This window comes from Pseudomonas sp. GW821-FHT04D07, assembly GCF_059420225.1.
The window spans coordinates 57,672-115,342 of the sequence record NZ_JBWKTH010000015.1; the positions used below are offsets into that span (position 1 = coordinate 57,672).

Annotated in this window: 43 protein-coding genes (1 of these 43 only partly in view); 31 read left to right on the plus strand and 12 right to left on the minus strand. The window is 62.1% G+C overall.

Translation table 11 applies throughout. From position 1 onward, the window contains the following. Positions 1-1,349: the 5' portion of an MFS transporter gene (locus AC07T0_RS18385; protein ID WP_495002553.1), read on the minus strand. Its footprint begins 1 nt before the window's first position; the window shows 1,349 of its 1,350 coding nt (coding positions 1-1,349); its start codon is at positions 1,347-1,349; only part of the stop codon is in view: it crosses the left edge, with 2 bases visible at positions 1-2. Between the two features lie 595 nt (positions 1,350-1,944). On the opposite strand from AC07T0_RS18385, the gene AC07T0_RS18390 reads away from it, so the two are divergent. Then, positions 1,945-2,880 (plus strand): helix-turn-helix transcriptional regulator, encoded by a 936-nt coding sequence (locus tag AC07T0_RS18390; RefSeq protein ID WP_495002554.1) that lies wholly within the window; start codon positions 1,945-1,947, stop codon positions 2,878-2,880. Between the two features lie 102 nt (positions 2,881-2,982). On the opposite strand, the gene AC07T0_RS18395 is transcribed toward AC07T0_RS18390, so the two are convergent. Continuing rightward, entirely contained in the window at positions 2,983-3,366 is a 384-nt protein-coding gene (locus tag AC07T0_RS18395) for a winged helix-turn-helix transcriptional regulator (protein ID WP_495002555.1), read from the minus strand. A gap of 103 nt (positions 3,367-3,469) precedes the next feature. On the opposite strand from AC07T0_RS18395, the gene AC07T0_RS18400 reads away from it, so the two are divergent. Continuing rightward, positions 3,470-4,588: an NADH:flavin oxidoreductase gene (locus tag AC07T0_RS18400; RefSeq protein WP_495002556.1), complete on the plus strand. Its 1,119-nt coding sequence runs from the start codon at positions 3,470-3,472 to the stop codon at positions 4,586-4,588. A 235-nt stretch (positions 4,589-4,823) separates the two neighbouring features. Here the strand turns inward: AC07T0_RS18400 and AC07T0_RS18405 are convergent, their stop codons facing one another. Continuing rightward, positions 4,824-5,738 carry a LysR family transcriptional regulator gene (locus AC07T0_RS18405; protein WP_495002557.1) on the minus strand — a complete coding sequence of 305 codons (915 nt, stop codon included), beginning with the start codon at positions 5,736-5,738 and terminating at the stop codon, positions 4,824-4,826. 201 nt (positions 5,739-5,939) lie between these two features. Here AC07T0_RS18405 and AC07T0_RS18410 point away from each other — a divergent pair, with 201 nt between their 5' ends. The 5 genes from AC07T0_RS18410 (at position 5,940) to AC07T0_RS18430 (ending at position 14,555) form a co-directional block, all read left to right on the plus strand. Beyond that, a complete protein-coding gene (locus tag AC07T0_RS18410; RefSeq protein WP_495002558.1) occupies positions 5,940-6,962 on the plus strand; it encodes a zinc-dependent alcohol dehydrogenase family protein in 1,023 nt (340 codons plus the stop codon). Positions 6,963-7,588: 626 nt separating this feature from the next. Further along, positions 7,589-9,088 (plus strand): hypothetical protein, encoded by a 1,500-nt coding sequence (locus tag AC07T0_RS18415; RefSeq protein ID WP_495002559.1) that lies wholly within the window; start codon positions 7,589-7,591, stop codon positions 9,086-9,088. A 66-nt stretch (positions 9,089-9,154) separates the two neighbouring features. Continuing rightward, positions 9,155-10,567: an aminotransferase-like domain-containing protein gene (locus AC07T0_RS18420; protein WP_495002616.1), complete on the plus strand. Its 1,413-nt coding sequence runs from the start codon at positions 9,155-9,157 to the stop codon at positions 10,565-10,567. 92 nt (positions 10,568-10,659) lie between these two features. After that, positions 10,660-12,309: a VRR-NUC domain-containing protein gene (locus tag AC07T0_RS18425; RefSeq protein ID WP_495002560.1), complete on the plus strand. Its 1,650-nt coding sequence runs from the start codon at positions 10,660-10,662 to the stop codon at positions 12,307-12,309. After that, positions 12,306-14,555, plus strand: a complete 2,250-nt coding sequence (locus tag AC07T0_RS18430) for an ATP-dependent DNA helicase (RefSeq protein WP_495002561.1) — start codon at positions 12,306-12,308, stop codon at positions 14,553-14,555. Before AC07T0_RS18425 ends, AC07T0_RS18430 begins: the two co-directional genes overlap by 4 nt. On the opposite strand, the gene AC07T0_RS18435 is transcribed toward AC07T0_RS18430, so the two are convergent. From AC07T0_RS18435 to idi, 7 genes are read right to left on the minus strand one after another with little or no spacing between them, the layout of a single operon-like run. Further along, on the minus strand, positions 14,529-15,704 hold the full coding sequence (locus AC07T0_RS18435) for a 1-deoxy-D-xylulose-5-phosphate reductoisomerase (protein WP_495002562.1): 1,176 nt from the start codon (positions 15,702-15,704) through the stop codon (positions 14,529-14,531). The genes AC07T0_RS18430 and AC07T0_RS18435 overlap by 27 nt on opposite strands. A 12-nt stretch (positions 15,705-15,716) precedes the next feature. Beyond that, positions 15,717-17,021, minus strand: coding sequence for a flavodoxin-dependent (E)-4-hydroxy-3-methylbut-2-enyl-diphosphate synthase (gene ispG, locus AC07T0_RS18440; RefSeq protein WP_495002563.1), 1,305 nt, complete (start codon positions 17,019-17,021; stop codon positions 15,717-15,719). Then, positions 17,018-17,704, minus strand: coding sequence for a terpene synthase family protein (locus AC07T0_RS18445; protein WP_495002564.1), 687 nt, complete (start codon positions 17,702-17,704; stop codon positions 17,018-17,020). Before AC07T0_RS18445 ends, ispG begins: the two co-directional genes overlap by 4 nt. 27 nt (positions 17,705-17,731) lie before the next feature. Then, positions 17,732-18,664 carry a 4-hydroxy-3-methylbut-2-enyl diphosphate reductase gene (gene ispH / locus AC07T0_RS18450; RefSeq protein ID WP_495002565.1) on the minus strand — a complete coding sequence of 311 codons (933 nt, stop codon included), beginning with the start codon at positions 18,662-18,664 and terminating at the stop codon, positions 17,732-17,734. Next, positions 18,661-20,595 (minus strand): 1-deoxy-D-xylulose-5-phosphate synthase, encoded by a 1,935-nt coding sequence (dxs, locus tag AC07T0_RS18455; RefSeq protein WP_495002566.1) that lies wholly within the window; start codon positions 20,593-20,595, stop codon positions 18,661-18,663. The genes ispH and dxs overlap by 4 nt, the downstream gene beginning before the upstream one ends. Positions 20,596-20,615: 20 nt before the next feature. Next, positions 20,616-21,551: a polyprenyl synthetase family protein gene (locus AC07T0_RS18460; protein ID WP_495002567.1), complete on the minus strand. Its 936-nt coding sequence runs from the start codon at positions 21,549-21,551 to the stop codon at positions 20,616-20,618. Positions 21,552-21,562: 11 nt separating this feature from the next. After that, positions 21,563-22,129 (minus strand): isopentenyl-diphosphate Delta-isomerase, encoded by a 567-nt coding sequence (gene idi / locus AC07T0_RS18465; RefSeq protein ID WP_495002568.1) that lies wholly within the window; start codon positions 22,127-22,129, stop codon positions 21,563-21,565. A gap of 471 nt (positions 22,130-22,600) precedes the next feature. Between idi and AC07T0_RS18470 the strand changes: the two genes are divergently transcribed. The 16 genes from AC07T0_RS18470 (at position 22,601) to AC07T0_RS18545 (ending at position 48,877) form a co-directional block, all read left to right on the plus strand. Then, positions 22,601-23,608 (plus strand): efflux RND transporter periplasmic adaptor subunit, encoded by a 1,008-nt coding sequence (locus tag AC07T0_RS18470; protein ID WP_495002617.1) that lies wholly within the window; start codon positions 22,601-22,603, stop codon positions 23,606-23,608. Between the two features lie 77 nt (positions 23,609-23,685). Beyond that, on the plus strand, positions 23,686-26,751 hold the full coding sequence (locus AC07T0_RS18475) for an efflux RND transporter permease subunit (protein WP_495002569.1): 3,066 nt from the start codon (positions 23,686-23,688) through the stop codon (positions 26,749-26,751). A gap of 5 nt (positions 26,752-26,756) precedes the next feature. Next, positions 26,757-29,876, plus strand: a complete 3,120-nt coding sequence (locus AC07T0_RS18480) for an efflux RND transporter permease subunit (RefSeq protein ID WP_495002618.1) — start codon at positions 26,757-26,759, stop codon at positions 29,874-29,876. 3 nt (positions 29,877-29,879) lie between these two features. Beyond that, the gene (locus AC07T0_RS18485; RefSeq protein ID WP_495002570.1) at positions 29,880-31,328 is read left to right on the plus strand and encodes an efflux transporter outer membrane subunit; all 1,449 of its coding nucleotides are present in this window, start codon (positions 29,880-29,882) and stop codon (positions 31,326-31,328) included. A 183-nt stretch (positions 31,329-31,511) separates the two neighbouring features. Next, positions 31,512-32,558: a phytoene/squalene synthase family protein gene (locus AC07T0_RS18490; RefSeq protein WP_495002571.1), complete on the plus strand. Its 1,047-nt coding sequence runs from the start codon at positions 31,512-31,514 to the stop codon at positions 32,556-32,558. Between the two features lie 65 nt (positions 32,559-32,623). After that, the gene (locus AC07T0_RS18495; protein ID WP_495002572.1) at positions 32,624-33,826 is read left to right on the plus strand and encodes a DUF3142 domain-containing protein; all 1,203 of its coding nucleotides are present in this window, start codon (positions 32,624-32,626) and stop codon (positions 33,824-33,826) included. Further along, positions 33,813-35,972, plus strand: coding sequence for a hypothetical protein (locus AC07T0_RS18500; protein ID WP_495002573.1), 2,160 nt, complete (start codon positions 33,813-33,815; stop codon positions 35,970-35,972). Before AC07T0_RS18495 ends, AC07T0_RS18500 begins: the two co-directional genes overlap by 14 nt. Before the next feature lie 111 nt (positions 35,973-36,083). Further along, positions 36,084-36,314, plus strand: a complete 231-nt coding sequence (locus tag AC07T0_RS18505) for a DUF465 domain-containing protein (protein ID WP_495002574.1) — start codon at positions 36,084-36,086, stop codon at positions 36,312-36,314. Between the two features lie 71 nt (positions 36,315-36,385). After that, the gene (locus tag AC07T0_RS18510; RefSeq protein WP_495002575.1) at positions 36,386-37,423 is read left to right on the plus strand and encodes a purine-nucleoside phosphorylase; all 1,038 of its coding nucleotides are present in this window, start codon (positions 36,386-36,388) and stop codon (positions 37,421-37,423) included. Between the two features lie 62 nt (positions 37,424-37,485). Then, positions 37,486-38,208 carry an alpha/beta hydrolase gene (locus AC07T0_RS18515; RefSeq protein WP_495002576.1) on the plus strand — a complete coding sequence of 241 codons (723 nt, stop codon included), beginning with the start codon at positions 37,486-37,488 and terminating at the stop codon, positions 38,206-38,208. 263 nt (positions 38,209-38,471) lie between these two features. After that, positions 38,472-39,140: a GntR family transcriptional regulator gene (locus tag AC07T0_RS18520; protein ID WP_495002577.1), complete on the plus strand. Its 669-nt coding sequence runs from the start codon at positions 38,472-38,474 to the stop codon at positions 39,138-39,140. A 73-nt stretch (positions 39,141-39,213) separates the two neighbouring features. Then, complete coding sequence (locus tag AC07T0_RS18525) at positions 39,214-39,996, plus strand: ABC transporter substrate-binding protein (RefSeq protein ID WP_495002578.1); 783 nt, start codon at positions 39,214-39,216, stop codon at positions 39,994-39,996. A 30-nt stretch (positions 39,997-40,026) separates the two neighbouring features. Beyond that, positions 40,027-41,637, plus strand: a complete 1,611-nt coding sequence (locus AC07T0_RS18530; RefSeq protein ID WP_495002579.1) for a gamma-glutamyltransferase family protein — start codon at positions 40,027-40,029, stop codon at positions 41,635-41,637. Positions 41,638-41,758: 121 nt separating this feature from the next. Beyond that, positions 41,759-43,057, plus strand: a complete 1,299-nt coding sequence (locus AC07T0_RS18535) for a chloride channel protein (protein ID WP_495002580.1) — start codon at positions 41,759-41,761, stop codon at positions 43,055-43,057. A 187-nt stretch (positions 43,058-43,244) separates the two neighbouring features. Continuing rightward, the gene (locus AC07T0_RS18540; RefSeq protein ID WP_495002581.1) at positions 43,245-46,220 is read left to right on the plus strand and encodes an APC family permease; all 2,976 of its coding nucleotides are present in this window, start codon (positions 43,245-43,247) and stop codon (positions 46,218-46,220) included. 11 nt (positions 46,221-46,231) lie between these two features. Then, positions 46,232-48,877 carry an EAL domain-containing protein gene (locus AC07T0_RS18545; RefSeq protein WP_495002582.1) on the plus strand — a complete coding sequence of 882 codons (2,646 nt, stop codon included), beginning with the start codon at positions 46,232-46,234 and terminating at the stop codon, positions 48,875-48,877. Positions 48,878-48,934: 57 nt separating this feature from the next. Here the strand turns inward: AC07T0_RS18545 and AC07T0_RS18550 are convergent, their stop codons facing one another. Then, entirely contained in the window at positions 48,935-49,357 is a 423-nt protein-coding gene (locus AC07T0_RS18550; RefSeq protein ID WP_495002583.1) for a hypothetical protein, read from the minus strand. Positions 49,358-49,439: 82 nt separating this feature from the next. Then, complete coding sequence (locus AC07T0_RS18555) at positions 49,440-50,312, minus strand: LysR family transcriptional regulator (RefSeq protein WP_495002584.1); 873 nt, start codon at positions 50,310-50,312, stop codon at positions 49,440-49,442. Positions 50,313-50,414: 102 nt separating this feature from the next. On the opposite strand from AC07T0_RS18555, the gene AC07T0_RS18560 reads away from it, so the two are divergent. The 8 genes from AC07T0_RS18560 to AC07T0_RS18595 all read left to right on the plus strand — a co-directional run bounded on the left by AC07T0_RS18560 (position 50,415) and on the right by AC07T0_RS18595 (position 57,633). Then, the gene (locus AC07T0_RS18560; protein ID WP_495002585.1) at positions 50,415-51,536 is read left to right on the plus strand and encodes a muconate cycloisomerase family protein; all 1,122 of its coding nucleotides are present in this window, start codon (positions 50,415-50,417) and stop codon (positions 51,534-51,536) included. Between the two features lie 25 nt (positions 51,537-51,561). Further along, on the plus strand, positions 51,562-51,852 hold the full coding sequence (gene catC, locus AC07T0_RS18565; protein ID WP_495002586.1) for a muconolactone Delta-isomerase: 291 nt from the start codon (positions 51,562-51,564) through the stop codon (positions 51,850-51,852). Positions 51,853-51,905: 53 nt separating this feature from the next. After that, the gene (catA, locus tag AC07T0_RS18570; RefSeq protein WP_495002587.1) at positions 51,906-52,811 is read left to right on the plus strand and encodes a catechol 1,2-dioxygenase; all 906 of its coding nucleotides are present in this window, start codon (positions 51,906-51,908) and stop codon (positions 52,809-52,811) included. Positions 52,812-52,911: 100 nt separating this feature from the next. After that, a complete protein-coding gene (locus AC07T0_RS18575; RefSeq protein WP_495002588.1) occupies positions 52,912-53,880 on the plus strand; it encodes an AraC family transcriptional regulator in 969 nt (322 codons plus the stop codon). Positions 53,881-53,965: 85 nt separating this feature from the next. Then, complete coding sequence (locus tag AC07T0_RS18580; RefSeq protein ID WP_495002589.1) at positions 53,966-55,342, plus strand: SRPBCC family protein; 1,377 nt, start codon at positions 53,966-53,968, stop codon at positions 55,340-55,342. Further along, entirely contained in the window at positions 55,339-55,827 is a 489-nt protein-coding gene (benB, locus tag AC07T0_RS18585) for a benzoate 1,2-dioxygenase small subunit (protein ID WP_495002590.1), read from the plus strand. The genes AC07T0_RS18580 and benB overlap by 4 nt, the downstream gene beginning before the upstream one ends. An 11-nt stretch (positions 55,828-55,838) precedes the next feature. Beyond that, positions 55,839-56,861, plus strand: coding sequence for a benzoate 1,2-dioxygenase electron transfer component BenC (benC, locus tag AC07T0_RS18590; protein ID WP_495002591.1), 1,023 nt, complete (start codon positions 55,839-55,841; stop codon positions 56,859-56,861). A gap of 10 nt (positions 56,862-56,871) precedes the next feature. Continuing rightward, positions 56,872-57,633 carry a 1,6-dihydroxycyclohexa-2,4-diene-1-carboxylate dehydrogenase gene (locus tag AC07T0_RS18595; RefSeq protein ID WP_495002592.1) on the plus strand — a complete coding sequence of 254 codons (762 nt, stop codon included), beginning with the start codon at positions 56,872-56,874 and terminating at the stop codon, positions 57,631-57,633. Positions 57,634-57,671: the final 38 nt, after the last annotated feature.

Below are 57,671 nucleotides of genomic sequence, written 5' to 3' on the forward strand. Positions count from 1 at the left end.
CAGCGCACCTTGAGTTCAATGCGATACAGCCGGCCGAGCAGCAATGAGTAGGACAGGGTGCCGACCAGGGCCACGCCGCCAATGAACCAGAAGGCCCAGGCAAACGAGCCCGTCGCGTGGACGATCGCGCCAATCACGATAGGGGTGACGATGCCACCGATGTTGGCGGCCAGGCTGGTGATTCCGCTGGTCAGGCCGATCAGTTCCTTGGGGGCCACTTCCGACACCGCCGCCCACGACGACGAGGCGATCCCTTGGGCGAAGAAGGCCGTGGTCAGCACGGCAATGCAGATCAGGTTCGAATCGGTGAAGTTCACCAGGACGATCGACATCCCCAGCATTGATCCGACCACCAATGGCAATTTGCGCGCAAAGGACATTGAATAGCCGCGGCGTATCAGCAGGTCGGAGACAATGCCGGCGAGCAAAATGCCGACCGTTGCGCCCACGAACGGCAGCACGGCAAAGATGCCCGCCTTGATCATGGTCAGTTGCCGTTCTTCGATCAGGTACGTGGGAAACCAGGTGAGAAAGAAATACAGCGCAGAAGTACTGGCAAACTTGCCGATGCAAATCGCCCAGATCTGCCGATAGCCAAACAGCTCGGCGATTTGTCGCCAGTTGAACCGGGTACGTGCCTGACTGCACTTGACCAGTCCACCTCCGACTTCGATGTACTTCAGTTCTTCCTTACTGACTTTTTTGCAGTTCAGCGGATCGCGGTACACATACAACCAGATCACCCCGAAAACAATGCCGAGTATCCCGGTGCTGTAGAACACATGGCGCCAGTCGTAGGTCGTGGCCAGCCATAACAGCACGCCGGTAAACAGTGCCGTGCCCAAATACTGGCCGCACACGTAAATGCTGCTGGCCAGCCCCCGTTCGCGGGCCGGAAACCACACCGTGACCGCACGGCTGTTGGCCGGAAATGCTGGAGCCTCCATGGCGCCGACGGCCAGGCGCAAACCGAACAACGAAGCGAACCCGGTAGCAAAGCCTTGGCACACGGTGACCGCCGACCAACCGATCAGCGACACCCCGTAGGTGAACCGCGAACCGAAGCGATCGGCAATGAACCCGGCGGGTACCAGTGCCAGTGCGTAGGTCCAGGCAAACGCGGAGAAAATCAGGCCCATTTCGATCTTGTCCAAGCCCAGGTCCTTGGCCATGAACGGTGCCGCAATCGAAATGTTTACCCGGTCGATGTAGTTGATGATGGTCGCGATCAGCAGCAACGACAGCATGAACCAGCGCTGGCGGGTCGGCAGTCGCTGAGGGAGCAGGGCATCCTGGGCACCGACAGCCACTGTCGAGGCGGTGGACGGGGAGGTTGGCGAATTCGACATGAATAGACCTTTTTATTGTTGGATGAACCGAGATATCTGCGCGCAGCCGGCTCCGTTGCCGCAAATGCCGAGGGCAGGGCAATCACTGTTTGAATGAGCGGCGCGGACAGTCACTGCCAGGCGTTCAGAGACGCCTGGCAGCCAGGGCGTTCGAGGTGAAGCCGGGAGGGTCGAAGAGGGATAAAAGCAGGTTCATGGCGTGCGCACCTTTTGATTGTTTTTGGACGGGTCGGGCTGCATTGCCTGTAACAGTGGTCGTACAACGATTCAAAATCAACGAGAGCGTTAGATCGTTTTTTCTCTTGAGAACAGTGCCAAACGCATCTGTCCAAAAAGTAAAACCTGCTGATTTTTTGTAATTTTCTCTTTAATTATTTCTATCTTTTTGTTTTTTATAGATTAATTTTTATATCAGGCGTTTTTGCTTTTTGGACAGACGAGTTCTCGCACACGGGAGCAAACAACCCCTTCATTTTGATGTCATCCTATGACCTGATTTAAAATCAGCCGGATTCACCTTCACAATCACCATGTCGCCGCCTGCATCGTGGTGCGACGACAACCTGCCCATGTACCTGTCGAGGATTTTCAGGAGATGTTGTCAGCGAGTCGAGTGCCTACCTACGTCATGCAGCAACGCAGCGAATTGACGGACTTCTATATCCGCGACAAAAAGGGGCGGCGCGCCGAGACCAGCCCGCATCGCCACGAGTATTTCCAGATCCAGGTCAACCTCGGTGGCGATACCGTGCAGCATATCGGCAACGTTGAGCGGCCGTTTCCGCGCAACACACTGGCCTTCATCCTGCCCCATCGCGTGCACGTGATTCCGCATCCGGTCGAGAGCAATTTCATGGTGATCAATTTCTCCCAGATCTTTCTGCTGCCGCATTTGCAGTGCGACCCGATGGATCTGGAGGAAGTCTCGATTCTCCTGGCGCCGGAGCTATCGCCGTTCCGCTTCCAGGAACATCTGGATTTCATCCTGGGCGATGAGGATTTCGGCAAAGTCTGTGCGCTGATCGAGCAGATGCGCCTGCTGGATGAAAACCGTCAGTTTGGCACCCGCGAGATGCTCAAGGGCTTGCTGCTGCAGCTTATCGGCAGCGTCTGTGCCTTGCATGCCGAGCCGCTCAAGCGGCTGGCCGAAGAGAATGCCGCCGAAGTCAGCCGACGCGATGCCTTGGGCAGGATGTCCGAATATTTGCGTAAAAATATCGCCGATCCCGATCTCAACCTGATCAAGGTTGCCGCCGCGACTTACCTGTCACCGACCTACCTGACCCACTGGTTACGCAAGGAAGTCGGCAAGACCTTCACCGAGCTGGTGCTCGAACGCAGGATGCACGCGGCGCGCAATTATTTGCTCAATGGAACAAGACCCGTGGGGGAGGTGGCAAGGCTGTGCGGTTTCGCCGACGAAGCCTATTTTTCACGACGTTTTCGCCAGATCCACGGCCAGCCTCCCGGGCAATTCAGACGCCAGCAACTCAACCCGGATACTCCACAATCACCGTCCAAACCAGATTGAAAACCCGAAAGTTGCACCCATCCGCTAATTGATCGTGCATGAAGTCCATCGACCAACACTGGTTGGTGGCCTAATCAAAGGCGCTTGGCCAATCGTTGAGAATCACACCGTCAGCTTTCCCTCCGCGGCCTGGTCAAATTTCAACCGGGCCGTTTCAACCTCAGGCAATTTGTCGAGCGTCCATTTATGCAATTCGCGAAATGGTTGCTGCAGCGTTCGACCCAGTGGGGTGATCTCATACTGCACTGCCACGGGCGAGAACGAAATGACCTGGCGCGAGACGAGACCATTTCGTTCCAGCCGCCGTAGGCACTGTGTAAGTGCCTTCTGAGTGACGCCCTCCAGGCGACGCCTGATGGCGTTAAAGCGATGCGGCCCGTCATCAAGCACCGCCAGAACCATCATCGACCACTTATCTGCGATTTGGTCAAACAGTGCCCTGCTGGGACAGTCCGATGAGAAGCATTGCGGATGTATTTCGAGCAAGGATGGTTCCCTCTGATATACCTAGGCTACTCAAGGTGCCTAATTGACATTTAGTTTACAAAATATACTTATATGCCCTCCAAACGCAATGGAGACTCTCTCAATGTCTAACCCTGATACCAGTATTTTGTTTCGGCCTTTTTCAATCCGTTCGCTGGTACTGAAAAACCGAATTGTCATGGCGCCCATGACGCGTCTGTTCTCACCCGAAGGCATCCCGGGTGAAGCGAGCACTGCCTACTACCGGCGGCGGGCAGAGGGACGTGTTGGGCTGATCTTGTCCGAAGGCACCGTGATTGATCGCCCAGCATCACGCAATGATTCAGGCATTCCTTTTTTTCACGGCGAAGCGGCGCTGGCTGGGTGGAAAAACGTGATTGATGCGGTCCACAACGCTGGCGGGCGCATGGCACCGCAGATCTGGCACACCGGTGCCACGCGTTACATCAACGACTGGGAGCCAGATGCACCAGTGGAAAGCCCGTCGGGCCTTGATTCGCCAGGTGACCTGCGTGGCGTGGCGATGAGTGAAGAGGACATTGCCGACACGGTAGCAGCGTTCGCCAAGGCAGCGGCGGATGCCAAACGCCTGGGCTTTGACACGGTCGAGATCCATGGGGCTCATGGTTATTTGATCGATCAGTTCTTCTGGGCGGGCACCAATCAGCGCACCGATCGTTACGGCGGACCGACCATCAAAGAGCGCTCGCGTTTTGCCAGTGAGATCGTGTCTGCCGTTCGTCATGCGGTCGGCCCCGAATTCCCTATCATCATGCGCGTCAGCCAGTGGAAGCAACAGGACTACGGAGTACGCGTCGCCGAAACGCCAGCTGTGATGGAAGACTGGTTGTTGCCACTGGTCGAGGCCGGTGTCGACGTCCTGCACTGCTCGCAACGTCGCTTCTGGGAACCTGAGTTCCCCGAGATTGACGGTGAGAACGGCCTGAACTGCGCGGGTTGGGCGAAGAAAGTAACCGGGGCCGCGACCATCAGTGTTGGTTCGGTTGGGCTAGACAATGATGTTACTAATGCCTTCGCCGGCAAAGGATCAACCCCTGCGAGTTTGGATCGGCTTGTCGAACGCATGGAGCGCGAAGAGTTTGATCTGATCGCTGTAGGGCGTGTTCTGCTGAGTGACACGGATTGGGCCGCCAAAGTGGAAAAAGGCGACTACGCGGATCTGAAGGGCTTCAACCCGGCATCTTTAGCCGAATTGGTTTGAGCCTTATTGCGCAGTGGAGAGTGTGATGCCACAAAGGTTTTAGCCTGAAGGAATCAGCGTTCTAGCCTCGGATTTTTCGAGGCCGAGATCGTAATCCGTTGTTGAGTGCGACTTGACTGTCTCAATGATCGAACATGTTAAGGCCACTCAACACCCACGTAAATTAGGATTGCGTTGCCGTGTGGCCCGGGCATTTACGCGCAGGCTACACGGCGTCGCCAATTGTGGAAGTCTGTTACAGGCTATCCGGGTCGCCGCAGAACATCTGGATCCGCGAGCGCAGCCAGCGCTCACCCGGATCGTTGTCCTGGGAACCGCGCCAGGCCATGTGCAGTTCGAAGGTCTGAGTCTCCAGTGGCGGGTTCTCGGCGCGCACGCCACCGGCCGCGGTCAACGCATCAGCGGTGTAGTCCGGCACGGTGGCAATGATGTCAGTCCCGGAGATCAGGGTACTCAAGCCATTGAACTGCGGTACCGCGAGCACGACATGCCGCTTGCGTCCGAGCTTTTCCAACTCGGTGTCGATAAAGCCACTCAGGTCGCCGGCGAAGGACACCAGCGCATGCGGGCGGGCGCAGAAATCATCCAGCGACAGGGGGCCGGGCATCGAGTCGGCGCGCAGCAACTTGGGCGAGCTGCGGCGCAGGACCTTGCGTTTGGCGTTGGCCGGCAGGTCGGTGGTGTAGCACACGCCGATGGAGATTTCGCCGGAGCCGAGCTTGGCCGGAATCAGCAGATAGTTGACGCGGCGGATCACCAGCACAATGCCGGGCGCCTCGGCGCGCAGGCGCTTGAGCAACTGCGGCAGCAAGGCGAACTCGACGTCATCGGACAGGCCGATGCGAAACACCGAGGTGCTGGTGGCCGGATCGAACTCCGAAGCGCGGCTGACCGCGGTGGAGATCGAGTCCAGGGCCGGGGAGAGCAGGGCGAAGATTTCCACCGCACGGGCCGAAGGCTCCATGCTGCGGCCGGTGCGCACGAACAACGGATCATCGAACAGGCTGCGCAGGCGCGATAACGCCGCGCTGATCGCTGGCTGGCCGAGAAACAGCTTTTCCGCGGCGCGGGTGACGCTCCGTTCGTGCATCAGGGTTTCGAATACGATCAGCAGGTTCAGATCGACGCGACGCAAGTCGTTACGGTTCATCGGGCTCGCTTCACAAGACGGTCACTGGCGGGGAAGGTCAATCTTACGGGCAAAAGTGGTTGATTCGCACGGAATTTTGAACTGTGTACAATGGTCGCCAATCAATGACAGGCATGTCGACTATTAATAGCCACTGATGGTTTTGGCTGAAAAGCCCGGATAGAGTTCGTGACATTAGAGGTTCATTTGACGAGGTTTGCGATGTCCCGCACGATCCGTTTTCACAAGTTTGGTCCGGCCGAGGTGCTCAAATGCGAAGAGCATACGGCCACTCTGCCCGCGCCGGGCGAAGTGCAGGTGCGTGTGGAGGCCATTGGCATCAGTTGGTACGACGTCCTTTGGCGGCAGAATCTGGCTTCGTCCCAGGCCCGCTTGCCGGCCGGTATCGGTCATGAAATGGCCGGTGTGGTCACCGCCGTCGGCGATGGCGTCGATGACCTGGCCGTTGGCGACAAGGTCGCCAGCTTTCCGGCCCAGAGCGCCAACGATTATCCGGTCTATGGCGAGCTGATCGTCCTGCCACGTACGGCCCTGACCCGTTATCCGGATGTGCTGACTCCCGTCCAGGCCAGCGTGCATTACACGCCGCTGCTGATCGCTTATTTCGCTTATGTCGACCTGGCGCGGGTCAAGCCGGGGCAGTTTGCCCTGGTCACCGATGCCAGCCACTGCGCCGGACCTTCCTTCGTGCAACTGGGCAAGGCCCTGGGCGCCAAGGTGATTGCCGCGACCAAGATCCCGGAAGAGCGCGAGTACCTGTTGTCCCTGGGGGCCGACAAGGTGATCGTCACCGAGGAGCAGGACCTGCTGATGCAGGTCAACAAGTACACCGATGGCCGTGGCGTCGACATGGTCTTCGACGGCCTTGGTGGCCCGCAGATGTCCATGCTCGGCGATGTCCTGGCGCCACGTGGCAGTCTGGTGCTCTACGGCCTGCAGGGCGGTAACCAGACCCCGTTCCCGGCGTGCGCGGCGTTCCAGAAGAATATCCAGTTCTTCGTCCACTGCATCGGCAACTTCACCGGCAAGCCGGAACTGGGCATCGTCCAGGACCAGGCAGCGCTGCAACGGGCCTTGCGCGATATCAACCAGCTGACGGCCGACCGGGTGTTGCCACCGCTGGAAATCCGCACTTTTCCATTCGACGAATTTGTCGAGGCGCACCGCTACATGGACGGTTGCCCTTGTCGCGGCCGGGTCGCGCTGCAAATCGAACCCAGTTGAGCTGACTCAGGCTGTTTGAGCCCACATCACCCCCGTGTCGTTCTGCGATGCGGGGTTTTTTATGTGTGCTCCGAAATATGTTTTAACAACTTTCCGGGCTTTTTACTCGCGCCGAAGTATGCCATCAACTGAACCGGTTTTTCGCCAAATTCTGTATCTGTTAATCGTCGGGTAAGTGCTGATAATTGAAAGGGTCACTTACCGCTCAAGGAATGAGTTATGGTTCACGATCAGCTGCTGTATCGGAGTCTCGTTGTTTTTCGAAGTTTCAGGTCGAACCCTCCTGGACCCAACGCCTGGAATATCTTGCTTTCAGTGCGTCGGGCGAAGACTGCCTCCTTATGTCGTTAATTTCTTGTGGGTAGTTAATAGTTGTAGGTCATTGTAAGAATATTCTTAAGATATTTTTATTGGTACGCAGACTCCCAGCGCTAACTGGCAATCAGTGACGTCGGTCATGCTCGAAAGCTCTTGCCGTGGGTGTTTCAGGCCTGTGCAATACTTCGGGTGTTGCTTGTCCGCATCAGGGTTACAGGGGACAGGCAATCTTCCGTACGATCCAGTGACTGCCGGTAATGCGAGCGCTGTTTGCCCGACACTGAACTCAATCCAGGTGTATAAAGGCTATGAGCTCCATTCATGAGCAGGCAATGAATTATGTTTATCAGCAAGTGTTGCAGCGTCTGATGAGTTACTTCACGCGCGCTGAACGTATTGCTTTACAGTTGTTGATTCAACGTCTGATCGTAGCGGCGGGCGGTATAGAGCGTATTGGTGAATTCAAGGTCATGGTGGCCCACGGTGGCGGCAAGGACAGCAGTTACACACTGGCGTTCCTGCGGGCGGCGCAGTTGAGTATTGCCGGGCGTTCGCCGGCGACCTTCAACTTGCGAGTCGCCACCTTGCGCCATGCCGGGGTCACCGCCACGGTCATGCACAATATCCATCGCAGCTACAGCGCCTTGTTCGTCTATGACGATCCCCGGGTCGAGCTGTTGATGGTGGACAACAAGCATGTCCGGCCCTTCAATCATCGCCTGCCGATGTCCGAACTCAATCGTGAGATCAACCGCCGCAACCTGCTGGTGAGCGGCCATCTGACCGCGGGCGATGGGCGGGCGACCTTCTGCAATGGCTGCTACCTGTCCATGGCCGATTTCTACGAGCGCTCCAGCGCCTGGGACAAAGGCGTCGATGCCCTGGTCAGCGGCGAGTCGCCGCGGGAGCAGAAGCAGTACATGACCTGGCTGTTGCGGGCAACCGAGAAGCCCGAGCGGGCCTGGGTCGGCGGGCGGGCGCTGGAGTTCGACGAGGCGGTGAAAACCTGCCACGACCTCGGCCTGGATTACTACCGTGAGCTGTATGGCGAGGCCCTGGTGGAGCCCGAGGGCCCGGCTATCAGTCGCTCCAGCCGGGCCACGGCGCCGATGCTGGTCAGCGTCTACGACCTGGTCGGTCGCGACATCGAGGAGCGCTGGCCACTGCTGACCGAGTTTCTCGGCTTCCAGTTCGATGACCTGGCCTTTCACTTCAGCGAGTCCGATTGCGCCAATCCCTTGCTGATGGCCCATATGCGCGGCCTGCAGGCGCAATACGTCAGGGGTCTGAGCTATGAGGCCGGCATCGGCGAGTACCTGCAGTTGGCCGACGCCATGATGCGCCGCAAGCACATGCCGGCGCGGCTGGTGGAGCAGGCCATGGGCGCTTATGACAGCGCTGAGAAGATCCTCGATCGACGGGCGCTGGCCAGTGCCTACGCGCATGAGGCCTTTGGCCTGAGCGAGGCCCAACTGACGTGTTTGTTGTTCGCGCCCTTCGTCAACCGTGGCAACGGGCTCGAGTCGTTCCTGCGTGGCTGTCACCCCGGCATGCTGGTGGCCCTGCCGGACCTGCACAAGGCCCTCGCCGGGCAGGTGGTGCCCGAGCAGATCTGGCAATGGCTGAGCGAAGTCAGCGGCCTGACCCCGGCGTTGCTGGGGGATCTCTACACCAAGGCCCAGGTGGACTTCTCCGGCGTCAGTTCGCTGATTGCCCGGGTCCGCGCCAGCGATCCGGACAAGCACCGTATCGACATCGTCAATCCCGACAACGGTGAAGTGTTCAAAGAAGTCTTGTCGGGACGTTAAAAAGGATTGGTATTGATAGTTTCAGACATTCCCCAACCGGGCGCGGATTCGTCCGCGCCCCAAGACCTGACTCAAGCGGCGCCCGACAAGGGCCGCAAACACTCGGATTTTGCTTACCAGGCGGTCTATCGTTATCTGGTCAGCCTGATCAACGAGGTCGAGACCGATGCCCGGGTCAAGCTGCCATCCCTGCGCCAGCTGGCCGAGCGCCTGAATGTTTCGATCTCGACCATCCAGTACGCTTACTCCCTGTTGGAAAAGGAGGGGCGGGTGTACTCGCTGGCCAAGTCGGGCTATTACGCGCTGCCGGTCTCCGGCGCCTCGTTCGTCAGTGGTAGCGCCGATGTGCTGGAGCGCCTGTATGTGCATTCGCGGCGTCCCGGCACCCTGGTGCTGAGCAGTGATGAACCGGCGCTGCTGCTGTCGCTGGACAATCCGCTGCTGTTGCTCGAACGCGAGTTGGTGCGCCAGTACCCGCGCCAGCAGGCGCCACAGTTTCAGCCCTTCGGCGAGCTGGAGCTGCGCACCGCCCTGGCCGTGCGCTACACCACCTCGGCCCAGCGCTATTGGCATGCCGACGATGTCTACATCGGTGCGGACCTGCGCAGCGTGCTGGAAACCCTGATGGCCGCGTTGAGCCTGAAACAGGCGACGGTCCTGGTGGAGTCGCCCTGCGACTGGGTGATTCTGCGCCTGTTGCAGGCCGGTGGGGTCAATATCATCGAGCTGCCACTGCAGGACGACGGTGGCTTCGACCTGGCGGCCCTCGAGCACTTGCTGCAGACCCGGCCGGTCAAATTGCTGCTGATGTCTTCCGGGTTCAGTGTGCCCCGTGGCAGCTTGATACCTTTGGCGCAGCGCGAGCAGCTGGCGCGGTTGCTGGAGCGTTTCGGCATCTGGTTGCTGGAAAACGACAGCCATGGCGAGTTCGCCTTCGAATTCAGCGGCCCGCGGATGCGCGACCTGGTGGACCCGGATCGCCTGCTGGTGTTTGCCAGCTTCGAGCGGATCATGGGCGCCGAAGCGCCTTTCGGCTATCTGCTCTCCCGGCACCTGGGGGCGGAGCTGCAGCGGCATTTCCTGTTGCGCTCGTTCCGCATGTCGCCGACCCGACAGAAGGCGATTGCCCGGCTCTACAGCAGCGGTCGGATCGACCAGCACCTGCTGACCTTGCGCCGTCTGTTGCAGGAGCGCATGGCCCATATGAGCGGCCTGTTGCACGAGCGTCTGGCCGACAGCCTGGCCTTCGTGCCGCCGCAGGGCGGGGCGACGATCTGGGCCCAGGCGACTCGGCCGGTGGACATGCGCAAGGTGTTCGAACGCTTGCTGGAGCAGAAAATCGTCTTCGCCCCCGGCGAGTTATTCAGCCTGCATGGCCTGCATCAGCAGCACTTGCGCCTGTGCAGCACTTCCCATCGGCATCTGGACCAGGCCTTGGGCGTCCTGGCCGATGCCCTGCGCCTGGAACAGCTCGACTGAGACGCCCTTGGTCCGTTTGTATTTGCCAGGGGCGGGATGGCCTGTTATCTGTATGCATAACCAGCATTCGATAACCTTGGTCTTCCCCGCCTGTGACAACCCAGCCCCTCGACGATCCGTTCTACTACCTGAACAACTTCCAGCAAGTGCTCGACTGGTTGGCCGAGCGTTATGCCGACCTGCTGAACGCCCAGGAACACGCTTTTATCGCAGACTTCGCCCGCTTGCCCAAGGCCTCCCGGGCCCTGCTGGTGCGGATGGTGATGCGCAAGGGCGAACATTTCCGGGCCGGCAAGCTGAACTATGCCGAAATCGGCGATCCTGAGCCGGCGGCGCTGCCATTGTTGGCCCTGGGCTGGCTGCGCGATGATGCGCTGCTGAGCCTGGCGCAGTTGTTCGCGGTCCTGCAAAAGGCCGAGGTGGTGAGCAGTTTCAAGGCCGATATCACCCAGCCCAGGGCCAACAAGCCCGAGCTTTATGAGGAGCTGGCCCTGCGCTTCGACGAGAGCCGGTCGTTCGCCCAATGGTGCCCAAGCCTTCCCGAGCCGCTTTACAGCCTGCAGGTGATGCCGCTGTGCGACCGCCTGAGACTGATGTTTTTCGGCAACCTGTACCAGGACTGGTCCGAATTCGTGCTGGCGGACCTGGGCATCTTCAGCTACGAAAAGGTCGAACTCCACGCATCGTCCCGCGGCCTGCGCAGCCGCGCCGACCTCGATGGCTACCTGCATTTGCAGGCTGCTCGCGAAGCCCTTGAGGCGGGTGAGGAACCTGGCCTGATACACCAGCACGTCAACCGGTTGGACACCGACAACCCCTGGCTGGAACGGCGTCGGGGCAAACTGCTGTTCCAGATCGGACAACAGAGCGAGCGCTTGCAGGACTGGCCCGGCGCACTGGCGATCTATAGCGGCTGCAGCCACCCGCCAGCGCGCCAGCGGCGCATCCGCGTGCTCGAACGCCTCGGCGAGTTCCAGCTTGCCCTGGACCTGGCGTTGCAGGCACAGGACGCGCCCCACAGCGCCGAAGAACAACAGCATCTGCTGCGTATCCTGCCCCGGTTGCGGCGCAGGCTCGGGTTGCCGGCGATTGCCCCGACGGCGCCGGTGGCGATTACCCGACTGGACCTGGTACTGGCCAACGATCCGGCCCTGTCCGTCGAGGAAGGCGTCGCCCGCCACCTGCACCAGCCGCAGGCCCCGGTGCACTATGTGGAAAACACCCTGATCAACTCGTTGTTCGGCCTGTTGTGCTGGCCGGCGATCTTCGCGCCATTGCCGGGGGCGTTTTTCCACCCGTTCCAGAGCGGCCCGGCGGACCTGCATGAGGAAGATTTCCACGCTCGCCGCGCCGAGCTGTTCGCCGAGTGCCTGGGGCAACTGGAGGACGGCCGCTACCAGGACAGCATGCGCGCCACCTTCAGTGCCAAATGGGGTCTGCAGTCACCCTTTGTGTTCTGGAACGTACTGACCCCGGAGTTGCTCGAACAGGCCCTCGACTGTCTGCCCGCCGCACATCTGAAACACTGGTTCGAACGCCTGCTGCTGGATATCCGCGCCAACCGCGCCGGCATGCCCGACCTGATCCAGTTCCACCCGGCTGAAAAAAACTACCGGATGATCGAAGTCAAAGGCCCCGGTGACCGCTTGCAGGACAACCAGTTGCGTTGGCTGGAGTTCTGCCGGCAGCACGGGATGCCGATTGCCGTCTGCTACGTGCAATGGGCAGCGGAGGACCTTTGACCTACCGCGTTGCCGTGCGCGCCCTGTGCGAGTTCACCGCCAAGGTCGGCGACCTGGACCTGCGCTTCACGCCGTCGCCCAGTGCCCAGGAGGGCATGCTCGGGCATCGCACCGTGGCGTCGCGGCGTGCCGAGGGTTATCAAGCGGAACTGCCGGTGGAAGGCTATTACCGCCACCTCAAGGTCCAGGGCAGGGCGGATGGTTATGATCCGCGGCAGAACCTGCTCGAGGAAATCAAGACCTACCGGGGTGACCTCGCCGCGCAGCCGGCCAATCACCGGCAACTGCACTGGGCCCAGGCGCGGATCTACGCCTGGCTGGTCTGTCAGCAGTTACAGCTGGCGGAAATGAACCTGGCGTTGGTCTATTTCGATATCGTCAGCGAAAAGGAAAGCGTGCTGCGGGAAACCTGGCGCGCCGTGGATCTTGAGGCGTTCTTCGTGCAACAGTGCGAACGCTTCCTGCACTGGGCCGAGCAAGAGACCGGCCATCGCCAGGCTCGCGACCAGGCGGCCCGGGACCTGGCCTTTCCCCACGAAGACTTTCGCCCCGGCCAACGGGCCCTGGCCGAGACGGTGTACAAGGCTGTCAGCACCGGGCGTTGCCTGATGGCCCAGGCGCCGACCGGGATCGGCAAGACCCTCGGCACGCTGTTTCCGATGCTCAAGGCCCTGGCACCGCAGCAACTGGACAAGGTGTTTTTCCTCACGGCCAAGACTCCGGGCCGCCAGTTGGCCCTCGGCGCGGCGCAGGTGCTCTACGAACGCTCACCTGATCTGCCGTTGCGGGTGCTGGAACTGGTCGCCCGGGACAAAGCCTGCGAACACCCGGACAAGGCCTGTCACGGCGAGTCCTGCCCCCTGGCCCGAGGGTTTTATGATCGCCTGCCCGCGGCGCGCCAGGCTGCGGTCGGCGTGCCCTTGCTCAACCAGCAGGCGCTGCGGAGCATCGCCCTGGCGCATGCAATCTGCCCCTATTACCTGAGCCAGGAAATGGCGCGCTGGAGCGATTGGGTCGTCGCCGACTACAACTACTACTTCGACTTCAGCGCCTTGCTGTTCGGGCTGGCCCAGGCCAACCAGTGGCGGGTCGCGACGCTGGTGGACGAAGCCCACAACCTGGTGGAACGCGGGCGCCAGATGTACAGCGCGAGTCTCGACCAGCAGGTCCTGAACAGCGTCCGGCGCAGTGTGCCCGAAGCCTTGAAAAAGTCGTTGCAGCGCTTGAACCGTGAGTGGAATGCCCTGCACAAGGAGCAGGTCGGTCCTTATCAGGCTTATGCGCAGGCTCCGGCCAAGTTGCTGAATGCTATTGGCCTGTGCGTGTCAGCCATCGGCGACTACCTCAATGAACATCCGCAAGACGTCGATGCTGAGCTCCAGGGCTTCTACTTCGAGCTCCTGCAGTTTTCCCGGGTGGGTGAACTGTTCGACGAGCATTACCTGTTCGATATCAGCCTGCGGGAGAGCGGCCAGCGCCGCAGCTCGCAGCTGTGCCTGCGCAATGTGGTGCCGGCCGGTTTTCTGCGTCCGCGGCTGAAGGCGGCGCGCAGCAGCGTACTGTTTTCCGCGACCTTGAGTCCCCGGCACTACTACACTGATTTGCTGGGCCTGCCAGCGGACACCGCGTGGATCGATGTCGAGTCGCCGTTCAAGCGCGAGCAACTGGACCTGCGGATCATCAGCCGGATCTCCACCCGCTACCTCCATCGCCAGGCCTCGCTGGCCCCCATCGTCGAGCTGCTGGCCGAACAGTTCGGCGAATGCCCCGGCAACTACCTGGCATTTTTCAGCAGCTTCGACTATTTGCAGCAAGTGGCGCAGTTGCTGGCCGAGATCCATCCACAGATCCCACTCTGGCAACAATCGCGGCGCATGGAGGAAAGCCAGCGCCAGGCCTTTCTCGAGCAGTTCACCGAACACAGCCAGGGCATTGGCTTCGCGGTCCTTGGCGGGGCCTTTGGCGAGGGCATCGACTTACCCGGGCAACGGCTGATCGGCGCGTTTATCGCGACCCTGGGCTTGCCGCAACTGAACCCGGTCAATGAACAGATCAAACAACGGATGGCGGCCTTGTTCGGTGCCGGGTACGACTACACCTACCTGTACCCGGGTGTGCAGAAAGTCGTGCAGGCGGCTGGACGGGTGATCCGCAGCGAGCAGGATCGCGGCGTGGTGCTGTTGATCGATGATCGTTTTGCCGAGGCCAAGGTCCGGCAGCTATTGCCACGGTGGTGGCAGGCCTGACAACTGCGTCGCCCTGGCGCGAGCGCGCCGGTCGGTGTCCTCGATTGCCGCAAGGCTGTCAATGGCCACCGCAGGAGTCTGTTCCAGGGTTTCAGCAACGACGCGGGCGATATCGCTGAACTTCAACGCACCGGCCAGAAAGGCCGCCACCGCCACTTCATTGGCCGCATTGAGCACCACGCTCAGCTCGCAACCGCCGTGTGCCACGTCCAGGGCCAGGCGCAGGCAGGGGAAACGCAGCAGGTCCGGCGGGGAAAACGCCAATGGCTCACAGCGCGTCAGGTCCAGTGGCACGACCCCGGAGTCCATCCGTTGCGGGTAGGCCAGGGCCTGGGCGATCGGTGTGCGCATATCGGGATTGCCCAGTTGCGCCAGGACCGACTGATCGGCGTAAACCACCATCGAGTGCACGATGCTTTGCGGATGAATCAGCACCTCGATCCGTTCCGACGGCATCTCGAACAACCAGTGCGCCTCGATCAGCTCCAGGCCCTTGTTCATCAGGCTGGCGCAGTCCACCGAGATCTTGCGGCCCATGCGCCATTTCGGGTGGGCACAGGCCTGGTCGGGGGTGACGTTGCCCAGGGTTTCCAGCGCACGGGTCAGGAACGGGCCGCCGGAGGCTGTCAGGATCAGGCGTTCGGGACGGGCCTCGGGGTGAGTCGACAGGCATTGGAAAATCGCATTGTGTTCGCTGTCGACTGGCAGTAACTGTGCCTGGGACGTGGCGATACAGCCCATAAACAGCGAGCCGGACATCACCAACGCTTCCTTGTTGGCCAGCAGAATGCGCTTGCCGGCTTTTGCCGCGGCCAATGTCGAGGCCAGCCCGGCGCCACCGACAATCGCCGCGACCACGGTATCGCATTCGCTGGCACAGGCTACGGTCACCAGTGCTTGCGGGCCATGCAGCACTTCGGTGTGCTGGCCAAGCGTCTTCAGCCGGTCCGCCAAGCGTGCCGCCCCCTCGGCATCGGCGACCACCGCCACTGCGGGTTGGAAGGCCAGGCATTGGCGGTACAGCTTGTCGATATTCTGATGCGCGGTCAGGGCGAACACGGAAAAACGCTCGGGATGCCGCGCGACCAGGTCCAGGGTGCTGTCACCGATAGAACCGGTGGCCCCGAGCAGGGTCAGGCGCTGATGCATGGTCGGACTCCTTTATGGGGTGTCACGGGCAATCAACTCACGGGGATGGGCGGTGAATGGGCTGACCATCCGCGCCAGTTGCTCGCGGGCACCGGCGTCTCCACCGTAACGGGCCGTGACATAGGCCTGGAGCAATCGGGTGAAGTCATCGGCTATGGTGCCGCCCTTGAGGGTCAGTACCCGTTCGCCGTCCATATACACCGGCGCCGACGGGTGCTCGCCGGCGCCGGGCAGGGAAATGCCGATGTCCGCCAGGCGACTTTCCCCCGGGCCGTTGACCACGCAGCCCATGACCGCCACCTGCAGTTGTTCGACACCGCTGAAACGGCTTTTCCAGATGGGCATCTGCTCGCGCAGGTAGTCCTCGATCTGTTGCGCCAGTTCCTGGAACAAACGGCTGCTGGTGCGCCCGCAACCGGGGCAGGCCACCACCGTGGGGCTGAACGCCCGCAGGCCCATGGTCTGCAGGATCTGCTGGGCCACCAGCACCTCGCGGCTGCGCTCGCCGCCAGGTTCGGGGGTAAGGGAGATGCGCAGGGTGTCGCCGATACCTTCCTGCAACAACACCGCCAGGGCGGTGGCGGAGGCGACGATACCTTTTGAGCCCATGCCGGCTTCGGTCAGGCCCAGATGCAACGGGAAGTCGCAACGCGCGGCGAGGTCACGGTACACGGCAATCAGGTCCTGAACGTGACTGACCTTGGCCGACAACACGATCCGCTCTGCCGGCAGGCCGACTTCGATGGCCCGTTGCGCATTCTCCAGTGCCGACACCACCAGGGCTTCGCGCATCACCGCATCGGCCGCCAGCGGTACGGCCAATGCTGCATTGGCATCCATCATCCGCGCCAGCAGGTCCGGGTCGAGGCTGCCCCAGTTGACGCCGATGCGCACCGGTTTTTCGTAACGGCAGGCGATTTCAATCATCTCGCAGAACTGCTCGTCCCGCTTGGCGCCCTTGCCGACGTTGCCGGGGTTGATCCGGTACTTGTCCAGAGCCTGGGCGCAGTCGGGATAGGCCGCCAGCAAGCGGTGGCCGTTGAAGTGGAAGTCGCCCACCAGCGGCACGTCGATCTGCCGGGCGTCGAGCCGTTCGCGAATCTTTGCCACCTGGGACGCCGCCTCATGGCCATTGACCGTGATCCGTACCAGCTCAGCGCCGGCCAGGGCCAATTGCTCGACCTGGGTTGCGGTGGCCAGGGCGTCGGCGGTATCGGTGTTGGTCATGGCCTGGACCACGATGGGGCTGGCGCTGCCCAGCGTCACGGCACCGATCAGCACCTGCCGGGTTTGGCGACGGGGAATGGGCGTGTTCATCGGTTGCCCCCTTGCCAGGTATGGCTATCGATGTAGCGTGGCGCACGCAATGACCAGTCGAGATTGCCGCTCATCCAGCTTTCCAACAGGCGGATATAGCGCTCAATCGCGATTCTTTGCGCGTGTGGATACTGCTGGCGCTCAATGAACAGGGGCAGTCTTTCTCGCGCCTGTTCGAAGGCATGCACACGGGAGTTCAACAAGTTATTGACGAATGCCATGGCTTCGCGCAGTGACAGGCCCAGATGGTGTTGGCAAACGACCACGTAGTTGCTTATTTCGTCGTAATGGGTTTCTTTGCCATAGGACAACAGGTCGTTTACCAACACCACCACGTCACTGGCAGTGTCCCGCAGGACCTGGAAGGGCCAGCTGTGACAGAACGCTTCAGGCAGCTCGGCATGGCCGGCGGATTCGCCGGCGCTGAACATCAACTGGGTGGCGCCGGTATAGCGACGTACCTCGGCGAAAGCCAGCAGATCCAACTCGCGGGCCTGCACCTCGGGATAGGCCCTGGAAGCCAGCTCGAAGAACCGGGCTGACTCAAACGCATGGCGCGCTTGGCTGTCGACCAGGCCCATCGACTCCAGCCAGTTGTTGGCACCTTGGCTTGCCACGTCCTGATAGGGGTTGATCCTTGAGTCAAAGGGCAGGTGAATCGGTGGTAGATCGAATGCAGGCATGATGTCACCTCCTATAAGCCTGGTTGTTTAACGACTGCGGGCGATCAGCCCGCCTGGCAGATTGAACTGCACCTGTTCTTCGCGGCCCGGCAGGGTTTTGATGGTCAGTGGCGCCAGCCTCCCGAGCGCGGCAATCACCTCGTCGACCAAGGCCTCGGGTGTCGAGGCCCCGGCGGTGATTCCCAGCGTCTTGACGTTTTCGAACCATTGCCGCTCCAGCTCGCTGGCATCGGCCACCCGGTAAGCCGGCACCCCCGTGTCAGCGGCAATTGTGCGCAAGGTCACTGAATTGGCGCTGTTCGCCGCGCCCACCACCAGCACCAGGTCGACGCAGTGGCTCAAGGTGCGCAGCGCGGTCTGGCGGTTTTGCACGGCGTAGCAGATGTCGCGGGTATCCGGGCCGACGATGTCCGGGTAACGCTGTTGCAGGGCCAGGACCACGGCCTTGGTGTCATCGAGGCTGAGGGTGGTCTGGGTGATATAGGCCATCGGTGTGTTGACTGGAAACGCCAAGGCTTGCACTTGCGCCACGTCGCCGACGACGACTACCGGAGCGGGAATCTGCCCCAGGGTGCCGATCACTTCGGGATGCCCGGACTCACCGATCAAGATCACCTGATAACCTTTGGCGGCATAGTGGCGTCCCTGGTTATGCACCTTGCTGACCAACGGGCAGGTGGCGTCGAGGACTCGCAGCTGGCGTTGGCGCGCGGCGTCTTCGACGACCCGGGCAACGCCATGGGCACTGAACACCGTGACGGCATCGATCGGCACTTCGTTCAGTTCCTCGACGAAAATCGCACCCTTGGCTTTCAGGCTGTCGACCACCTGGCGGTTATGGACAATTTCGTGGCGGACATACACCGGCGCGCCGTACTGCTCCAGGGCCAGTTCGACGATATCGATCGCCCGCACCACACCGGCACAGAAGCCGCGAGGTTGGGCCAGGATGACGTTCATGGGCGGCTTCCGCTGATGGCCTGTCGGCGACTGTCGCCGCTGCGCCGGTACATCTCCTGCGCCAATGCGACTTGCCCGCAAAACACCTGGATCGAGGCGATAATCCCCTTGGCGTCCAGGCCGCAGGCACCGAGTAGTTGTTCCGGCGCGCCATGCTCGATGAACTGGTCGTCGAAACCCAGTTGCAGCACCTTGCGCGACACCAGTGCCGCGGCCAGGTGTTCGAGGCACGCGGCACCGGCGCCGCCCTTCACACAGCCTTCTTCAACCGTCACCAGCAGATCATGACTGCACGCCAGGGCTTCTATCAGGTCGACATCCAGAGGTTTGACGTAGCGCATATTGGCGACTGTCGCATCCAGTGCCTCGGCGGCCTCAAGGCTGGGCTGCAACATGGAGCCAAACGCAAGAATGGCGATTCGCAAGCCTTGCGCTTGGCTCGACTGTCGACGGATTTCGCCTCGGCCCAGGGGCAGGACATTCAGCTCGACTTGCGTCGCCGTACCGCTGCCGGCCCCGCGCGGATAACGCACTGCCACCGGTCCGTTCTGCAACAGGGCGGTGTGTAGCATCTGCCGACATTCGTTTTCGTCCGCCGGTGCCATGACGACCAGGTTGGGCACGCAGCGCAGGTAGGCGAGATCGAAGGCGCCGGTATGGGTGGCACCGTCGGCCCCGACAATGCCGGCGCGGTCGATGGCCAGTACCACCGGCAGGTTCTGGATGGCGATGTCGTGGATCAGTTGGTCGTAGCCACGCTGGAGGAAGGTCGAGTAGATCGCCACCACCGGCTTCAAGCCTTCGCTGGCCAGGCCGGCGGCAAAGGTCAGGGCATGCTGTTCGGCGATCCCGACATCGAAGTAGCGATCAGGGAAGCGCTGCTCGAACTCCACCAGTCCCGAGCCCTCACGCATGGCCGGGGTAATCGCCACGACGTCGGGATTGCGTTCGGCTTCGTCGCACAGCCAGTTGCCAAAAACCTGGGTATAGGTCGGCTTGCCGGGCGCCGTGGGCAGGATGCCTTGCTCCGGATTGAATTTTCCGGGGCCGTGATACAGCACCGGATCCATGGCCGCCGGGCTATAGCCATGGCCTTTTTCGGTGATGATATGCAGCAGTTGCGGGCCACGCAGGTTTTTCAGGGACTGCAACGCCGGAATCAGCTCGTTGAGGTCATGCCCGTCGATGGGGCCGGTGTAGTTGAAACCCAGGGCCTCGAACAGGGTCGCTGACAATTTCAGCCCTTTGAGCTGCGCTTCGAAGCGCTGGGGCCACCGCCTTGGTGCTGCGTCATCGCGCAGGATGCGCTTGATAGAGGCCTCGGCGGCCGGGATACAGCGATGCGCGGTGAGTTTACCCAGGTAGTGGCGTAGCGCGCCGACGGCGGGGGAAATCGACATGTCGTTGTCGTTGAGGACCACCAGGAATGGCAGGTCCTGGTGCAGGCCGGCATTGTTCATCGCCTCGTAGGCCATGCCACCGCTCAGGGCGCCATCACCTATGACGGCGATGCCATGGCGCCGTTCACCTTTGATCCGGGCCCCGAGGGCCATGCCCAGTGCCGCGGAAATCGAAGTGCTGGAGTGGGCCGTGCCGAAGGTGTCGTACTCGGACTCCTGGCGCCGGGGAAAACCGGAGATCCCTCCCAGTTGGCGAATGCCGGCCATGGCCTCGCGGCGCCCGGTCAGGATCTTGTGCGGATAGGATTGATGCCCCACATCCCAGACGATTCGGTCATACGGGGTATCGAACACATAGTGCAGCGCGATGGCCAGCTCCACGGTGCCGAGGTTGGCCGACAGGTGCCCGCCGGTCCGTGAAACACTGTGCAGGATAAAGGCCCGCAGCTCATCGGCGACCGCCGAGAGTGCCCTGGGATGCAGTGTTCGCAAATCGACGGGGCTGTCGATGGCGTTCAGTAGCTCGAACATGCCGGGCTCCTCTGTGTGTCTCAGTGCAAGCGGTTGACGATCAGGTCAGCCAGGTCATGCAGATAGGTCGCGCGGCCGTCGAAGTTCGCCAAGGCGGCATGAGCTTGTTCATTCAGTTGCCGGGCCAGGTGGCGCGACGGCTCCAGGCCAAGCAGCGAGACGTAGGTCGGTTTTCGAGCGCGGGCATCCTTGCCGGCGGTTTTGCCCAGCATCGTCGAGTCCTGGGTGACGTCGAGAATGTCATCGACAACCTGGAACGCCAGGCCGATGGCCGCCGCGTAGCGATCCAGCTCATCGCGGTTCGGCGGGGCCGCCTGGGCGCAGAGCGCGCCCATGCGTAACGCGGCCTGGATCAGTGCACCGGTCTTCAGTTGATGCATATGCTCCAGGGTAGCTCTGTCGATCGAGAGGCCCGAATGGCTCAGGTCAAGCATCTGTCCGCCGCACATGCCTTGCGCGCCGATCGCTCGGGCCAGTTCTGCCATCAACAGCGCCTGCCGGCTGGTGGGCAGCGGTGTGTGTCGCAAGGTCGTGAACGCCTGCGCCAGCAGCGCGGTTCCCGTCAGGATGGCGGTGGCCTCATCGAATTTGACGTGCACGGTGGCACGCCCGCGGCGCAGGTTATCGTCGTCCATGGCCGGCAGATCGTCATGAACCAATGAATTGACGTGGACCATTTCCAAGGCCGCGCCAACAATATCCAAGGTCTGTGGTGCGGCTCCGAGGGCTATGCCGCTGGCCTGGCACAACAACGGGCGCAGGCGCTTTCCGCCGTTCAATACGGCGTAGCGCATGGCTTCATGCAGGCGCGATGCGGGGGCTCCCTGGGGTGGCAATTCATCTTCGAGTCGACGTTCGATTCGCCCCAGTACCGCGTGTCTCCAATCGCCAAAGGTGGGCAGGGCATTCTCGGTTGGCAACAAGGTCGCCAACGCATCGTGCGCGTTCAGTGTCATGACGTTGATCTCTAGAGGGCCAGATGACCGGTCGAGGACGCCTTGAGCGCCATGTCTTGCCAGGCGCGCAAACCTGCGAGGGTGTAGATGTCGAAGATCTTTCGGAACCAGACTGTGTACTTTTCCGGTTCAGCGGCGATGCATCCGGGAATATCGGACAGCGGCAGCCATTCCCAGGCCAGGGCTTCATCGGGATTGGCAATTGGTGGGGTGTCGCTGGTGCCGACGAACAGATGATCGAACTCATGCTCGATCAGCGCGTTCGAAACCTGTTCCCGATAGAGCAGGGAGGCGACCTTTTTCAGCGGGCAGGTCAGGCCCATTTCTTCGAACAGGCGTCGTTGTGCAGCGGCATGGGTCTGTTCGCCCAGGCGCGGGTGGCCACAACAGGTGTTGGTCCACAGACCTTGGGAGTGGTATTTACCGAGGGCGCGTTGTTGCAGCAACAAACGGCCCTGCTCGTCGAAGATGAAGATCGAGAAAGCCCGATGCCGCAGGCCTTGTTGATGGATGAGCAGCTTTTGCGCACTGCCGGTTTCGCAATCGTCCTCATCTACCAAAATGAGGGTTTCTTCCATGACTCGGACTCCGTGGTGTCGTTGTCACTGGACAACACTGCAGACCAGAATACGTTGAGGGGAGCTCAGATTTTCTTGAGTGAGATTGCTAGACAATAGATCGCGTTTGCGCAATCGCAAGGCGGGCCGGGCATTTTGTCCTGGCCGTTCGTCGCAAGTTGGCGAGCGTGGCTGATCGGCTCCGGGTGAGCCGTTGCGCGATACGCAGGTTTATTAACTGACAAGAGTTTCACGATCGGTGTCGGCCGCAGAAAGCTCAGGTTCAGGTTCCGGGGCGCAACCTCCATAGCAGACTAACCTTCAGTGCACAGGGCCAGTGGCCGCTGCCGGTGCGGAAGCGGACCCAGGGGGCGATGAGTGAAGCACAGCAAGGGAACACGAATTCTGCTGGTGGTCGTGGTGCTGGGGCTCCTGGTAGGTGGCTGGGCGCTTTATCAGCACGTGAACACACCCAAGGGCAAACCGCCCTCGATGGGCGATCCGGTGACGGCCGTCGCCGTCAAGTTGATGGATGTGCCGGTGTATATCGATGCTTTGGGCACGGTGACGCCAACCCGTAGCGTGACCGTGGTCAGCCAGGTCTCCGGCATCCTGTCCTCGGTGGACTTCAAGGAAGGGCAACGGGTCAGCAAGGGCCAGGTGGTGGCGCGTATCGATGACCGGGCGCTCAAGGCCCAGTTGGCTCAGGCCAGGGGCGTGCTGGCTCATGACCAGGCGGTGCTGGTCAATGCCCAGCGCGACCTCGCGCGTTTTCGCGAATTGATCAAGATCGGCTCGGTCAGCCAACAGACCCTCGATACCCAGGTTGCCACAGTGCAAGAGCAACTGGGCACGGTGGCGGCGGATGATGGTGCGGTGCAGAACCTGCAGGTACAGGTGGGGTATTGCACCATCACCTCTCCGGTGGATGGCATTGTCGGGCTGCGCCTGGTGGACCCCGGCAACTTCGTGAACGCGGGCAGCACCACGGGTATCGCGCTGATCACCCAGATGAACCCGGCCACGGTGGTGTTTGCGGTGCCGGAGGATGATCTCGACGCCATCGACCAGGCCATGGCCAAGGGCGCGGTCGATGTCCTGGCCTATGACCGCAACAAGCATAACCTGCTGGCCAGCGGCACCTTGCTGGCTCTGGACAACCAGGTCGATACCAGCACCGGCACGGTGCGGGTCAAGGCGCAATTCAATGCCGCCGGCAACGCGCTGTTCCCCAATCAGTTCGTCAATGCCCGGCTCAAGGCCGACACCTTGCAGCAGGTCGCGGTGGTGCCGACCCTGGCAATCCAGCACGGCAGCAAGGGCGATTTCGTGTTCGTGGTGCAAGGCAATAAAGCCAGCCTGCGCACTATCAAGAGCGGGCCGGTCAGCGCTGACCTGACGGCGGTGCTGGAGGAGGGCGTGAAAGTCGGTGAACAGGTGATTACCGAAGGGGCCGACAAACTGGACAACGGCTCTGCGGTGAAGGTGGTCAGTCAGTGAGTTCAACAATGTCTCAGACACTCTATTTGTGGCGGTTCGGCGTTCCGACAAGCCCGATCGCCACAGGGTGATCGCTCATGAATATCTCCAGACCCTTTATCGAGCGCCCCATCGCCACCACGCTGCTGATGGTCGCGGTGTTCCTGCTGGGGCTGCTGGGCTACCACTTTCTGTCGGTTTCGGCCCTGCCCGAAGTCGATTACCCGACCATCCAGGTCTTCACCCAATACCCCGGTGCCAGCCCGGAGGTGATCAGTTCCTCGATCACCGCGCCGTTGGAGCGCCAGTTCGGCGAAATGCCCGGTCTCAAGTCGATGGGGTCCACCAGTTCCAATGGTGCTTCCGTTATCACCTTGCAATTCGACTTGTCACTGTCGCTGGATATCGCTGAACAGGAAGTGCAGGCCTCGATCAATGCCGCCGGCACCTTCCTGCCGGCGAATCTGCCGTACCCACCGGTCTACAGCAAGGTCAATCCGGCCGATGCGCCGGTCCTGACGCTGTCGCTGACTTCCGATGTACTGCCGCTGACCAAGATCGAGGACCTGGCCGATACCCGCCTGGCACAGAAGATCTCGCAGATTTCCGGGGTTGGGCTGGTCACCATCAGCGGCGGCCAGCGTCCGGCGGTGCGGATTGAAACCAACACCTCGGCGCTCAACAGCATGGGCCTGTCGCTGGAGGATGTGCGCAGCGCCCTGGGCGCGGCCAACGTCAACCAGGCCAAGGGCAATATCGACGGCAAGTTCCAGGCGTTTTCCATCGGCGCCAACGATCAGTTGCAATCGGCCGAGGAATACCGCGACCTGGTGATCGCCTACAAAAACGGTGCGCCGATCCGCCTGGCGCAGATCGCCAGCTCGATCCAGGGCGCGGAAAATCCCCGGCAGGCGGCCTGGACCAACGACACGCCGTCGATCGTGCTGAATATCCAGCGCCAGCCGGGGGCGAACGTGATCCAGGTGGTCGACCGGGTCCAGCAACTGCTGCCCAAGCTGCGCGCCAGCTTGCCGGGGACCCTGAAGGTCAGCGTGCTGACCGACCGCACCCAGACCATTCGCGCCTCGGTCACCGACGTCCAGTACGAACTGGCGGTGGCGGTGCTGCTGGTGGTGCTGGTGATCTTCCTGTTCCTGCGCAATGTACCGGCCACGGTGATTCCGGCCGTCACCGTGCCGCTGAGCCTGATCGGTACCCTGGCGGTGGCCTACGCCCTGGGCTTTTCCCTGAACAACCTGACGCTGATGGCGTTGACCATTGCCATCGGTTTTGTGGTCGATGATGCCATTGTCATGATCGAAAACATCACCCGCTACCTGGAGGCGGGCGATACGCCGTTGCAGGCCGCGCTCAAGGGCTCGGCGCAGATCGGTTTCACCATCATCTCGCTGTCGGTGGCGCTGATCGCGGTGATGATCCCGCTGTTGTTCATGGGCGATGTGGTCGGCCGGCTGTTTCGCGAGTTCGCCATGACGGTGGCGGTGACCATCGTGATTTCGGCGATCATTTCCCTGACCCTGACACCGATGATGTGTTCGCGCATGCTGCGCAACGATCCCGGGGAGCGCCGTCCGGACTTTTTCGACCGGATCAACAGCTATTACGTCCGCGGCCTGGACTGGGTGCTGGTGCACCGTACCCTGACGCTGATCTCCATCGTCTTTACCGCCTTGCTGACCCTGTTCACCATTGTGATCATGCCCAAGGGCTTTTTCCCCGAACAGGACACCGGGCTGATCCAGGGTATTTCCCAGGGGTCGCCCACCGTGTCGTTCCAGCAGATGGCGCTGCAACAGCAGAAGCTCGCCGAACGCATCCTCAAGGATCCGGCGGTGGCCAGCCTGTCGTCCTTCGTCGGTATCGACCAGACCAACCCGACCATCAACCAGGGCAATCTGCTGATCAACCTCAAGGAGCGCGGCCAGCGTGACAGTGCGGCGGCGGTGATTCGTCGGCTGTCGGACGCCAATGCCGATGATTCCGGGGTGCGCCTGTACCTGCACAGCGTGCAGGACCTGACCCTCGACGCGACAATCTCGACCACCAGCTACCGCCTCGGCTTGCAGGCCACCGACCCGCAGGTCCTGGAAGAGTGGACGACCAAGTTGCTCTCGGCCATCGGCAAGGACCCGCTGTTCAGCGATGTGCAAAGCCAGGCGATGCAGTTCGGCAATCAGATCCAGATCAACATCGACCGTGCCACCGCTTCCCGGCTCGGCGTGACGCCCCAGGCCATCGATAACGTGCTGTACGACGCCTTTGGTCAGCGCCAGGTGTCGACCATCTACACCCAGCTCAACCAGTATCACGTGGTGATGGCCACCGACCGGCCGCCGCGCAATATCGCCGATCTGCTGACCGGGCTCTATGTCACCACCGGCAGCGGCACGGTGACGTCCCTGGCGAGCATGGCGACCCAGCAGGTGATCCGTACGCCCATCACCATCAACCGGCTGGGCCAGTTCCCCTATGCCGACATTTCCTTCAACCTGGCCCCTGGCCAGACCCTGGGCGCGGCGGTGACGCGTCTGGATCAGATTGAAAAAGACCTCGGCCTGCCGCTGACGGTGCAGGCCAACCTGGAGGGTGCCGCCGCGACCTTCCAATCCTCGTTGTCGAACCAGATATTCCTGGTGGTGGCTGCGATTGTCGTGGTCTACCTGATGCTCGGGATTCTCTACGAGAGCTTCGTGCACCCGGTGACCATCCTCTCGACCTTGCTCTCGGCGGCCCTCGGCGCTTTGCTGGCGTTGCTGGTCACCGGCACCCAGTTCGATATCATCGGCCTGATCGGCATTGTGCTGTTGATCGGCATCGTCATGAAGAACGGCATCATGATGGTCGACTTCGCCCTGGAGTTGCAGCGCAAGGACGGACTCGACCCGGTGGCGGCGATTCGCAAGGCCGCGGAGCTGCGTTTCCGGCCAATCCTGATGACCTCCATGGCCTCGCTGTTCGGCGCGGTGCCGTTGGCGTTGGGCACCGGCATTGGCTCGGAGCTGCGTCATCCGCTGGGTATCGCGATCATCGGCGGGTTGTTGCTCAGCCAGTTGCTGACACTGTTTTCCACACCGGTGATTTTCCTCGCGATGAACCAGCTCGAAGGTCGTTTCGGCACGCGTCAAACCGAGACTGAGGGCTGATGCCGATGAACATCAGCGCACCGTTTATCCAGCGCCCGATTGCAACCTTCCTGCTGGCGGTCGGCCTGGCCCTGTTCGGCTGGCTGGCGTTCCTGTTGTTGCCGGTGGCGCCATTACCGCAAGTCGACTTCCCGACCATCAGCGTGCGCGCCTCGTTGCCGGGCGCCAATCCGGAAACCGTCGCCACCTCGGTGGCCACGCCGCTGGAACGACAGTTCGGGCAAATCGCCGGGGTGACCCAGATGACCTCGTCGAGCAACCTGGGCTCGACCCGCATCAATCTGCAATTCGACCTGAGCCGCAATATCGACGGCGCCGCCCGCGATGTCCAGGCCGCGATCAACGCTGCCCGCAGCAGCCTGCCCAGCGATCTGTCGGGGAATCCGACCTACCGCAAGGTCAACCCGGCGGATTCGCCGATCATGATCATCAGCCTGACCTCCGACAGCGCCACGCCGGGTCAGATGTATGACGTGGCTTCGACCTTGCTGGAGCAGAAACTGCTGCAAACCCGTGGGGTTGGCGATGTCACCGTTGGCGGTGGCGCGTTGCCGGCGGTACGCATCGAACTCAACCCGGACCGCCTCAACCATTACGGTGTCAGCCTGGAGCAGGTTCGCGCGGCGATCGGCTCCTCAAACGCCAACCTGCCCAAAGGCGCGTTGTCCATCGGCGATCGCTCCTACGGCATCGGCGCCAACGACATGCTGTTCAAGCCCGAGGATTACGCGCCACTGGTGGTCAAGCAGAACAACGGTGACGTGGTGCATATCGCCGACCTGGGTTACGTCCGCGAGGATGTCGAGGACCTGCGTAACTTCGGCCTCTCCAATGGTCGGCCGGCGGTGCTGCTGGTGGTGTTCAAGCAGCCGGGGGCCAACGTCATCGAGACGGTGGATGCGGTCAAGGCCTCGTTGCCGTTCCTGCAGAACTCGATCCCGGCCTCGATCAAGCTCAATATCCTGCTCGACCGCACCACCACCATCCGCGCGTCGTTGCACGATGTGGAAGTCTCCCTGCTGGCGTCGATTCTCCTGGTGACCCTGGTGACCTTCGGTTTCTTCCGCGACTGGCGCAGCACCCTGGTGCCGGCCATCGTCGTGCCGCTGTCGTTGCTCGGTACCTTTGGCACCATGTATTTCCTCGGTTACAGCCTGAACAACCTGTCGCTGATGGCGCTGACCATTTCCACCGGTTTCGTGGTGGACGATGCGATCGTTATCGTGGAAAACATCATGCGCCACCTGGAGCGCGGCGAGAGCCGCCTGCAGGCGGCACTGACCGGGGCGCGGGAAGTCGGCTTCACGGTGCTGAGCATCAGTGTGTCGCTGATCGCGGTGTTCATCCCCTTGCTGATGATGGGCGGTATCGTCGGGCGCCTGTTCCGCGAATTCTCCATCACGCTGTCGGTGGCGATCCTGATCTCGATGCTGATCTCCCTGACCGTGACCCCGATGCTGTCCAGCATCCTGCTGCGGCCGAGCCAGGCGACGGGTGCCGATCACGAGTACCCGGACTCGAGTTTCCATCGGTTCTATGACCGTACCCTGGTCTGGGTCGTCGAGCATTCGGCCCTGATGGGGCTATTGACCGTGCTGGTCATTATCCTCGCCGGCGTGCTCTATGTGCTGGTGCCCAAGGGCTTCTTTCCCCAGGAGGACACCGGGCGGCTGCAGGGCAGCATCATCGCCCCGCAAAGTATTTCCTATGCGGCGATGCAGGAGGCGTTCAGCAAGATCAACCAGACCGTGTCGAAGAACCCGAATGTGCAGACCGTCGGTGGTTTTATCGGCGGCGGTGGCGGTGGCGGCGGGGCGATCAACAGCGGCCAGTTGTTTATTGCACTCAAGCCGATCGGCGAGCGCAAGGACAGCGCCGACCAGGTGATCGCCCAGGTGCGCAAGGCCCTCGGTGACCTGCCGGGGACCCGGCTGTACCTGCAATCGGCCCAGGACATCACCGTCGGCGGGCGGCAGAGCGGGGCGCAATACCAGTACACCCTGACCGCCGATGACCAGGATACCCTGGATGAATGGGTGCCCAAGGTCGTCGCCGTGCTGCACACCTTGCCGCAGCTGGCCGATATCAACACCGACCAGCAGGACAACAGCCTGCTGGCCAATATCAGCATCAATCGCGATAGCGCCGCGCGCCTGGGGGTCGTTATCGGCAATATCGACCAGACCCTCTACGACGCGTTCGGCCAACGCCAGGTCTCGACCATCTACAGGTCGGCCAACCAATACCATGTGGTGATGGAAGTGGCGCCGCCGTACTGGACCGATCCGCAGACCCTCAAGTCGATCTATGTCCCCACCGGGCCGCTGAGTTCCAGCCAGACGGCAAGCACCGCAACGCTGCCGGCCAGTGGCCGGACACTGGTGCCGCTGGCGGCGCTGTCGGATACCGGCATTCAGCGCACGGCGATTTCCATTGCCCACCAGGGCACCTTTCCGGCGGTGACGGCCTCGTTCAACCTGGCGCCGGGTATTGCCATCGGCCAGGCCACGGTGCTGGTGGAAGACGCCGTGACCCAGTTGCGCATGCCGGCCAGCGTGGTCGGGCAATTCGCCGGCACGGCCCAGGTGTTCCAGTCGTCGGTGGCCAGCGAGCCGCTGCTGATCGTTGCCGCGCTGCTGTCGGTGTATATCGTGCTGGGCATGCTCTACGAGAACCTGATGCACCCGCTGACGATCCTCTCGACCCTGCCGTCGGCCGGTGTTGGGGCCCTGATCGCCTTGTTGCTGACCGGCACCGAGCTGTCGATCATTGCCCTGGTGGGGGTGATCCTGCTGATCGGGATCGTCAAGAAGAACGCCATCATGATGATCGACTTCGCCATTACCGAGCGGGTCCAGCACGGGCGCAGCGCCCGCGAGGCGATTCACCGGGCCTGCCTGATCCGCTTCCGGCCGATCATGATGACCACCCTGGCGGCCATGCTCGGGGCCTTGCCGCTGGTCCTGGGCAGTGGCTACGGTTCGGAGTTGCGCCGGCCGCTGGGGATTTCCATTATCGGTGGGTTGCTGCTCAGCCAATTGCTGACGCTGTACACCACGCCGGTTATCTATCTGTGGCTGGACAGCGCTTCCGAGCGACTGCGTCGGCGCGGCAAGGAGTCTTGAACAATGATGATGGGTCAACGCGCGCCCTGGCTGGTCCTGCTATTCAGCTTGAGCATGAGCGGCTGCCTGCTTGGGCCGGATTACCGGAAACCGCCGCTCGAGTTGCCGCAGGGCTTCAAGGAAGGCGCGCAATGGCAGCGAGCGGTGGCCAACCCCCAGGGCGCACTGGACAGCCAGTGGTGGCTGGATTACCACGATCCGCTCCTCAACGACCTGATGACCCGCGCAGCCAAGGCCAATCAGTCGATTGTCGCTGCCGAGGCGGCTTACCGGCTGGCGCAGGCGCAGGTCGCTTCCAGCCGGGCCGGGCTCTGGCCGACGGTGTCCGCCGGATTGTCCGGTTCCCGCGGGGTGCTCAAGAGCAGCAGCGGCAGTACCTCAAACACTTCAAGTACCTCGGGTAGCCGGGTCGAGCAGAGTGTCAGCGCTACCCTTGGCGCCAGTTGGGAGCCGGACCTGTGGGGCCTGGTCCGCCGTGGCATCGAGTCCAGCCAGGCCTCGGCCCAGGCCTCCGATGCGTTGTTGGCCGGGGTCCGCCTGTCCATCGGTGGCAGTGTCGCCAGCAATTACTTCGGCGTCCGCCAACTGGATATGGATATCCGCTTGCTGGAGCAGCAACAGCGCATCAACCAGCAATTGCTGGACATGATCCAGACCGAATACACCCAGGGCACCGCGTCCAACGATCAGTTGCTGGTGGCCCAGGACCAATTGACCAGCGTGGTGGCCGCCTTGCAGACCTCACAGCGTTCGCGTGAGCAATTCGAGCATGCCCTGGCGGTGCTGGTGGGCGTGGCGCCGGCGCAGTTCAGCCTGGCGCCGCTCGACAGTTTTGCCTTCAACCTGCCGGCCACCCCGCTGAGTCTGCCGTCGGGGTTGTTGCAACGGCGTCCGGACGTAGTCGCCGCCGAGCGTTCGGTGGCCGCGGCCAATGCGAAAATCGGCGTCGCCAAGGCGGCGTTCTATCCCAATCTCGACCTGACGGCCCAGGTCGGCTACACCGGCAGCGCACTGGGCGGCCTGTTCTCGTTGCCGAACCGGATCTGGAGCGTTGGCCCGGCGCTGGCCGAAACCCTGTTCGACGGTGGTGCGCGCACGGCGGCGGTCAAGGCGGCCGAAGCCAGCTATGACGAGGAAGTCGCCAACTATCGCGGCACGGTGCTCGGTGCCTTGCAGAACGTCGAAGACAATCTCTCGGCGCTCAATCACCTGCAAACCCAGGCCCAGGCCTACCAGCAGATCTACCAGCGCAACCAGCAACTGTTCGGCAGCCAGCAGGCTCAGCAAAAGGCTGGGACGGTCAGCCTGCAGGGCGTGTTGACCCAGCAACTGATCCTGTTGCAGACCGAGCAGAGCCTGCGTGACACCCAGGGCCAACTGACCCAGGGCAGTGTGGCGTTGATCCAGAGCCTTGGCGGCGGCTGGCAGGGGGGCAATTTGACCGGCAAGTGAGGCGTCGCGGGCTGTCGGTTTGGCTCTCAGGCAGCAACGCCAGCGACGGTCGCGATGAATATTTTCTGCTGTGGGCGCCGGCTCGTTATAACAATCGGTTGCAAGACGGTATCTTGTCGCTGCTTTCCAGCCTTTAAGATGCACGCGCCCCAAGCGATTTTCTTTTATTCAACGAGCCTGACCATGCCCTTTAGCCACACAGCCGGAGCATTGGCACCGCAGAGCGCCCTCGGTTATCAGGAGGCGATTTTCCCTCAGGTGTCTCGTTCTTTTGCCCTCACCATCCCGCAATTGCCGGCGCCGTTGAACACCGCCATGACCACCGCCTATCTGCTCTGTCGGATCGCCGACACCATTGAAGACGAGCCGGCGCTGTCGATTGCCGACAAACAGCGGTATGAAGCGGCCTATATCCAGGCGGTCCGTGGTGAGATCGATGCCCAACCGTTCTGCGCTGAGCTGACTCTCTTGCTTTCCGAGGCCAGTTCGCCGGCGGAGCGGGCGTTGTTGAGCCAGTTGCCACGGGTACTGGAGGTCTTTCGGACACTCGACAATCCCCAGCAGACGGCCATTGTGCAGTGCCTGACGGTGATGTGCCCCGGCATGAGTGACTTCCAGCGTGTCGCCGGTTTACAGGGGTTGGCGACCTTGGCTGAGCTCAAACGCTACTGTTACTGCGTCGCCGGTGTGGTCGGCGAAATGTTCACCGACTTGTTCGTCGACTTCGCGCCGGAACTGGCGGTTCATCAGGAACGGATGTCGGCACTGGCGGTGTCGTTTGGCGAGGGCTTGCAACTGACCAATATCCTCAAGGACCAATGGGAGGATCGTCGGCGTGGTGTTTGCTGGTTGCCACAGGACCTGTTTGCGCGACATGGCGTGTGCTTGCTGTCATTGCAGGCGAGTACGCAGCCTGGCTATGCGCAGGCGCTGACGGAACTGATCGGCATCGCCCACGCCCATCTACGCCGGGCCTTTGATTACACACTGCTGATTGCGCCCGAGCATCCCGGTTTGAGGTTCTTCTGTTTGTACTCCATTGGCCTGGCGATCCTGACCCTGCGCAACCTGCATCGACGTGTCGGCTTTCAAGCCGGGTCACAGGTGAAGGTGCCACGTGGGCTGGCCACGGCGACGTTCACCACGCTGCGTTCGTTGAGTGCCCACGACGCCGGCTTGCGGGTGCTGTTCGAGCGGGCGGCGGGTTCGCTGCCATTGGCGAGTCTCTGAAACGGCTGTGCTGGTTGAGGTAAGATGCCGGCGAAACAGGTCCGTCGCGTTCACTAAAGGCTCGTATGTCCGTGATTTCTTCTGCCCGCAGGCTGGTTTCCCTTGGCCTGCTCTTGCTGTTCAGCGGCTGCCAGCCGCAACCGCCAGCGGCCCTCGACCAACAGCTCTACATCTGGCAGCGCCAGTGGCGGCCGGCCCATGAACAGGCCCTGGCTCAGAGCCGGGCGGATTTCTCGACCTTGCGGGTGCTGGCCCTCCAGGCCCAGCCCAAGGCCGGGTGGAGCAGGGCGCGGGTGGACCTGGTGCAGCTCAAGGCCGATGGTCGCCCGGTGATTGCGGTGATCCGCCTCGATGGCCAGCTTCCGGCCCTGGATCTGGACCTGGCGCGCACGCAGATCTTGAAGCTGCTGGCTGATTGGCAAGTGGGCGGTGTGATGCCAGTCGGGTTGGAAATCGACTATGACAGCGGCAGCGCCCGGCTACCGGGCTATACCGATTTCCTGGTCAAGCTGCGTGGCCTGTTGCCGCCTACCTTGAAACTGAGCATCACGGCATTGCCGGCCTGGCTAGACAGTCCGCAGCTGCCGGCCTTGTTGCAGGCGGTCGACAGCAGCGTGTTGCAGGTGCATGCGGTGAGCAACCCGAGGCTCGGGCTGTTCAACCCAGGACAAGCCAGGGACTGGGCCGAACGTTGGGGCCGCATCAGCGACAAAGCGTTTTACCTGGCGCTGCCGGCCTATGGCGTCGCCTTGCTGCCGGACGATCAGGGCGGCCCCGTGGTCGAAAGCGAAGTGGTGCTGAAGCGTGGCGGTGAGCGCCGCGAGCTGCTGGCCGACCCGCAACAACTGGCGACCCTGGCCCAACAACTGCGGGCCAAACCGCCGGCGCACCTGGCCGGGCTGATCTGGTTTCGCCTGCCGCTGCCCGGTGACCGCCGCGCCTGGAGCCTGACGACCTTGCGCGCGGTGGCCCGTGGCGAGACGCTCTCAAGTCAATGGCAGATTGAACTGTCGGCCGACGACGGTCGCTACGACATACGCTTGGGCAATGCCGGCAATCTCGACCGGCCGCTACCGGCACGGGTGGAGTTGAACGCCGAGCAGTGTGATGGCGTCGACGGGCTCAATGGCTATACCTTGCAGCAAACCCCGAAGCAGCTCATTTTTACCCGCCAGTCCAGCGCGCGCATCGCCGCTGGCGGTCAACGTGCGCTCGGCTGGGCGCGCTGTACCCGAATCGATCAAGGAGCTTGGAATGTCTACCCGTAACTGGCCTCGGCACCTGCTGTGCCTGTCCCTCAGTCTGCCGCTCCCGGCACTGGCCTGCGGTCCGGACTTCCCCCTGCGCCTGCTGGATGATCGTGCCCAGTCCCTGGCCGATCTGCCGGAAACCAACTTCGCCTTTGAGGTCAATCGTCTCGGCGAAGCCATTGCCGGCCTGAAACCGGCGACCGAAGCCACCCTGACGCCCTATTGGGACAGCGACGACAACAGCAAACCCTATCGCGAGCAACGCGACAAGGTGGAGGCCAGCGAGCTGCCGGAAAACCTGCGGGCCGAGGTGACGCGCCTACGCAGCCTGCCGGACCCGCAGCAGGTCGAAACCCAGGGCGCGAGCCTGCCGGCCGAACTGCGCTTGTATATCGCCGGTGCCGTTGCCTTCCAGGCCGGTGATGCGCAGCGGGCGGCGGAATATTTCCGCCAGGTCCTGGCCTTGCCGGCCGACCAGCGCAAGTTGCGCAGCACCTGGGCCGCGTATTCGCTGGGGCGGGCGTTGATCGCCCTTGGCGCCCAGGCCGAAGCGGGTGTCGACACCCCGGCGGACAACGCCGCGCCAGTCGTCACCAGCACTGAGTTACAAGCCCAGGCCCGGCTTGCGTTCCAGCAGACGCGGGCGCTGAGCGCGGGGGATTTCAGCGATCCCCTGGAACTGGGAGTTGCCAGCCTTGGCGAAGAAGCCCTGCTGGCCAGGTTCGACAATGACTGGAACACGGCCATCGCGCTATACGCCAGCCAGAGCCGGTTGGGTTCCAACAGCGGTTACACCTCGCTCAAGCAGATCGCCGGCGAGTTGGCGCGGTTACCGGATAACGAATTGAGCGTCTTGCTCAAGGAGAAAAACGTCCAGGCGTTGTTGACCGCTTATGTGTTGAGCCGGGTCGGCTGGTTCTTCGATGAGCAGCCCGAGGAGCAGCAGCGCCTGTCCAAGGTCTTGCTGGCCAGTGTCGCTGGTAGCCTGGACAACGCCGATCGCCTGGCCGCCCTGAGTTACCAGAAGGCTGACTACGCGGGGGCCAAGGCTTTTCTCGAACACGCCGGTGATGGCGGCCTGGCGTGGTGGGTGCGGGCCAAGCTGGCGTTGCGCGACGGCGACAAGGTGCAGGCCGCGGCCGCTTATGCCAAGGCGGCCCAGGCGTTTCCCAAGGACGAAGTCTGGGGGCCGCGGCGTACGCCGGACTGGAGCTTCGAAAGCATCCAGCCCGGTTGCCGGGTCCAGGCTGAAAGCGCGATCCTGGCGCTGGACCGTGGCGACTACCTGCAAGCGTTCGACCAGCTTTACCGCAGCCAGGGCCTCTATTGGATGGATGCCGCGACCGTGGCCGAGCGGGTGCTGACGCTCGACGAACTGAAAGCCTATGTCGATGCCCATGTGCCTGCGCTGACGCCCAAACCCGAGGACAAGGACAGCTACGTTCGACGCCCGGAGCTGCGTGAACTGCTGGGCCGGCGCCTGTTGCGCGAAGGGCGCTACGATGCAGCGCCGGGGTATTTCGACAACCCCGAATTAAAGGCCACGGCGCGGGATTATGGCCGCGACCGCCAGCAGGCCGTGTCGCGTTGGACCGCCACCGGGCGTGCCGAAGCGTTGTTTGCCGCCGCTACCCTGGCGCGCAAATCGGGCATGGAAATCCTCGGCTACGAGATGGCGCCGGATTACCGCTCCCTGGACGGTTACTACAGCCTGGGCGCGCCCCCGATGCAGCCGGCACCGTTTCTCGAAACCGCGGAAATCCAACGGCAGCAGGCTTCCGCGGCCAAGCCCGACCGGCGTTATCACTATCGCTGGGTCGCCGCGGACCTGGCCAATCAGGCCGCCGACCAGTTGCCCCACAGCAGTCAGGCCTTTGCCGCCGTGTTGTGCAAGGCGGCCGGTTGGGTTGCCGGCAGCGATGAAGAAATCCAGTATTACCAGCGTTATGTCGAGCAAGGCCCGTACGTGAGTTGGGCGACGAATTTTGGCCAGCAGTGTCAGGAACCGAACTTTGACCAGGCCAACAGGCGTTACCTGACCCAACCGTTGAATGCAGTGCGTTCGGCCTTGCGGCCCTACAAGGTGGTGCTGGTGGTTGGCGTTCTGGCGGTACTGGGCGGGTTGGCGGCGCTGTGGGTCCGTCGGCGTAAAGCGAAGCTTTGAGGCAAGGTCGGCCAGGGCGTGCTATTGCTTAGGGATGCATCGCCTTGAACCTTTCATGAAGGGGCGGCTCTGGAATTTCCTGTATTGCCCACAGAACCAAGAGGTGACGATATGCCGGTCAAGCACGATTTGCTCGCGGACCTGAAGTTGAACAAAGAGGCGCTTGCGCAGCACAGGCGCAAGGATCCCAGGCTCAACCAACTGCTTGATCAGTACGATGACATCGACAAGGAAGTGCTGGCGGCCGAGTCCGCCCAGACGGCGGATGATCCGTTGCGAACGCTGAAGGAACGGCGACTGAAAGTGAAGAACCAGATTGTCGAGCGTCTCCAGGCGCTTTGAACCGTCTGGGGGCTGGCTTGGCTGGGATTATTACGCCGGTGTCGGCTAGCCATTCGTTGATAGGAGCGTTCATGCGCGCTGTGACTCGTCATTCGCTCATCGCCGGCGTGCTGCTCGGCAGCCTGGGCGGACAGTTGGCCTGGGCCGCAGCGGCATCGCCGATCAAGCCCAAGGTCATGCTCATCACCATGTTCGCGCCGGAAGCGCAGGCCTGGATCGAGCGTCTGGCACTCAAGCATGAAGTTGCGGTGCCGGGCCTCAGCGCCGAGTACCCGAACATTCGCTGCAATGACCAGGACACCTGCCTGCTGGTGACCGGCATGGGCCAGACCAACGCGGCGGCCTCGACCCTGGCCCTGGCGTTGTCGCCGCAGTTCGACCTGCACCAGTCGTATTTCCTGATTGCCGGTATTGCCGGGATCAACCCGCACCAAGGCACCCTCGGTACGGCAGCCTGGGCCCACTACCTGGTGGAGTTCGGCACCCAGTGGGAACTGGATTCGCGGGATGCACCGAAAGACTGGCCCAGCGGCTATATCGGCATCAACACCCGTGGCCCGAACGAAAAGCCGCCGCTGGACTACAAGACCGAAGTCTTCGAGCTCAACCCCAAGTTGCAGGCCAAGGCCTTTGCCCTGTCGCGGCAGGTGAGCTTGAGCGAAAGCAAGGAATCCGCGGCCTGGCGGGTCAAATACCCGTATGCGCCGGCCAACCAGCCTCCGCTCGTGACCCAATGCGATACCCTGGCGGGCAATACCTGGTTTTCCGGGACGCGCCTGAGTGAGCGGGCCGAGGTCTGGACCCGCTTGCTGACGGATAACCAGGGCCTCTACTGCACCACCCAGCAGGAAGACAACTCCACCTACGAAGCCTTGCTCCGCGCGAGCAAGGCCGGGCGGGTGGATATCAACCGCCTGGCGGTGGTGCGTGCCGGCTCCGATTTCGACCGACCGTATCCCGGCTATAGCGAGGTCGACAACCTGCTGAAGTACACCGACCAGGGCGGCTTTGTCCCGGCCCTGGAGAACCTGTACCGGGCGGGCAACCCGTTGGTGCAGGCGATCCTCGGTAACTGGAAAGCCTGGGAACAGGGCGTTCCCGCGAACTGAGTGGTTCGTTGGGGCGTCAATGTTAAGCTTGGCGCCCACTGATCGCCCGGAGAACACTGACCATGCTCAAACCCCTGGCCCTGGCCTTGCTGTTGGCGTTCACCGCGTCGACGGCACAGGCCGAACTGCTTGCCGATATGCCGCTGACTTACCAGGCGCAGGCCAGTGCCGATACCCGCGACCAGCCATTGGTCATCTTCCTGCACGGTTATGGCAGCAACGAGGACGATCTGTTCGGGATCAAGGACGATCTGCCGACCAACTACACCGTGCTCTCGGTGCGTGGCCGCCTGGAAGTGAAGCAGGGGGGCTACCAGTGGTTTCACCAGAAGAGCGGGGCGCCGCAGTACGACGGCGAAAGCGACGATCTGCGCCTGAGCACCGCGGCCATCAGCGACTTTATCGCCCGGGTCACCGAGAAATACCATACCCGGCCTGGCAAGGTGTTCCTGGTGGGCTTCAGCCAGGGTGCGATGATGACCTATGAGGTTGCACTGCGGCATCCCGAGTTGCTGCGCGGTATCGCCCCCCTCAGTGGCCGGCTGCTGCCGGTGCTGCGCGCCGAGCTCAAGGGCGGGCCGAAGTACGCCGGACTGCAGGTCTTTATCGGTCACGGCACCGCCGATCCGCAGGTGCCTTACGTCGGTGCGACCGAGGCCTTGGGTGTATTGCAGGGCCTGTCCATCGCGCCGCAGTTTCACTCCTATCCCGGTGTCGGACACACCATCAGCGCGCTGGAAGTCGCTGACCTGAAAAACTGGATCAGCGCTTCGTTGAAACACTGAGCGTCTTTGTCCTCGCGATGTGCCGACTGCCCCCACGTGTTGTGTAGGCGAGGTGTTACCGGGACACCTTGCTTCACCTTTTTGGCGCGTTACTGCGCGCTTTTGTAGCAGTCGGCGGTCACGCCATCCCCTCCTGAAAGCGCCGGTTTCCGGCGAAAGCTCATGCCTGTCAACGCCTTGAGTTCATGCTCAGGAAACTGGCATGACTTATGCCTTTTTGTATCCATGGATAATTGGATACAAAAAGACAAAGGTGCCGACCCATGCAATTCGCCCCCGTTTACGTTGACCGTCAGCCCCAGACCGCCGAGGAGGAGGCTTATACCTTTCTGCTGGAAGCGATCTGTCGGGGTCGCTACCGCAAAGGTGAGCGGCTGGTCGCCGAGGACATCGCCAGTGAGATTGGCATGAGCCGGATGCCGGTGCGCGAGGCCTTTCGCCGCCTGGACGCCCAGGGCCTGGTGACCTTGCGGCCCAATCGCGGGGCGATTGTCAGCGGCCTGGAGTTCGACGAACTGCAGGAAGTCTTCGATATGCGCAGTGCCCTCGAAGGCCTGGCGATCCGTGTGGCCGTGCCGAGGATTGGTGAACGGCAACTGGCGGCCCTGGAGCGCATGCTCGACGGGATGGACGACTACCGCGACGACAGCGCCGAGTGGGTCAGTCGCCATCGGGCCTTCCATGAATACCTGTGCAGCCTCAGCGGCCGGCCACGGCTGATGAAGCAGATCTCGGCCCTGTATTCGCTGATCGAGGCGCCCATGCGCCTGTGGCTGCAACACAGCGAAAAGCCCTTGAGCGCCCGCCAGGAACACGCGGTGATCCTCGATGCGATTCGCCTGGGCGATGCCGCGCGGGCCGAAACCGTGGTGCGCGAACACATCGAAGGCACGGTGCCCGCGCTGATCAGCTTTCTGCAATCGGAAAAATAGAACCGGGTTCAAGCCCGGCCGTGTTTTGACTTCGAGTACTGCCCCCGTTATTGACGAACTGGAGTGTCTGGTCATGCATAAACGCCGCGTGTTGCTTGCTGCTGTATCCCTGGGGCTGCTGGTACAGGGGGTGCTCGCCGCGCCCCAGGTCCCGGAGCGATTGCAGAAGGTCGAGAAACTGACCTATTGCTCAGGGATGGATTCACCCCCGCTGGTGTCGTTCGACGAAGCTCAGAAGCCCAAGGGCCTGACCGTTGACCTGGGCCTGGAAATCGCCAAACGCCTGGGGGGCAAGAAAGTCGAGTGGCGGGTCATTCCGTTTTCCGGACTGCTCCCGGCGCTGCTGGCCCAACAGTGCGACCTGATCGTCGACCAACTGTTCGACAAGCCCGAACGGCGAGAGGTGATCGACATCGTCAACTACATGTATTCCAGTCAGTCGGTGGTGGTGCCCAAGGGCAACCCCAAACATATCAAGACCCTGGACGATCTCTCCGGGCACAAGGTGGCGGTGCTCAACGGCTCGACGATCAAGACCCTGCTCGACGCCGAGAACGACACGCTGGCCAAGACCGGCCAACCGCCGATGAAGCTGGTGGTCTATAACACCGATACCGATGCCTTCCAGGCCCTGCGTATCAGCCAGGTGGATGCCTACGGGACCACCGTGGAAACCGCCGGTTACTACGCCGCCATGGCGCCCGACCTGTTCGAGGAGGGCGTGCCGGCCTTCAGCCGGATTCTCACCGGCCTGGGGATGCGCAAGGACGATCCGCAACTGGGCAAGGCCGTGCAGCAGATCTTCAGTCGGCCGGCGCACCCGCGTACCCAAGCCTTTCTCAGCCGTGTGTTGTAAAACCAACCCTTGTTTGGAAGAGCCTTTGCCATGTTGAAATTTTCTGCCCACCAATACCCTTATCCGTCGCAGCGCCAGAGCGTGTTTGCCCGCCGTGGCATGGTGGCGGCCTCGCAACCCCTGGCCGCCGAAGCCGGTATCGAGATCATGCGCCAGGGCGGCAATGCCATTGACGCTGCCATCGCCACGGCGGCGGCGCTGACGGTGGTCGAGCCCACCGGCTGCGGCCTCGGCGGGGACGCCTTCGCGCTGGTCTGGTGCCAAGGCAAACTGCACGGCCTCAATGGCAACGGCCAGGCCCCGGCGGCGTTGAGCATCGACGAGGTCAAGGCGGCGGGACATGCGCAGATGCCGCTCTATGGCTGGACACCGGTGACCGTACCGGGTTGCCCGTCGGCCTGGGCCGAGTTGTCGAAACGCTTTGGCAAGCTGCCCTTTGCCGACCTGTTGCAGCCGGCCATCAGCCTGGCACGCGAGGGCTTCCCGGTATCCCCGGTCATCGCCTACAAATGGCAGCAGGCCCTGGCCGAGTTCGCTGCGCAGCGCGACGCCGTGCTCGAAGCCTGGTTCGAAACCTTCCTGATCGAGGGCCGCGCGCCCCAGGCCGGTGAGCTGTTCCGCAACCCGGCCCAGGCCCGGACCCTCGAAGAGCTGGCGGCGACGACTTGCGAAAGCCTGTATCGCGGCGAACTGGCCGCGCGCCTGGATGCCCATTCCCGCGCCACCGGCGGTTACCTGCGCAGCAGCGACCTGCAAGGTTATCGCGCGCAGTGGGTCGAACCGATCCATATCAACTACCGCGGCTATGACGTCTGGGAAATCCCCCCGAGCGGCCAGGGCCTGGTGGCACTGATGGCGTTGAAGATCCTCGAAGGCTTCCGTTTCGATCACCGCGACAGCCAACAGACCTGGCACCGCCAGTTGGAAGCCATGAAGCTGGCCTACAGTGATGGCCTGCACTACATCACCGATCCGTTGCATATGCGGATGGCGGTGGCGGACTTGCTCAGCGACGACTACAGCGCCCGGCGCCGCGGGCAGATCGGCGAGCAGGCGCAACCGCCCAAGCCTGGCGATCCCCATGCCAGCGGCACGGTGTACCTGGCCAGTGCCGATGCCGAAGGCAATATGGTCTCGTTTATCCAGAGCAACTACCACGGCTTCGGCTCCGGCGTGGTGCTGCCCGACAGCGGTATCGCCTTGCAGAACCGCGGACAGGAATTCAGCCTCGAGCCGAGCCACGCCAACTGCCTGGCACCTGGCAAGAAGACCTATCACACCATCATTCCCGGTTTTCTCAGCCAGGGCAGCGAACCCCTCGGCCCGTTCGGCGTGATGGGCGGTTACATGCAGCCGCAGGGTCATGTGCAGATGGTGATGAACCTGGTCGACTTCGGCCTCAACCCCCAGGCCGCCCTGGATGCGCCACGCTGGCAGTGGCTGGGGGAGATGAAGGTCGGCATCGAGCAGGGCGCTTCACGGGACCTGGCGACGGCCCTGGCACGGCGCGGTCACCAGGTGCAAATCGCCTGTGATTTGACCGAGTATGGGCGTGGTCAGATCATCCTGCGCGACCCGCTCAGCGGTGTGTTGTGTGGCGGTACCGAACCGCGTACCGATTCTCATATCGCTGTGTGGTAGAGGGGGATTCGACCTGCGCCGGTAACGCCGCGTCGGGATGGGCAGATTTCGTCGCAGGCGACATAATTACTTCCGACGTGCGGCCTCCGGTCGTTGTGCACCTGACCTCGTGGAGTCTCGAATGGCCTTGCTGGAACCTGCACTACCCACGGAAGTCAACGCTCGCTCCAGATTCCGCGCTTTATTCGTCCTTGCCCTGGTGGTGATCCTGACCGGTATCGGTGCCGGCCTGGGTGGCATGTTGCTGGCGATGTTGTTGCACGCGGTCCAGCACCTGGCGTATGGCTACGGACAGGACAGCCTCAGCAATCATGAAAGCTTCCTGATCGGCGTGAGCAGCGCTTCGACCTCGCGGCGGATCCTGGTCTTGATGCTCTGCGGCGTGGTGGCGGGCCTGGGCTGGTGGGCGATCTACCGGTTCGGTCGGCCATTGGTCGGCATCCGCAAAGCTGTCTCGGCCGATGCACCGACAATGCCGCCTGGGACCACCCTGTGCCATGCGCTGCTACAGATCATCACCGTTGCCCTGGGCTCACCGCTGGGCCGTGAAGTCGCACCGCGCGAGATTGGCGCCTTGCTGGGGGCCTGGTTATCGCGCAAGGCACGACTGGCCCCCGAGACCCACCGATTGCTGATTGCCTGTGGTGCGGGGGCCGGCTTGGCGGCGGTATACAACGTGCCGTTGGGCGGTGCGGTGTTCGCCCTGGAAGGGCTGATGGTGGTCTTCAGTTGGCCGGCGGCGACCATGGCCCTGGCAACGTCAGCCATTGCCGCCGCCGTGGCTTGGGTCGGATTGGGCGCGCAGGTGCAATACGTGGTGCCGAGCCTGGCACTGACACCCGGGCTGCTGGTCTGGTCGGTGCTGGCCGGGCCGCTCTTCGGGGGCGCCGCCTATGCTTTCGTGCAGTTGACTGGCCGAGCCCGCTTGCATGCCGCCCGTGGCTGGCACCTGCCAGTGTTGTCCCTGATCAATTTCACCCTGATCGGCTGCGTGGCGGTCTATCTACCCCAGGTGTTGGGCAACGGTAAAGGGCCGGCGCAGTTGGGCTTTGACGGTGAATTGGGCCTGGGGCTGGCGGCGGCCCTGTTGCTAGCCAAGCTGCTGGTGACCTGCGGCAGCTTGCGTGCAGGGGCCGAAGGCGGGTTGCTGACGCCCGCATTGGCGATCGGGGCGTTGATGGCTATTCTGCTGGGTGGGTTATGGAGCCTGGCCTGGCCAGGTATAGCGCTGGGGGCCTTCGCCATTGTCGGCGCGGCGGCGTTCCTGGGGGCGTCCATGAGCATGCCGATCACCGCTATTGTACTGGTGGCGGAGTTCACCCGGATCGACCACGATTTCCTGGTGCCGATCATTCTCGCGGTAGTGGGGGCGGTGTGCATGAACCGATTGTGCAACAGGATCGGCACGTCGACGCATTAGATTGGGGTGGCGCTGCGATGTTCCATCTTGCATATGTGCGGCCTGTCACCTACACCTAAAATGCTCTCCGGCAACAATCGGCTTAATCGTGCCGCATTGCCGAATTCTACACGAGCTAGTCGCGCTTGAGGTTTCAAGTCTGTTCAGATGCTCCGCGTAACACTGTCAATCGAATTCTGGGGGGGCCATGGATATGGATTTACAGGCAACAAGAGCCCCTCATCCACACCCACGGCGACTCGGATGGATTGGCACCACGGCGCTGGCAATGGGGGGCAGTAACCAGAGCCTCTTCCTGATCGCGGCGCTCTTTGTCGGGCAGGGCGCAATACCCGGCCAGGGCAGCGCGGCCGTACCTCTCCTGATTGTCGGCCTGTTACTCAGCTACGCGGCCGCGCCTGGCTGGACTGAACTGGCGCTGATGTCGCCCAATCGGGTCGGCGGAATTGCCGCCAGTTGCGCGGAGGCGTTCAAACCGTACAACCCGATGCTCTCGACCATCACGGGCGTGTGCTACTGGTGGGGCTGGGTTCCGACTTGCGGACTGACGGCGATCTTTTCGGCGTCGGCCATCAAGCAGTGGTATCTGCCGGACGTATCGGTAACGGAGCTCGCCTGCACACTGGTCATACTCTTCATGCTGGTGAATCTGTGTGGGATCAAATGGACCACACGGGTGGCGACACCGGTAGCCACCGCTTCCGCGTTGCTGGCTTTTATATCCTCCCTCGCGCCGATTCTCACCAGTCAGGTCGACTGGCACCAGGCGAGCGACTTTCACCTTAGCGTGCCATTCCCCGGATGGTTCGGCGATCTGACCTCGCTGATGGCGGGCCTTTACCTGGTCGGCTTCGCCGCTCCCGCATTCGAGGCGGCGACCTGTCACGTCGGCGAAACCGTCGACCAGAATCGCAATGTGCCGCGCGCGATGCTCGCCAGTGCGTTGATGGCGGCGGTGTATTTCGCGGTACTGCCCGTCGTCTGGCTGGGCGCGCTCGGCCCCGCGTCGCTTGGCGACGACCTGGCCCTGACGCTGGGCCCGACCTTCACGCCGATCTTCGGCAGCGCCGCGAAGGCGATGGCCATCTGGTTCATGATGTTCAACATGTTCCACGGTACCCTCCAACCGCTGGCGGGCGCTTCGCGCACGCTGGCGCAGCTCGCCGAAGATGGACTGGCGCCCAGGTTCCTGGCGCTGCGGATCCGCACCGATGCACCATGGGCCGCCACGCTGGTGACTGCCGGCGTGTCGATCGGCTTGTTGCTGATTGGCGATCCGATTTGGTTGATCGCGGCAGCGAACTTCAATTATCTGATTGCCATTTCGCTGGCAAGTGTCGCCGTGTGGCTGTTGCGTCGTGATGCGCCTGACGCGCTTCGGCCATACCGGGCGCCGCGCGGCATGATTGGCCTGGGTCTTGTCGCCGCGGCAGGCTGGGGAGCATCGACGCTCTTCGGTTTCGAGCAGTTCGGCCTGCCGACCGTGGTGTTCGGGCTGGCCATGGCCTATTCCGGTGCGGCGTTGTTCGCCTGGCGCAAGATCGAGGATCGTCGGCTACAAGGCCTGCCACCGTTCAGCCCGACGCTGCACGTGAAACTCACCGGCGCGATGTTGGCTGTGCTCGCCATGGACGGAGCCGGCTATATCCTGGCGATCGGCGAGATCCCCGACCAGCACGGAGCGTTTGTGACCGCCCTGGAGGACATCTTCGTCGCGGTAGCGATCCTGACGATCACGGTCGGGATTGTGTTGCCGGGGATGATTGCCCACTCGGCCGAACGGGTCAGTACATCCGCCCGGCGACTCGCGCTCGGCACACTGAAGGATTTTTCCGATGCCATGAGTGCGTTGGGGAGGGGTAATATTGACGAGGCTCATGCCCACTTTTCGCTCGAACCCTTGCAAATCCACTCAAGGGACGAATTGGGGCGGATGACTGAGAGTTTCAACCTGCTTCAGGCCGAGATCGGCATTGCCGCGGTGGGGCTGGACGGTGCCCGCGAAGGGTTGAGACGCGCGCGCAGCGACTTGACCAACGCCAATCTGGATCTGCAGCGGGCGCGCGATGGCCTTGAGGAACGCGTACGCGAGCGCACCAATGAGCTGCAGCGGGCCAATCGGGCCAAGTCGACGTTCCTGGCCAATATGAGCCATGAGTTGAGGACCCCGCTGAGCGCCATTCTGGGTTACGGGCAGTTGCTCAAGCGGGACGTCACCCTGGGCGAACGGCAGACAAACGCGGTAAACATAATCCAGCAAAGTGGCGAACATTTGCTGATGTTGATTACGGATATCCTCGATCTGGCCAAGATTGAATCCGGCAAGCTTGAGCTCTGTCCCTGTGTCGTCGATTTACCGAATACCCTGTCGGGGGTGGTCGACATCGTTCGCATCAAGAGCGAGGAAAAGGGACTCACCTGTCTCCTCGAGGTCGCACCGGATCTGCCCCGGTATGTGCAAGGCGACGACAAACGCTTGCGCCAGGTGCTGCTCAACCTGCTCAGCAACGCGGTCAAGTTCACTGATCATGGGCATGTAGGCCTGCATATCACCTTGCTATCACCCTCCGAAGGAGATGTATGCCTGAGGTTCGAGGTCCGCGATACCGGCGTGGGCATCGCGCAGGACAAGCAGCAAACCATTTTTGAACCTTTCGAGCAGGTAGGCGAAGTGCAGAGTCGCTCCGGTGGGACCGGCCTGGGTTTGAGCATTAGTCGACAACTGATCCGCTTGATGGGCGGTGAAATCAGCGTCAAAAGTCAGTCTGGCGATGGCAGCAGCTTCTGGTTCGACCTCTCGCTGCCGGTGGTTGATGCGCCCATGACCAAGCCCATTGAAAATGGCCATCTACCGCAGAAAATCGCCGCGCACCCGCAGTTGGATGGGATTGTCGAGGGCGCGATAGCCGAACCGCTTCCTTCGCTCGCTCAAGGTCTGGAGCCATGGGTCATTCCGGCAGGCTCGGAAATGGAACGTCTGCACGCCTTGGCTCTGGCCGGAAACATGCGCGGCATCAAACAGTGGGCCGGCGAACTCGCCGCGCATGACGCGCAATATCAGCCGTTCGCGGAAAAACTGCAGAAGCTGGCACAAGGCTTTCAGTCCGAGGCTATCGTAAGGCTTGTTGATACCTGCATGAACCCCACGCCGGTGGCCGAATGACAGATTTCCCCATGACACCTGAAATCGCCGAACAGACAGTCTTGGTGGTCGACGACACGCCGGCCAACCTTGCGCTGGCGGTTAATTTCCTGGAGGAGCACGATTTCAAGGTGCTGGTCGCGCAGGGCGGCGAAGAGGCCGTCAAACGAGCCCAGTTGATCATTCCCGATCTGATTCTGCTCGATGTGATGATGCCGGGCATCAACGGTTTCGAAACCTGCCGACGCCTGAAAGCAATCGATCTGACGCGCGAGATCCCGGTGATTTTCATGACCGCGCTGGCCGATCTCCACGACAAAGTCGCCGGATTTGCCGCCGGTGGCGTCGACTACCTGACCAAACCCTTTCAGGTTGAGGAACTCTTGGCCCGGGTCAAGACGCATCTGGCGTTGCAGGCAATCAAGCGGCAACTTGCCGCGCAAAACACCCAGTTGAGACAGGAATCGGCGGTGCGTATCCAGGCCGAAGAGAATCTGCGGGGTATCGTGGCGGAACAGCAGACCATTCTCGAAAACGCCTCAGTTGGTATAGCATTTCTCAAGAACCGTCGGATTGTTCGTTGCAATCACACCTTTGCAACGATGTTCGGATATCGGATCGATGAGTTGATCGGTTCATCGACGCGTTCGCTGCATGTTTCAGAGGAAGCATTCCAAAACCTCGGAAAGCACATCTCAGCAGCCATCGAGGTGGGTAAAACCCACGCGATCGACATTCGACTCCGGCGTCGCGATGACAGTTTCTTTTGGGCCGAATCCATAGTGACGGCGGTTGACCCGTCCGACTTGAGCAGTGGAGCGATCTGGCTTGCACACGACATTGATGCGCGCAAGCGGGCGGAATCCCTGCGTGCCGAACAAGGTCGCGCACTCGAAATGATTGCGTCTGGCTCCCCGCTGGAACAGGTTCTGGACAGCATCACCCAGCTTCTCGAGTCCCAATCCGAAGGGGCGATGGGCTCGATTCAATTGCTCGACGATGACGGCCTGCACCTGCGGCACGTTTCCACCGGGCGGCTTCCAGAGGCCTATGCCAGGGCCATCAACGGCATTGCCATCGGTCCCCGGGCCGCCTCTTTTGGCACGGCGGTCTATCGCCGCGAGCCGGTCGCCGTGGCCAATATCCAGGACAACCCACTGTGGGCCGATTACCGCGAATTGGTCGCCCCGTTTGGTTTCACGACCGTCTGGTCGTGGCCGATCCTGTCACGTGAAGGCCAGGTGCTTGGCGCACTTTCACTGTATGGAGCGCAAGGCCGTGAGCCCACCAAGCCAGATATCCAGCTCGTCGAAATGGCGCTCCGAATCGCCAGCATTGCGGTCGAACACAAGCGCGCGGAAGAGCGCATCAAGTATATGGCACACCACGACATACTGACGGGCCTACCCAACCGCACCTTGCTCAAGGATCGTCTTGACCAGGCCATTTTGCATGGCCAGCGCTACGCTCGCTTCGTCACGATAGTCTTTATCGACCTGGACAATTTCAAGTTGATCAATGACAGTCTTGGTCACAACGTCGGCGACGAACTGCTGAAAATCATCGCGCGGCGAATGGAGCAGTGCATACGCCGTGCCGATACGGTGGTGCGGTTGGGCGGCGACGAATTCGTGATCATCCTGTTCGATCAACCGACCCAAACAGAGACCATTGCCGGCGTGATCCAGAAAATCATGGATACGGTCTCGCAGAGAACCATGGTTGCTACCCATCAGATCGATATAACGTGCAGCATGGGCATTTCCACTTTTCCCCACGATGGTAATGATACGAATACCTTGTTGATGAACGCGGATGCCGCCATGTATCTCGCCAAGGAGCAAGGTCGCAACAATTTTCAGTTTTTCACTCCAGCGTTGAATGCCAGGATTCGTGATCGGCTGGTGATGCAGGAAGGACTTCGAAATGCCATCGCCCGTAATGAATTCCTGCTGCTGTACCAACCGCAGGTCGATCTGCAAACACACCGTATCATCGGGGTCGAAGCATTGATTCGCTGGCAGCACCCGCAGTTGGGTTTGATCACGCCGGAACACTTCATCGCACTGGCGGAAGAAACCGGACTGATTGTGCCGATCGGCGACTGGGTGCTGCGAACTGCCTGTAAACAGAACAAAGACTGGCAGTTGCGAGGATTTCCGCCCAGCACCGTTTCGGTGAACGTATCTGCGCGTCAGTTCAGGGAAAAAAATCTGATCGCGCGTGTCACCCATGCATTACAGGAAAGCAAACTGGAAGCTCGTTATCTCGAACTGGAACTCACCGAAAGTCTGATCATGCAGGATATCGGGCAGGCTATCGCGACCATGAATCAACTCAACCAGATGGGCGTCGGGCTCTCGATTGATGACTTCGGCACCGGTTACTCCAGTCTGAGTGCACTGAAAAACTTTCCGATCATGCGACTGAAAATCGATAAATCGTTCGTCCGCGACATCCACACCGATCCGGCTGACGCAGCCATCGCCAAAGCGGTGATCACCTTGGGTCATCAACTGAATCTCAAGGTCATAGCCGAGGGGGTCGAAACCGACGATCAACTCAGGTTCCTGCGCAATAACCTGTGCGATGAAATGCAGGGCTATCACTTCAGCAAGCCTGTTTCACCGCAAGAACTCGAAAAACTTCTTTCCGTGGGTACGAAGACGGTTTTGTAAGCGCCGCGGTCTTGCGGTGAATGGCCGCTTGCAGCGGTTCGCGAGCAAGCTCTGCGCCTACAGGTCTCGCGGCGCGGCAACGGGCCGCAAGCCGCTGGCGAGGATCCTGCTGGCTCTCTTGGCCTTGGCCAGACCATCGGGATCGCCGTTCAACAGACCTTGCAGCGCACTGGCACACAGCCGCGACTGGAAGTCATCGCGCCCGGCGAATTGCTGATGCAGCAGCTCGACCCCTTGCAGGGCCATGGCCAGGATCGCCTCGACGCCGCCCGGGCCCTGGATCGAACTGATCATCACATGCCGCAGGGCCTTCTTGTACTGGCTCTGGGTGTGGATTGCGTCGATATCGACGCCGCTACCGGCAAAGACCTTCTCCAGCAGCCCACGTATGGCGGTGTCCTGGAGAAAGGGCTCGCCGCAATCATCCTCGAACACCAAACCCTTGGCGGTGAGGGTGACCCCCGTGCTGTGCTCTGTCATGCGGGCTCCTTGTAGCTCACGGCAGATGGGCAGTTTGCAGCCAAGCCGGCGATCAGACAAATGAAAAGCGCTCGGAAAAGTGCTACTCATCGTGACTGTTCAGTAATCGCAGGCAGCGCTGCAACACGTCCGAGACATCGCCGGCTCGGTAACTGACCACGATCGGCGAGGTGATGCTGCTGTCCTGCAACGACGTATAGCCGATGTCATCCCGATGCAGGCGCTGTACCGAGGCTGGGACCAGGGCAATGCCGACCCCGGCGGCCACCAGGCCAATGGTAGTCTGCAGTTCGTTGGCCATCTGCGCCACGTGGATACTCAGGCCATGCCCGGCGAACACCCCCAGGACATGGTCGGCATAGCTCGGACGCGGACTGGCGGGGTAGAGGATAAACGGCTGCGCGGCCAGTTCCTCCAGGCTGACCGCCCGCCCGAGCAGCGGGTGCCCGGCCGGCAACGCCGCGACCAGGGGGTCCTGCCTGAGGACCTTCTGGACAATGGCCGGGTCATCGAACAGCATCCGGCCAAAGCCGATATCGATCCGCCCGCTTTTCAGCGCTTCCAGTTGCTGCAGGGTAATCAGCTCCGACAGGCCCAGTTCGATATCGCCGAAACCGCGCAGGCGGCGGATCAGGTCGGGCAGGGCGCCATACAGGGTCGACGGCGCGAAGCCGATACCCAGCCAGCGCTTGCGGCCGCTGGCCACCCGGCGGGTGTCGGCGCAGACCCGCTCCAGCTGTTCGAGCAACTGGCTGGAATGCTCCTGGAAAAAGCGCCCGGCCTCGGTCAGGCGCAACGGCCGCGAACGCTCCAGCAGTGGAACCCCCAACTCATCCTCCAATTGCTGGATCTGCCGGCTGAGGGGCGGCTGGGCGATGTTCAACTGCTCGGCGGCGCGGGTGAAGTTCAAGGTCTGGGCGAGCACCTTGAAATAGCGCAAATGACGAAGCTCCACGATACCTCCTGGGTATGAAGCGAGACTTATTCAATATTGGACCGGCGCCGCCTTGGGCGTCAATCATGGCTCAAAGACAAACACCACGTAGATGGATACGCCATGAGCGCTGTAGTAATCGAACACTTCGATACCCAGATTGTCGATTTACCGACCATTCGCCCGCACAAGCTGGCAATGCACACCATGCACGGCCAGACGCTGGTCATCCTGCGCATCCGCTGCAGCGACGGTATCGTCGGCATCGGCGAGGCCACCACCATCGGTGGCCTGGCGTATGCCGGGGAAAGCCCGGAAAGCATCAAGATCAACCTCGATACCTGGTTCGCTCCGCTGTTGATCGGCCAGGAGGCGAGCAATGTCAATGCGGCCATGCAGCGGGTCGACCGGGCCATTCGCGGCAACACCTTCGCCCGCTCGGCGGTGGAGACCGCTTTGCTCGACGCCCAGGGCAAACGTCTCGGTCTGCCACTGGCCGAACTGCTCGGTGGCCGCTTGCGTGACGGTGTCGAAGTGGCCTGGACCCTGGCCAGCGGCGACACCGGCAAGGACATCGAGGAAGCCGAGCGGATGCTCGACTTGCGTCGCCATCGTCATTTCAAACTGAAGATCGGTGCCGGCGAACCCGCTCGGGACATCGCCCATGTGGCGGCGATCAAACGCGCCCTGGGCGACCGCGCCAGCGTGCGGGTGGACATCAACCAGGCCTGGAGCGAAGCCGTGGCGGTGCAGGCCTGTCGCCGACTGGCCGAGGCCGGGGTCGAACTGATCGAGCAGCCGTTGTCTCGGCATGATCGTGCCGGCATGGTGCGCCTGAGTGCCCACAGCCCGATCCCGCTGATGGCCGATGAAGCCATCGAGTCGGTGCAGGATAGCTTTGCCCTGGCACAAATGGGCGCCGCGAGTATTTTTGCCTTGAAGATCGCCAAGACCGGTGGCCCACGCGCCGTGTTGCGCACGGCCGCGATTGCCGAGGCGGCGGGCATCGGCCTGTACGGCGGGACCATGCTCGAAGGCAGTATCGGCACCCTGGCGGCCGCGCACGCCTTTGCCACCCTCGACAAGCTGGAGTGGCACACCGAGCTGTTCGGCCCGCTGTTGCTGACCGAGGACATCCTGATCGAACCACCGACCTATCGTGATTTCCAGTTGCTGATCCCGAAAACCCCCGGGCTCGGCCTGACACTCGATGAAGCACGCCTGGCGCGCTTTGCCCGCCACTGACTTGAACCGAGAGGACCTTCGCACCATGCTTTTTCACGTCCGCATGACCGTCAAACTGCCTACCGACATGCCCGCCGAGCAGGCCGCGCAGCTCAAGGCCGAGGAGCGCGAACTGGCCCAGCGCCTGCAACGCGAAGGCAGCTGGCGGCACCTTTGGCGCATCGCCGGCTTGTATGCCAATGTCAGTGTCTTCGATGTGCCGGATGCCCAGGCGCTGCACGACACCTTGATGCAACTGCCGCTTTATCCCTATATGGAGATTGAGGTCATGGCGCTGTGCAGGCACCCCTCTTCGGTCCACGCCGACGACCGCTGAATCCGGGTTTTCCAAGGTTTGTATCCACAAGAACAATGATGAGGAACTCCAGCATGACCGTTCGTATTTCCCAAACCGCCGAAGTCCAGAGCTTCTTCGAAGGTGCCGCCGGCCTTGACCAACCGGCTGGTAGTCCGCGGGTGAAGCAGATTGTCCATCGGGTGCTGACCGACAGCATCCGTCTGATCGAAGACCTGCGGATCTCGCCTGAAGAGTTCTGGAAGGCGGTGAACTACCTGAACGAATTGGGCAGTCGCCAGGAGGCCGGGCTGTTGGTGGCCGGCCTGGGCCTGGAACATTATCTCGACTTGCTGCTGGATGCCGAAGACGAGCAGGCCGGCCATGTCGGCGGCACCCCGCGGACCATCGAAGGGCCGTTGTATGTGGCCGGCGCGCCACTCTGCGAGGAGCAGGCCCGACTCGATGACGGCCGTGATCCGGGCACCGTGCTGTTCATGCGCGGCCAGGTTCGTGACCTCGAAGGCAAGCCGCTGGCCCATGCGCTTGTCGATGTCTGGCACGCCAACACCGGTGGCACCTATTCGTACTTCGACCCCGCGCAATCGGAGTTCAACCTGCGTCGGCGGATCCGTACCGACGCCGAAGGTCGCTATCGCTTCCAGAGCATCGTGCCTTCCGGCTACGGCTGCCCGCCGGATGGCCCGACCCAGCAGTTGCTCGATCAACTGGGCCGGCACGGCCAGCGCCCGGCGCATATCCACTTCTTCATTTCCGCCGCGGGTCACCGTCACCTGACCACGCAGATCAACCTGGCCGGCGACCCGTACCTGCACGATGACTTTGCCTATGCCACCCGCGACGAGTTGATTGCCGAAATCGTCTTCAAGGACGATGCGAACGGCCGGCATGCCGAGATCGACTTCGATTTTGCCTTGCAGTCGACCGACGCCGCCAAGGAGCAGGACAAGCGTGAGCGGGTGAGGGCCCTCGAAGCCTGACGCTCGCCGCGTTCCGGCGTGACAGGTCCCGCGTGCGTCTGCCCGCGGGACTTTTGTCGTTACGCCAGCCTTGAATAGAAAAACAAGAGAGGCTTATTCCATGACCACCTTGTTGAGCGAGCGCAGCCGGATCTTCGAACAGGCCGACGCCCACGCTGTCTCCGAGTATGTCAACCAACACGTTGGCAGCCATTGCATTCGCTTGCCGCCCAAGGGCCGCCCACAGGCGAGTATCAAGCACCGGACCTTCTCCAGCCTCGACCTCTGCCGCATCAGCTACGGTGCCCGGGTCCAGGTGATGTCACCGGCCCTGGAAAGCATCTATCACCTGCAGATCCTGCTGAGCGGGCATTGTCGTTCGAGCTTCCGGGGCGCGGAACGGATCTACACGCCGGGCGAAATCCTGCTGATCAACCCCGATGACCCGGTGGACCTGACCTACTCGGCCGATTGCGAGAAGTTCATCGTCAAGCTGCCGGTGCGCTTGCTGGAAAATGCCTGCCTGGAGCAGCACTGGTTGTTGCCGCGCCAGGGCATCCGCTTCGACAGCGAGCGCCGCGACCTGGCCGGGCTCGAGGGCTTCGTGCCGTTGCTGGCGCTGATCTGTCACGAAGCCGAGCACTGTGCGGCGCCCGAGGTGCAGGTGCTGTATGAGCGCATAGTCGCCAGCAAGCTGCTGGGCCTGCTGGCGAGCAATGTCCGGCGGGTCAGCCCCGAGGCTGAGGAAAGCGGTGGCTTCGAGGCGGTACGCCAGTTTATCGAGGCGCATCTGCGCGACGAGATTGGCATCGCGCAATTACGCGAGGTGGCGCGGGTCAGCGAGCGTTCCCTGTACTTGCTGTTCGAGCGCCATGTCGGCCTCTCGCCCCGTGACTATGTACGCCAACGCAAGCTGGAGCGGGTGCATGCGATGCTGCAGTTGCCGGGCGCCCGTAGCGTCACTGAAGTGGCCCTGGACCATGGTTTTGTCCATCTGGGGCGCTTTTCCGAAACCTATCGCAAACGCTTTGGCGAGCTGCCCTCGCAGACCTGGCGTCGGCGCCAGGAGGCGCTTGCGCTGAACGGATAGCGATTTGCAGGGGGCGGATATTGTCGCGGGCAGGGCAGGCATAAGGTGAGGGCGCCTGAGACAAGAACAATGGAGAGCCCAGCCCATGACCGACACACTCGACAGACTCGCCCGCCAGATCCGCGAGTCGGTTCAGGAAGACCCCACCAGCGGAACCTTCCGCTGCCGCCGCGACATCTTCACCGACAGCGAACTGTTCTCGCTGGAGATGAAGCACATCTTTGAAGGCGGCTGGATCTACTTGGCCCATGAAAGCCAGGTCGCCGAGATCAACGACTACTTCAGCACCGTCATCGGCCGCCAGCCGGTGGTGATCACCCGCGACAAACAGGGGGTACTGCATGGCCTGGTCAACGCCTGCGCGCACCGTGGCGCCATGCTCTGCCGGCACAAGCAAGGCAACAAAGGCTCATTCACCTGCCCGTTCCACGGCTGGACCTTCAGCAACACCGGCAAGCTGCTCAAGGTCAAGGATGGCAAGACCGGCGCCTATCCCGACAGCTTCGACTGCGATGGCTCCCATGACCTGCGGCGCCTGGCGCGGTTCGAGAACTATCGCGGGTTCCTGTTCGGCAGCCTCTCGGAGCAGGTCCTGACATTGCACGAATACCTGGGGGAAACCCGGGTCATCATCGACCAGATGGTCGACCAGGCCCCCGAGGGCCTGGAGGTACTGCGCGGCAGTTCGTCGTATGTCTACGACGGCAACTGGAAGCTGCAAATCGAGAACGGTGCCGACGGTTACCACGTCAGTTCCGTGCACTGGAACTACTCGGCGACCATGCAGCGGCGCAACTACGAAACCGAGGGCACACGCACCGTGGATGCCAATGGTTGGTCAAAAAGCCTGGGCGGCGTCTACGCCTTCGAGCATGGCCATATCCTGCTCTGGACCCGTCTGCTCAACCCTGAAGTCCGTCCAGTGCATGCCCATCGCCAGGCTTTGGCCCAGCGCCTGGGCGAGGAACGGGCCGACTTTATCGTCGAGCAAACCCGCAACCTGTGCCTGTACCCCAACGTTTACCTGATGGACCAGTTCTCGACGCAGATCCGCGTCGTGCGACCGCTCACGGTGGACAAGACCGAGGTGACCATCTATTGCATGGCACCCAAGGGCGAAAGCGCCGAGGAGCGTGCGACCCGTATCCGCCAATACGAGGACTTCTTCAACGTCAGCGGCATGGGCACGCCCGATGACCTGGAGGAATTCCGTTCCTGCCAGACCGGCTACCAGGGCTCGATCCCGTTGTGGAACGATCTTAGCCGTGGCGCGAAGCAATGGCTGGATGGGCCCGATGAGAATGCCCGGGCAATGGGCATGACCCCGCAGCTCAGCGGTATCAAGACCGAGGACGAAGGCCTGTTCGTGCGTCAGCACGCGCACTGGGCCGCCAGCCTGCTCAGGGCACTGGAGAGTGAGCGCCAGGGCTTGATCGCCACGGACAAGGAGGGCCAGCTATGAGCCTGTCACGTGATCGCCTGCTGGATTTCCTCCATCGCGAGGCCCGGCTGCTCGACGACCGCCAATGGGACGAGTGGCTGCAATGCTATAGCCCGCGGGCGGAGTTCTGGATGCCTGCCTGGGATGACCACGACAGCCTGACCGAAGACCCGCAGCGCGAGATCTCGTTGATCTATTACCCCAACCGCGACGGCCTGGAAGACCGGGTGTTCCGGATCAAGACCGAGCGTTCCAGCGCCAGTACTCCGCAACCGCGCACTGCGCATCTGCTCGCCAACCTGGAAGTGCTGGGTGGAGACGGACGCGAAGTCGAACTGCGCTTCAACTGGCACACCCTCAGCCATCGCTACAAGACCACGGATTCGTACTTCGGGACCTCATTCTATCGCCTGGATATCAGCGGCGAACAACCGCTGATCACCCGCAAGAAGGTGATACTCAAGAATGACTATATCCACCAGGTCATTGATATCTATCATATTTAAGGGTGGGTCCCATGACGTATCGCATAGCCCTGAATTTCGAGGACGGGGTCACCCGCTTTATCGACTGCAAAGCCGGCGAGAAGGTGCTCGACGCCGCTTTTCGCCACCGGATCAACCTGCCCATGGATTGCTCCGACGGCGTCTGCGGCACTTGCAAGTGTCGTTGCGAAAGTGGCGCCTATGACCTCGGCGAAGACTATCTGGAGGACGCGCTGGGGGCCGATGAGGTCGAGCAGCGCCAGGTGTTGACCTGTCAGATGATCCCGGAAAGCGACTGTGTGCTGGCTGTGCCGGTGCCGTCCAGTGCCTGCAAGACCGCTACCTCGCGATTCGATGCAACCTTGGCGGGCATCACCCGCCATGCCGGCGCGGCCCTGGAAGTGTGCTTCGAACTCGACCAGGCATCGGCGTTCCTGCCGGGACAGTACGTGAATATCGGCGTTCCCGGCAGTGAGCAGACCCGTTCGTACTCGTTCAGCAGCCTGCCTGGTGACCGCCACGCCAGCTTCCTGATCAAGCATGTCCCCGGCGGGCTCATGAGCCGCTGGCTGGACGGTGCCCAACCCGGAGAGAAAGTGTCGATGACTGGGCCGCTGGGCAGTTTCTACCTGCGCACGGTCACTCGGCCGCTGCTGTTTCTCGCGGGTGGCACCGGGCTGGCGCCGTTTCTGTCGATGCTCGAAGTGCTCGCCGAGCGCCGCGAACATCAGCCGATCCACCTGATCTATGGGGTCTCCCGGGACCAGGACCTGGTCATGGTCGAGGCACTGCAAGGGTTCTCTGAGCGCTTGCCGAATTTCGGCTTTGTCACCTGTGTCTCGGACCCACAGACGCGACATCCGCGCCAGGGTTATGTGACCCAGCACCTGGCAGACGGGATGCTCAACGGTGGCGAGGTCGATGTTTACCTGTGCGGGCCGCCGCCGATGGTCGATGCCGTGAGGCAGCACTTCAAGGTCCAGGGCGTGACCCCGAGCAGCGTCTACTACGAGAAGTTCACCGCCAATAGCATCGTGACCGGCGATGCCGCCTGAGGAGATCGTGATGAACCCACGTTTCAAGGATAAAGTCGCACTGGTCACTGGCGCAGCCCAAGGCATCGGCCGGCGGGTGGCCGAGCGTTTTCTGGAGGAGGGCGCCTGGCTGGTGGCGGTGGATCGTTCCGAGCTGATCCATGAGCTGCGTGGTGACCGAACGCTTACTCTTACCGCCAACCTGGAGCGTCATGCCGCGTGCACGGAAGTCATGGGCGCGGCTCACGAGCGCTTCGGGCGGATCGATATCCTCGTCAACAATGTCGGCGGGACTATCTGGGCCAAACCTTTCGAGCATTACCAGGAAAATGAGATCGAAGCCGAGGTACGCCGCTCGCTGTTCCCGACCCTGTGGTGCTGTCACGCGGTATTGCCCTACATGCTGGAACAGGGCAGCGGGGCGATCGTCAATGTCTCGTCGGTGGCCACCCGCGGGGTCAATCGAGTGCCCTACGGCGCGGCCAAGGGTGGGGTCAATGCCCTGACCGCCTGCCTGGCCTTCGAAACCGCCGGCCGCGGAATCCGGGTCAATGCCACGGCGCCGGGAGGGACCGATGCGCCGCCACGGCGTATCCCGCGCAATGCCCAGGCACCCAGCGAGGATGAGCAAGCCTGGTACCGGCAGATCGTCGAGCAGACCGTGGACAGCAGCTTGATGAAGCGTTACGGCAGCGTTGATGAACAGGCCGGGGCGATCCTTTTCCTCGCTTCCGACGATGCCGCCTACATCACCGGCGTGACCTTGCCGGTGGGCGGGGGTGACCTGGGCTGAGGCCCCCGTCAGGGGCTAATGACTGAGTTGATTTCAAA

Bases quoted from the DNA above. Each gene is read 5' to 3' on its own strand.
- benC (WP_495002591.1), top strand. From the start codon at position 55,839: ATGACGTATCGCATAGCCCTGAATTTCGAGGACGGGGTCACCCGCTTT.
- AC07T0_RS18475 (WP_495002569.1), top strand. From the start codon at position 23,686: ATGAATATCTCCAGACCCTTTATCGAGCGCCCCATCGCCACCACGCTG.
- AC07T0_RS18525 (WP_495002578.1), top strand. From the start codon at position 39,214: ATGCATAAACGCCGCGTGTTGCTTGCTGCTGTATCCCTGGGGCTGCTG.
- AC07T0_RS18405 (WP_495002557.1), bottom strand. From the start codon at position 5,738: ATGAACCGTAACGACTTGCGTCGCGTCGATCTGAACCTGCTGATCGTA.
- AC07T0_RS18490 (WP_495002571.1), top strand. From the start codon at position 31,512: ATGCCCTTTAGCCACACAGCCGGAGCATTGGCACCGCAGAGCGCCCTC.
- AC07T0_RS18560 (WP_495002585.1), top strand. From the start codon at position 50,415: ATGAGCGCTGTAGTAATCGAACACTTCGATACCCAGATTGTCGATTTA.
- AC07T0_RS18470 (WP_495002617.1), top strand. From the start codon at position 22,601: ATGGGCGATCCGGTGACGGCCGTCGCCGTCAAGTTGATGGATGTGCCG.
- AC07T0_RS18535 (WP_495002580.1), top strand. From the start codon at position 41,759: ATGGCCTTGCTGGAACCTGCACTACCCACGGAAGTCAACGCTCGCTCC.
- AC07T0_RS18435 (WP_495002562.1), bottom strand. From the start codon at position 15,704: ATGCATCAGCGCCTGACCCTGCTCGGGGCCACCGGTTCTATCGGTGAC.
- AC07T0_RS18505 (WP_495002574.1), top strand. From the start codon at position 36,084: ATGCCGGTCAAGCACGATTTGCTCGCGGACCTGAAGTTGAACAAAGAG.
- AC07T0_RS18530 (WP_495002579.1), top strand. From the start codon at position 40,027: ATGTTGAAATTTTCTGCCCACCAATACCCTTATCCGTCGCAGCGCCAG.
- ispG (WP_495002563.1), bottom strand. From the start codon at position 17,021: ATGAACACGCCCATTCCCCGTCGCCAAACCCGGCAGGTGCTGATCGGT.
- AC07T0_RS18540 (WP_495002581.1), top strand. From the start codon at position 43,245: ATGGATATGGATTTACAGGCAACAAGAGCCCCTCATCCACACCCACGG.
- AC07T0_RS18390 (WP_495002554.1), top strand. From the start codon at position 1,945: ATGTTGTCAGCGAGTCGAGTGCCTACCTACGTCATGCAGCAACGCAGC.
- AC07T0_RS18400 (WP_495002556.1), top strand. From the start codon at position 3,470: ATGTCTAACCCTGATACCAGTATTTTGTTTCGGCCTTTTTCAATCCGT.
- ispH (WP_495002565.1), bottom strand. From the start codon at position 18,664: ATGAACGTCATCCTGGCCCAACCTCGCGGCTTCTGTGCCGGTGTGGTG.
- AC07T0_RS18485 (WP_495002570.1), top strand. From the start codon at position 29,880: ATGATGATGGGTCAACGCGCGCCCTGGCTGGTCCTGCTATTCAGCTTG.
- AC07T0_RS18480 (WP_495002618.1), top strand. From the start codon at position 26,757: ATGAACATCAGCGCACCGTTTATCCAGCGCCCGATTGCAACCTTCCTG.
- AC07T0_RS18545 (WP_495002582.1), top strand. From the start codon at position 46,232: ATGACACCTGAAATCGCCGAACAGACAGTCTTGGTGGTCGACGACACG.
- AC07T0_RS18575 (WP_495002588.1), top strand. From the start codon at position 52,912: ATGACCACCTTGTTGAGCGAGCGCAGCCGGATCTTCGAACAGGCCGAC.
- catC (WP_495002586.1), top strand. From the start codon at position 51,562: ATGCTTTTTCACGTCCGCATGACCGTCAAACTGCCTACCGACATGCCC.
- benB (WP_495002590.1), top strand. From the start codon at position 55,339: ATGAGCCTGTCACGTGATCGCCTGCTGGATTTCCTCCATCGCGAGGCC.
- dxs (WP_495002566.1), bottom strand. From the start codon at position 20,595: ATGTTCGAGCTACTGAACGCCATCGACAGCCCCGTCGATTTGCGAACA.
- AC07T0_RS18495 (WP_495002572.1), top strand. From the start codon at position 32,624: ATGTCCGTGATTTCTTCTGCCCGCAGGCTGGTTTCCCTTGGCCTGCTC.
- catA (WP_495002587.1), top strand. From the start codon at position 51,906: ATGACCGTTCGTATTTCCCAAACCGCCGAAGTCCAGAGCTTCTTCGAA.
- AC07T0_RS18580 (WP_495002589.1), top strand. From the start codon at position 53,966: ATGACCGACACACTCGACAGACTCGCCCGCCAGATCCGCGAGTCGGTT.
- idi (WP_495002568.1), bottom strand. From the start codon at position 22,129: ATGGAAGAAACCCTCATTTTGGTAGATGAGGACGATTGCGAAACCGGC.
- AC07T0_RS18510 (WP_495002575.1), top strand. From the start codon at position 36,386: ATGCGCGCTGTGACTCGTCATTCGCTCATCGCCGGCGTGCTGCTCGGC.
- AC07T0_RS18415 (WP_495002559.1), top strand. From the start codon at position 7,589: ATGAGCTCCATTCATGAGCAGGCAATGAATTATGTTTATCAGCAAGTG.
- AC07T0_RS18500 (WP_495002573.1), top strand. From the start codon at position 33,813: ATGTCTACCCGTAACTGGCCTCGGCACCTGCTGTGCCTGTCCCTCAGT.
- AC07T0_RS18595 (WP_495002592.1), top strand. From the start codon at position 56,872: ATGAACCCACGTTTCAAGGATAAAGTCGCACTGGTCACTGGCGCAGCC.
- AC07T0_RS18515 (WP_495002576.1), top strand. From the start codon at position 37,486: ATGCTCAAACCCCTGGCCCTGGCCTTGCTGTTGGCGTTCACCGCGTCG.
- AC07T0_RS18460 (WP_495002567.1), bottom strand. From the start codon at position 21,551: ATGACACTGAACGCGCACGATGCGTTGGCGACCTTGTTGCCAACCGAG.
- AC07T0_RS18520 (WP_495002577.1), top strand. From the start codon at position 38,472: ATGCAATTCGCCCCCGTTTACGTTGACCGTCAGCCCCAGACCGCCGAG.
- AC07T0_RS18550 (WP_495002583.1), bottom strand. From the start codon at position 49,357: ATGACAGAGCACAGCACGGGGGTCACCCTCACCGCCAAGGGTTTGGTG.
- AC07T0_RS18410 (WP_495002558.1), top strand. From the start codon at position 5,940: ATGTCCCGCACGATCCGTTTTCACAAGTTTGGTCCGGCCGAGGTGCTC.
- AC07T0_RS18445 (WP_495002564.1), bottom strand. From the start codon at position 17,704: ATGCCTGCATTCGATCTACCACCGATTCACCTGCCCTTTGACTCAAGG.